49 protein-coding genes, 2 pseudogenes and 1 riboswitch (1 of these 52 cut by a window edge) are annotated in these 48858 nt (G+C 40.7%); of the genes and pseudogenes, 12 read left to right on the top strand and 39 right to left on the bottom strand.

Annotation, left to right across the window (positions count from 1 at the left end; translation table 11 throughout):
* The 4 genes from ACIQ0C_RS19620 to ACIQ0C_RS19635 form a co-directional block, all read right to left on the bottom strand.
* On the bottom strand, positions 1–45 hold the 5' portion of the coding sequence (locus ACIQ0C_RS19620; protein WP_403063013.1) for an aminoacyl-histidine dipeptidase. 1422 nt of this gene lie to the left of the window's left edge; only the first 45 of its 1467 coding nucleotides appear in the window; it begins with the start codon at positions 43–45; its stop codon lies off the left edge, out of view.
* 39 nt (positions 46–84) lie between these two features.
* Complete coding sequence (locus ACIQ0C_RS19625) at positions 85–693, bottom strand: VanZ family protein (protein WP_403063016.1); 609 nt, start codon at positions 691–693, stop codon at positions 85–87.
* A gap of 198 nt (positions 694–891) precedes the next feature.
* Positions 892–1908: an ABC transporter permease gene (locus tag ACIQ0C_RS19630; RefSeq protein WP_402840416.1), complete on the bottom strand. Its 1017-nt coding sequence runs from the start codon at positions 1906–1908 to the stop codon at positions 892–894.
* Entirely contained in the window at positions 1905–2630 is a 726-nt protein-coding gene (locus ACIQ0C_RS19635) for an ABC transporter ATP-binding protein (RefSeq protein ID WP_403063019.1), read from the bottom strand. Before ACIQ0C_RS19635 ends, ACIQ0C_RS19630 begins: the two co-directional genes overlap by 4 nt.
* A 118-nt stretch (positions 2631–2748) precedes the next feature.
* On the opposite strand from ACIQ0C_RS19635, the gene ACIQ0C_RS19640 reads away from it, so the two are divergent.
* Positions 2749–3348 (top strand): TetR/AcrR family transcriptional regulator, encoded by a 600-nt coding sequence (locus ACIQ0C_RS19640; protein WP_402840422.1) that lies wholly within the window; start codon positions 2749–2751, stop codon positions 3346–3348.
* Between the two features lie 45 nt (positions 3349–3393).
* On the opposite strand, the gene ACIQ0C_RS19645 is transcribed toward ACIQ0C_RS19640, so the two are convergent.
* The gene (locus ACIQ0C_RS19645) at positions 3394–4653 is read right to left on the bottom strand and encodes an MFS transporter (RefSeq protein WP_403063022.1); all 1260 of its coding nucleotides are present in this window, start codon (positions 4651–4653) and stop codon (positions 3394–3396) included.
* Between the two features lie 347 nt (positions 4654–5000).
* A complete protein-coding gene (locus tag ACIQ0C_RS19650; protein WP_076370632.1) occupies positions 5001–5192 on the bottom strand; it encodes a hypothetical protein in 192 nt (63 codons plus the stop codon).
* Positions 5193–5523: 331 nt separating this feature from the next.
* Positions 5524–5666, top strand: a riboswitch (cyclic di-AMP (ydaO/yuaA leader).
* Between the two features lie 172 nt (positions 5667–5838).
* Between ACIQ0C_RS19650 and ACIQ0C_RS19655 the strand changes: the two genes are divergently transcribed.
* Positions 5839–7176, top strand: coding sequence for a TrkH family potassium uptake protein (locus ACIQ0C_RS19655; protein WP_403063025.1), 1338 nt, complete (start codon positions 5839–5841; stop codon positions 7174–7176).
* A gap of 23 nt (positions 7177–7199) precedes the next feature.
* Positions 7200–7856, top strand: coding sequence for a potassium channel family protein (locus ACIQ0C_RS19660; protein WP_402840431.1), 657 nt, complete (start codon positions 7200–7202; stop codon positions 7854–7856).
* 135 nt (positions 7857–7991) lie between these two features.
* On the opposite strand, the gene ACIQ0C_RS19665 is transcribed toward ACIQ0C_RS19660, so the two are convergent.
* The 10 genes and pseudogenes from ACIQ0C_RS19665 to ACIQ0C_RS19710 form a co-directional block, all read right to left on the bottom strand.
* Positions 7992–8825: an STAS domain-containing protein gene (locus tag ACIQ0C_RS19665; RefSeq protein ID WP_403063027.1), complete on the bottom strand. Its 834-nt coding sequence runs from the start codon at positions 8823–8825 to the stop codon at positions 7992–7994.
* 134 nt (positions 8826–8959) lie between these two features.
* Entirely contained in the window at positions 8960–9136 is a 177-nt protein-coding gene (locus tag ACIQ0C_RS19670) for a hypothetical protein (RefSeq protein WP_403063030.1), read from the bottom strand.
* Between the two features lie 83 nt (positions 9137–9219).
* A pseudogene (locus tag ACIQ0C_RS19675) lies at positions 9220–9921 on the bottom strand (class I SAM-dependent methyltransferase).
* A gap of 372 nt (positions 9922–10293) precedes the next feature.
* Positions 10294–11162 (bottom strand): annotated as a pseudogene (locus tag ACIQ0C_RS19680) (PhzF family phenazine biosynthesis protein).
* Positions 11163–11425: 263 nt separating this feature from the next.
* Positions 11426–12397 carry a UDP-glucose 4-epimerase GalE gene (gene galE, locus ACIQ0C_RS19685; RefSeq protein WP_402840439.1) on the bottom strand — a complete coding sequence of 324 codons (972 nt, stop codon included), beginning with the start codon at positions 12395–12397 and terminating at the stop codon, positions 11426–11428.
* Positions 12398–12490: 93 nt separating this feature from the next.
* Positions 12491–16093, bottom strand: coding sequence for a CDP-glycerol glycerophosphotransferase family protein (locus tag ACIQ0C_RS19690; protein WP_403063033.1), 3603 nt, complete (start codon positions 16091–16093; stop codon positions 12491–12493).
* 136 nt (positions 16094–16229) lie between these two features.
* Positions 16230–17117 (bottom strand): UTP--glucose-1-phosphate uridylyltransferase GalU, encoded by an 888-nt coding sequence (gene galU, locus ACIQ0C_RS19695; protein WP_402840445.1) that lies wholly within the window; start codon positions 17115–17117, stop codon positions 16230–16232.
* A gap of 410 nt (positions 17118–17527) precedes the next feature.
* Positions 17528–18169, bottom strand: a complete 642-nt coding sequence (locus ACIQ0C_RS19700; RefSeq protein WP_402840448.1) for an NAD(P)-dependent oxidoreductase — start codon at positions 18167–18169, stop codon at positions 17528–17530.
* Positions 18170–18437: 268 nt separating this feature from the next.
* Positions 18438–18848 carry a disulfide oxidoreductase gene (locus ACIQ0C_RS19705; RefSeq protein ID WP_402840451.1) on the bottom strand — a complete coding sequence of 137 codons (411 nt, stop codon included), beginning with the start codon at positions 18846–18848 and terminating at the stop codon, positions 18438–18440.
* A 2-nt stretch (positions 18849–18850) separates the two neighbouring features.
* Positions 18851–19540 carry a DsbA family protein gene (locus ACIQ0C_RS19710; protein ID WP_403063036.1) on the bottom strand — a complete coding sequence of 230 codons (690 nt, stop codon included), beginning with the start codon at positions 19538–19540 and terminating at the stop codon, positions 18851–18853.
* Positions 19541–19853: 313 nt separating this feature from the next.
* Here ACIQ0C_RS19710 and ACIQ0C_RS19715 point away from each other — a divergent pair, with 313 nt between their 5' ends.
* A complete protein-coding gene (locus tag ACIQ0C_RS19715) occupies positions 19854–20288 on the top strand; it encodes an Rrf2 family transcriptional regulator (protein ID WP_403063039.1) in 435 nt (144 codons plus the stop codon).
* A gap of 44 nt (positions 20289–20332) precedes the next feature.
* On the opposite strand, the gene ACIQ0C_RS19720 is transcribed toward ACIQ0C_RS19715, so the two are convergent.
* A complete protein-coding gene (locus tag ACIQ0C_RS19720) occupies positions 20333–23431 on the bottom strand; it encodes an SH3 domain-containing protein (RefSeq protein ID WP_403063042.1) in 3099 nt (1032 codons plus the stop codon).
* A gap of 590 nt (positions 23432–24021) precedes the next feature.
* Between ACIQ0C_RS19720 and ACIQ0C_RS19725 the strand changes: the two genes are divergently transcribed.
* The 4 genes from ACIQ0C_RS19725 (at position 24022) to ACIQ0C_RS19740 (ending at position 26027) form a co-directional block, all read left to right on the top strand.
* The gene (locus ACIQ0C_RS19725; RefSeq protein ID WP_101224808.1) at positions 24022–24627 is read left to right on the top strand and encodes a protein kinase family protein; all 606 of its coding nucleotides are present in this window, start codon (positions 24022–24024) and stop codon (positions 24625–24627) included.
* Positions 24628–24663: 36 nt separating this feature from the next.
* Complete coding sequence (locus ACIQ0C_RS19730; protein ID WP_403063045.1) at positions 24664–25107, top strand: DUF6376 family protein; 444 nt, start codon at positions 24664–24666, stop codon at positions 25105–25107.
* Between the two features lie 125 nt (positions 25108–25232).
* Entirely contained in the window at positions 25233–25655 is a 423-nt protein-coding gene (locus ACIQ0C_RS19735) for an SRPBCC family protein (RefSeq protein ID WP_403063048.1), read from the top strand.
* Positions 25656–26027: an ArsR/SmtB family transcription factor gene (locus tag ACIQ0C_RS19740; RefSeq protein WP_403063051.1), complete on the top strand. Its 372-nt coding sequence runs from the start codon at positions 25656–25658 to the stop codon at positions 26025–26027.
* Positions 26028–26071: 44 nt separating this feature from the next.
* Here the strand turns inward: ACIQ0C_RS19740 and ACIQ0C_RS19745 are convergent, their stop codons facing one another.
* The 8 genes from ACIQ0C_RS19745 to ACIQ0C_RS19780 form a co-directional block, all read right to left on the bottom strand.
* On the bottom strand, positions 26072–28921 hold the full coding sequence (locus ACIQ0C_RS19745) for a YhgE/Pip family protein (RefSeq protein ID WP_403063275.1): 2850 nt from the start codon (positions 28919–28921) through the stop codon (positions 26072–26074).
* Positions 28922–28923: 2 nt separating this feature from the next.
* A complete protein-coding gene (locus tag ACIQ0C_RS19750; protein ID WP_402840474.1) occupies positions 28924–29430 on the bottom strand; it encodes an Rrf2 family transcriptional regulator in 507 nt (168 codons plus the stop codon).
* Between the two features lie 175 nt (positions 29431–29605).
* On the bottom strand, positions 29606–29920 hold the full coding sequence (locus ACIQ0C_RS19755; RefSeq protein ID WP_034310732.1) for a thioredoxin family protein: 315 nt from the start codon (positions 29918–29920) through the stop codon (positions 29606–29608).
* Positions 29921–30120: 200 nt separating this feature from the next.
* A complete protein-coding gene (locus tag ACIQ0C_RS19760) occupies positions 30121–30579 on the bottom strand; it encodes an alpha/beta fold hydrolase (protein ID WP_403063054.1) in 459 nt (152 codons plus the stop codon).
* Between the two features lie 325 nt (positions 30580–30904).
* Entirely contained in the window at positions 30905–32185 is a 1281-nt protein-coding gene (locus tag ACIQ0C_RS19765; protein ID WP_403063057.1) for a M20 family metallopeptidase, read from the bottom strand.
* Positions 32186–32391: 206 nt separating this feature from the next.
* The gene (locus tag ACIQ0C_RS19770; RefSeq protein ID WP_403063060.1) at positions 32392–33096 is read right to left on the bottom strand and encodes a VOC family protein; all 705 of its coding nucleotides are present in this window, start codon (positions 33094–33096) and stop codon (positions 32392–32394) included.
* Positions 33097–33267: 171 nt separating this feature from the next.
* On the bottom strand, positions 33268–33915 hold the full coding sequence (locus ACIQ0C_RS19775) for a pentapeptide repeat-containing protein (RefSeq protein WP_258832223.1): 648 nt from the start codon (positions 33913–33915) through the stop codon (positions 33268–33270).
* 214 nt (positions 33916–34129) lie between these two features.
* Positions 34130–34612 (bottom strand): DUF4306 domain-containing protein, encoded by a 483-nt coding sequence (locus ACIQ0C_RS19780; RefSeq protein WP_403063064.1) that lies wholly within the window; start codon positions 34610–34612, stop codon positions 34130–34132.
* Positions 34613–34746: 134 nt separating this feature from the next.
* Between ACIQ0C_RS19780 and ACIQ0C_RS19785 the strand changes: the two genes are divergently transcribed.
* Positions 34747–35391: a DUF6944 family repetitive protein gene (locus tag ACIQ0C_RS19785; RefSeq protein WP_403063067.1), complete on the top strand. Its 645-nt coding sequence runs from the start codon at positions 34747–34749 to the stop codon at positions 35389–35391.
* A gap of 89 nt (positions 35392–35480) precedes the next feature.
* Here ACIQ0C_RS19785 and ACIQ0C_RS19790 read toward each other — a convergent pair whose 3' ends face one another.
* The gene (locus tag ACIQ0C_RS19790; RefSeq protein ID WP_403063070.1) at positions 35481–35810 is read right to left on the bottom strand and encodes a hypothetical protein; all 330 of its coding nucleotides are present in this window, start codon (positions 35808–35810) and stop codon (positions 35481–35483) included.
* 234 nt (positions 35811–36044) lie between these two features.
* Here ACIQ0C_RS19790 and ACIQ0C_RS19795 point away from each other — a divergent pair, with 234 nt between their 5' ends.
* Both ACIQ0C_RS19795 and ACIQ0C_RS19800 read left to right on the top strand, forming a co-directional pair.
* Entirely contained in the window at positions 36045–36464 is a 420-nt protein-coding gene (locus tag ACIQ0C_RS19795) for a MarR family winged helix-turn-helix transcriptional regulator (RefSeq protein WP_048686687.1), read from the top strand.
* A gap of 12 nt (positions 36465–36476) precedes the next feature.
* The gene (locus ACIQ0C_RS19800) at positions 36477–37676 is read left to right on the top strand and encodes an MFS transporter (RefSeq protein WP_403063073.1); all 1200 of its coding nucleotides are present in this window, start codon (positions 36477–36479) and stop codon (positions 37674–37676) included.
* 67 nt (positions 37677–37743) lie between these two features.
* On the opposite strand, the gene ACIQ0C_RS19805 is transcribed toward ACIQ0C_RS19800, so the two are convergent.
* From ACIQ0C_RS19805 to ACIQ0C_RS19840, 8 genes are all read right to left on the bottom strand, one after another.
* The gene (locus tag ACIQ0C_RS19805; protein ID WP_403063076.1) at positions 37744–38952 is read right to left on the bottom strand and encodes a hypothetical protein; all 1209 of its coding nucleotides are present in this window, start codon (positions 38950–38952) and stop codon (positions 37744–37746) included.
* A 28-nt stretch (positions 38953–38980) separates the two neighbouring features.
* Positions 38981–39814, bottom strand: a complete 834-nt coding sequence (locus tag ACIQ0C_RS19810) for a hypothetical protein (protein WP_403063079.1) — start codon at positions 39812–39814, stop codon at positions 38981–38983.
* Complete coding sequence (locus ACIQ0C_RS19815; protein WP_057279131.1) at positions 39811–40497, bottom strand: ABC transporter ATP-binding protein; 687 nt, start codon at positions 40495–40497, stop codon at positions 39811–39813. The genes ACIQ0C_RS19810 and ACIQ0C_RS19815 overlap by 4 nt, the downstream gene beginning before the upstream one ends.
* Positions 40494–40874: a GntR family transcriptional regulator gene (locus tag ACIQ0C_RS19820; RefSeq protein ID WP_403063082.1), complete on the bottom strand. Its 381-nt coding sequence runs from the start codon at positions 40872–40874 to the stop codon at positions 40494–40496. The genes ACIQ0C_RS19815 and ACIQ0C_RS19820 overlap by 4 nt, the downstream gene beginning before the upstream one ends.
* A gap of 193 nt (positions 40875–41067) precedes the next feature.
* Positions 41068–41823 carry an AAA family ATPase gene (locus ACIQ0C_RS19825; RefSeq protein WP_403063085.1) on the bottom strand — a complete coding sequence of 252 codons (756 nt, stop codon included), beginning with the start codon at positions 41821–41823 and terminating at the stop codon, positions 41068–41070.
* Between the two features lie 106 nt (positions 41824–41929).
* Complete coding sequence (locus tag ACIQ0C_RS19830; protein ID WP_403063088.1) at positions 41930–42523, bottom strand: YdbC family protein; 594 nt, start codon at positions 42521–42523, stop codon at positions 41930–41932.
* Positions 42504–43052: a GrpB family protein gene (locus tag ACIQ0C_RS19835; protein ID WP_403063091.1), complete on the bottom strand. Its 549-nt coding sequence runs from the start codon at positions 43050–43052 to the stop codon at positions 42504–42506. Before ACIQ0C_RS19835 ends, ACIQ0C_RS19830 begins: the two co-directional genes overlap by 20 nt.
* Before the next feature lie 116 nt (positions 43053–43168).
* Positions 43169–43540 (bottom strand): hypothetical protein, encoded by a 372-nt coding sequence (locus ACIQ0C_RS19840; RefSeq protein WP_402840519.1) that lies wholly within the window; start codon positions 43538–43540, stop codon positions 43169–43171.
* Positions 43541–43658: 118 nt separating this feature from the next.
* Here ACIQ0C_RS19840 and ACIQ0C_RS19845 point away from each other — a divergent pair, with 118 nt between their 5' ends.
* Complete coding sequence (locus ACIQ0C_RS19845) at positions 43659–44153, top strand: VanZ family protein (RefSeq protein ID WP_403063094.1); 495 nt, start codon at positions 43659–43661, stop codon at positions 44151–44153.
* On the opposite strand, the gene ACIQ0C_RS19850 is transcribed toward ACIQ0C_RS19845, so the two are convergent.
* From ACIQ0C_RS19850 to ACIQ0C_RS19870, 5 genes are all read right to left on the bottom strand, one after another.
* Positions 44140–44730, bottom strand: coding sequence for a hypothetical protein (locus tag ACIQ0C_RS19850; protein WP_403063097.1), 591 nt, complete (start codon positions 44728–44730; stop codon positions 44140–44142). The two genes, ACIQ0C_RS19845 and ACIQ0C_RS19850, sit on opposite strands and share 14 nt — an antisense overlap.
* Complete coding sequence (gene modA, locus ACIQ0C_RS19855; RefSeq protein WP_403063100.1) at positions 44702–45499, bottom strand: molybdate ABC transporter substrate-binding protein; 798 nt, start codon at positions 45497–45499, stop codon at positions 44702–44704. The genes ACIQ0C_RS19850 and modA overlap by 29 nt, the downstream gene beginning before the upstream one ends.
* A gap of 102 nt (positions 45500–45601) precedes the next feature.
* Entirely contained in the window at positions 45602–46768 is a 1167-nt protein-coding gene (locus ACIQ0C_RS19860; protein WP_403063103.1) for an MGDG synthase family glycosyltransferase, read from the bottom strand.
* Positions 46769–46899: 131 nt separating this feature from the next.
* The gene (locus ACIQ0C_RS19865; RefSeq protein WP_402840526.1) at positions 46900–47499 is read right to left on the bottom strand and encodes a DedA family protein; all 600 of its coding nucleotides are present in this window, start codon (positions 47497–47499) and stop codon (positions 46900–46902) included.
* 17 nt (positions 47500–47516) lie between these two features.
* The gene (locus tag ACIQ0C_RS19870) at positions 47517–48215 is read right to left on the bottom strand and encodes a polysaccharide deacetylase family protein (RefSeq protein ID WP_402840712.1); all 699 of its coding nucleotides are present in this window, start codon (positions 48213–48215) and stop codon (positions 47517–47519) included.
* Positions 48216–48858: the final 643 nt, after the last annotated feature.

The following is a 48858-nucleotide window of genomic DNA, read 5'->3' on the forward strand; positions in this document are numbered from 1 at the left end:
ATGAAACACCGGATGGTTCGATAATTCTTCTAACGTGCTATACATGGAAATACACCCTTTCATTTAACATATTTGTACTGCCTATCATCCTTTCACTTTTCCAGAACGGAGCACTGCGACTTTCTTGAAAAAAGGATACAGAATGTACCCCAGGTAAACACCAATCATATTCAGGATCAGGTCATCGACATCCAAACTTCCGCGCCGAAAAACGAACTGACAGATTTCGATGCCCGAAATCGAGAGTAATGGATAAATAAATTTCCTTTTAGCCGAAGGCCCTTCCCCTTCCCTGGACAACAAATACAGACCGAATGGAATGAACAGCCCCACATTGGCGCTAAGGTTATAAAATGACACAAGCCCGTTCATTTCGTTCGATAAATATGAAAGAATCGTAGAAAAAGGAATCAAATTATATGAATATACCTGCCCTTCCGGCCGAAAGAAAAGCAAAACCAATAATGATAAAGTGTAGCCAAACAATGCTGCCTGCCATAAAAGGCGCGGAACCCTGACCGTTTCACCTCGATAATAAAGAACCGCAAACGAAACGATAAGAAGTATACAAAACCAGACAACCAAGATCACTAAAGGATTCAAATATAGTAGAAGCTGAAGGAATAAAGGCAAACCGCACAAAAACAATGCTTGCGACAGCAAAAGGGAAAGCATGAACGATTTTAGGGACATATAACTCCCCCCTTCTATTTCTTTCCAAATCATTGCATATCCTTATATCCTAGGACAACTTTAACAGCCAGTCAACAAACTGCATTAACACCGATGGGAATTCTGATTCGAATTTCAACCAAAATTCGAACCAGAAAACAAAAAAAGCCTGTTCCTCACTTTCCAGGAATCCGGCTTCTTTTTTAAAAGTTGTTGATTTCATAGTGCACGGTATTTTTTTAAGCTAATGATATTGATGGTGATAAAAACGACGGCAAAAGCCAGGAGAATGAACAAATCCAGTAAAACCTCATTGAATGTGAACCCTTTGTACATAATGCCGTTCATGGCATCCGATGCGTAATAGAGAGGCATTGCCTTGCCGATTTTTTGGAGCCAATCTGCCATGCCATCTAATGGGAAAATCCCTGTAAAGAAGACTTGCGGCACGATGACCAGCGGAATGAATTGTACCATTTGGAATTCAGATGTCGCGAAACTCGATAGTAATGTACCGAGCGATAATGCAACGAGCGCGACCAGTATATTCGTCAGTAAAACGAGCCAAATGGAGCCAACAAGGACGATATCCAATACATTGACAGCATAAAGTACGACAATTATGGTTTGAACGAGAGCGAATAAGCCATATCCGATTACATAGCCCGCTACGATTTCGTATCTTTTAATCGGGGTGGCAAGCAGCCGTTCCAACGTACCACTTGTACGCTCTTTCAAAAGCGCAATCCCCGCTATTAAAAATACAAAGAAGAAAACGAAAAAGCTGACGAGCATCGGACTGAAGGTATCAAATCCCTTTGTGTTGGCATTTCCGTAAACATATTGCTCCTCAATTGAAGGAGTGTTTTTTTCATTCCCTTGAAAGCCTTGCATCATTTGCATTTGAACGGCTTTTGCACGGGTCGGTTCGTCGTTCAATAGTGTGAGTTTCATTTTGCCATTTTCAACATGCAGCCAGCCATCCGTATCATTTTCAATCATCTTTTCCTGTGAGAATTCCTCTGCAGCCGTTACTTGAAAATCCGCTTTTTTCAATGCTTTAACGATCGTTTCATCACTGCCTGTAACAACGATATTCAAATCACTTGCTTCTGTATCGAAAATAAAATACATGAGCGTTAAAATAAGCAATGGAGCTAGGAAAAATAAAGCGAGCGTCCTTCGATCCCGGCGCATCTGCTGTGTAATACGAGTAACAAGAGAGGCAATTCTCATTTTAGGCCGCCTCCAATCCTTAAAAAAACATCATCAAGCGTTTCCACGGCAAATTGTGCTTTTAAAGCTGCAGGGGTTCCTGCCGCGATGACTTCACCTTCCCGCAGCATCGCCAATTTATCGCATCGTTCCGCTTCATCCATGACATGCGTCGTGATGATGATCGTTTTATGATCTTCATTTCTTAAACGCTCAAGTTCCTGCCAAATCGATTGTTTCAGCAAAGGGTCTATCCCTACTGTCGGTTCATCCAAAATGAGAATCTCCGGATTTTGGATGAGTGCAACCGCCAGTGACAGACGGCGTTTCATTCCCCCTGAATAATGGGCAACCCGAACGTTCAAATCACTCGTCAACTGTACGATTTCAGCTGCATATTGAATGCGTTCCCTTCGTTCCTTTTTCGAAAAACGATAAAGCTTCGCAAAAAATTCAAGGTTTTCAGCCCCCGTCAGTTCTGTATATAAAGCATCGGACTGTGCCATATAGCCGACATCCAGCAACAGTGCTTCATTTGGCACTTCTTGATCCAGAACCGTAACTTTACCCGCATCGGGCTTAATCAATCCGACAATCATTTTAATCAAGGTCGTCTTTCCGCATCCGGATGGGCCTAACAAGCCAAAAATCCCGCTTTTTTCAATATTCAGGCTCAATGGCTGAATGACCTTCTTCTGCTGAAAACCCTTAGCAATCCCTTCAATGGAAATTGCATTTTCCATTGCACACACATCCTCCCTCTTTAATTAACACGGTGTTGAGTGTATCATCATTCTAAGGTAGCATTCGGTCTAATACAATCAACACATTTGGAAAAATGTTCAGTGAAGGAGACATTCCATGGCATCGATTCATGAGGATATGGTACAAAAGACGAAAATGCAAATACAGCATCATTTTATTGCACTTGTTGAAGCAGAGGGGTTCTCACATGTATCAGTGAAGAAAATTGCAGAGCGCGCCAACATTAATCGGGGTACATTCTATTTGCATTACACAGATAAATATGAATTGATGGATCACTTACAGCAGGAATTGTTAAATGAACTTCGAACCCGCATTACTGCCATTTTGCCGAAAGAGGCTTTTTTGGCTCTTCATCAACAGCAACTTTACCCGCCTTTCATAGCGATTTTTCAATTCATCAGCGAACATGCTCACGCATTAAGGGCCATCCTTGGTGATCAGGGCGATCCTTCTTTTGCAAAAAAAATAAAGCGGGTATTCGGTGAAGTACTATTGGAGCGTTTGATCAGCCTGCATCCAGCAGCAAAAAATGAAGCATTCCGCATGTATATGCACGCCTTCCTGACATCGGCTATTTTAGGAGTGATTACTGAGTGGCTGGAGAACTGTGAAGAACAAACGGCGGAAGAAATGGCGAAAATCCATTTTCAAATCTTGAACTTCATCAGCCAATTGCGCAATTTCATCCAATGAACGATTCATTAAAGGCATGTTCCATCAACATGCCTTTAAATCGGATTACATCTTTTCCTTCGCTTCTACCTCTACATCACCAAGGGAATAATACCTCCTCTTGGAGGCCTTCATACTAAGCATCGACAATAAAATTGATAAAGCGAACATGATCAAGGAACCTGAAATCACCACGAACCGAATCGAAATGAAATGGGCTGAAAAACCAACAATTGCGGTAGTAATGATGATCAATAAAGCTTCTAACAAGCCAAAAACACTTCCGACCCTGCCCATGATCTCCACCGGAATATTATTTTGATAAAAGGTTTGAAAGCCGGTATTGGCAAAAGCCAATGAAAAGGCAATGATGAAAAATCCGATGGCGGCCAGTGAAAAGGAATTCGAAAAGGCATAGATCATATAACCTATCGAGACAAATAAAGATCCAAGACCAATCATGTGCGAGATTTTCACTTTACTGATGAAGACGGCATTGACTATGGCGCCAGCAATGATGCCTGCCCCTGCGATGCTTACAAGGAATCCGTAATCGCTGTCCGACAAAAGGAGCACGGCCTTGGCAAACGCCGCTTCTTGGGAGTCGATGGCCGTTTCCATCACCACCATGCAGCTGAATAAGAAATAAATGAGCATGATATAGGAAGATTTCCGGCTGAAGTCCAGGACGATGCCCCAATCCTTTTTCATGATGGTCCAAGACAGGTAACGACTGGATTGTTCAAGGGGATGATCCTTTTCAAGATCAGGCATGAATAAAGTGATGATACCGGATAATAATAAGGCAGCCGCGTTAATATAAATCGCTAAAACGGGCGTACCGATCAAGAAAAGGATACCCGCTAGCGCCGGTCCAATCAAAAAAGCCCCAGAATCCATTAAGCTTCGTAAGGAGTTAAATCGTTTCCTCTGTTCAACGGGAATTAATTTTGTAATATACGACCTTGATGTTGTTCCGAACATGGCCCCTGCCATATTGATCACGAACACAAGGGAATAGATGACCCAAATAGAAGAAGTCAATGGCAGCAAGACTAAGAATACCGTGCGAAATATGTCAAGTGCCGCCATTAGATTCCGCTTATTTATCCGGTCGATCACGCTCCCTGCCCACACATTCGTAAATATGGCAGCAATCGGTTTAACGATATAAAGCCCAGCTACCGCCAAGGCTGAATCAGTCATATCCAGAACGATTAAATTAAGTGCAATGAAATAAACCCAAGAACCGAAGTTGGAGATACCTATTCCGCACAATAGAATGGAGGGGTATTTCCAGGATACTAATGTATTTCTTAATGTCATCGCTTCTCCCCCTTTGACCGTACATAAAAAACCCCGTCCCCAAGCCAATGCCTCTCGGGACGAGATCGATTTGCGGTGCCACTCCCATGCGTCACTATACATCCCCAACTATCCTCGGCTGCTTTCGGGGCTCTTTCGGAAAGTGGTCATTTCATTTACTTTCCTCTTCTTTACGTCCACATTGCCATTACTAAATTTTAACATTGATGGTTCAAAACTGTAAATAACGCAAAAAAAACTCATTCAAAATAAATGAGTTTAAAAGCAAAACAAGATATGGATTTTTCGCTCGGCGTTCCTGGATAGATCATAATTGAATACCGCTAATGAATGTTGAATCAATTGAATTACCTTAGGGAAAACAATTTTAAAAACGGATTCTTTTTCTTATCCGTTATCCTTAACTCATCCATGATGATTTGATCCTCATGATCGGCTATCCATTTCCTTAGTGCATCTTTATCCTGGCATTGTGTTAAATATGTCTGGCCACCCTTGCCTGTAGCATTAATAACATATCTATTGAACGTCTTCTCCATAATTGCCCGCCTTTTTAATAAAATGTATTGAATCTTTAAATACGAATGCAATGCTTTTTTCTTTATGTTTTACAAAAGAAACATAATATATATATTACAAATTTTGATTGGCAATAGCTTGTTCTGCTTGAAAGTATTGAATAAAGTTCATCGTTGCCGGTTATCATAATCGGATTAATCGAACCTATCATAATGTGCTAACTAATATTTGTCAATACGTTTTTTCAATGTAAATAAAACGTAAATTTTCAGTTTTATTAAAGAAATATTTTTTTACAATTTAGGGGTTTACAACTGCTAAATGATGGGAGTAGAATACGTTTATCAATTTAATATATTTCGGCCTAAACTCAAGGGAATTGAGTACGGAGGACCCAATCATTTGGGGTTAATTCTGCCTTGCAGAAGGGATGAGATCAGCTCTTTCGCCATCCTACCCGTCAGCTAACTTCGTCGGCTAAAGCGAAGGAGGTCATAAGACCGCCTATTTCGGGAGCTTTTTTGCGCGTTTTTTCAGGAGCAATAGCTGTTCGATGTTTTCGCAGGTCTTTTTATTATGCCTTTAAAAAGAGTCGGAATGAGGATTGATGGTTAAGATATTCATACAGTTTTACACATTTCATTTTTATAAGTAGGGATGATCAATTTGATAAAAGCAAAAAATTTGTTAGATCCGCCCAAAATACTTGTACTCGGGTTTGCCATCCTGATACTTATCGGGTCCTATTTATTGACCCTGCCGATTTCCACTGAAAATGGCGATGGCCTTTCTTTTCTGGATGCTTTATTCACCGCAACCTCAGCTACTTGTGTAACAGGACTGGTCGTAGTGGATACGGGATCGACCTTCACCACTTTTGGTGAGTTGGTCATCTTAACACTGATTCAGATAGGCGGTTTAGGGTTCATGTCATTTGCGACGTTTTTCTTTTTCCTTCTAGGCAAAAAGATTTCTTTAAAGGGCAGGTTACTCTTGCAGGAGTCCTTAAATAATCTATCCATGGCAGGTATAGTCAGGTTAGTGAAACGGCTTTTAATTTTCACGGCCATCATTGAAGGCGTGGGTGCCCTTATCTTATCGATTCGCTTTTCTTTTGATATGCCAATGGGAAAAGCGATCTATTACGGGTTTTTTCATTCCATCTCGAATTTCAATAATGCCGGCTTTGATTTAATGGGGGAATTCAGGAGTTTGACCCCATATGTATCGGATCCATTCGTAACGCTTACCGTCGCCTTCCTCATCACGTTTGGCGGAATAGGCTTCATCGTGATGAATGAACTATACGAATATCGTGACACCCATCGTTTATCCGTACATACGAAGGTGGTTCTGATGACTAGCTTGACCCTTACGGTTACCGGCGCAATTTTAATCTTTTTATTCGAGTTCGGTAATCCAAAGACATTGCAGCCTTTATCTTTCATGGGTAAAATACTGTCATCTTTATTTCAATCGGTATCACCAAGGACAGCCGGCTCCAATACGCTGAATATCCCTGATTTGACTCAGCCTACATTACTGCTCATCATTTTCTTGATGTTCGTCGGGGCTTCACCCGGATCGACTGGCGGCGGGATTAAAACGACTACATTGGCGACGATTGTCGGAACGGTTTGGTCACAGATTAAAGGAAAGGGTGATGTGGTCTTATTCCGTCACCGCATTGTGACTGAAACGATTTTTAAAGCATTATCCGTAACATTCATTGGCGTATTCATGGTTTCGCTCATCTCCATTCTGCTGACCATCACCGAAAGCGGAACTGACTTCTTGATGATTTTGTTCGAAGCCACTTCAGCATTCGCCACCGTGGGACTTTCAATGGGTTTGACCCCAGAATTATCACCGGTTGGCAGGATGCTCATCATTTTCACGATGTTTGCAGGCCGTGTTGGTCCTTTGACTTTGGCCTTCGCTATCGCCATGAGGCGCAAACCAGATCCGTTCCGACGTCCAAAAGGAAAAATCATGATTGGTTAATAATGAATGAAGGAGTGTAAACGATGGGAAAACGACAATATGCCGTGATCGGTTTAGGCAGATTCGGAACCAGCGTGGCCCATAGATTATATTCGGCCGGCCAAGAGGTATTGGGTATTGATGTCAACGAGGAAAGAGTCGAGAATGCGGATCTGAACGTTACCCATGCGGTCATGGCAGATACGACAGAAGAAGAGACATTAAAAGCAATCGGAATCCGTAATTTCGATTGTGTCATCGTAGCCATCGGAAATGACATGCAATCGAGCATTTTAACTACCTTGCTTTTAAAAGAGCTTGGGGTCAAAAAAGTCATCGCCAAGGCACTTAATAAAAATCACGGTCAGGTGCTCACTAAAATCGGTGCCGACTGGGTCATCTATCCTGAGAGGGATATGGGGGAACGGGTCGCGAATCAGCTTCTTTCCCCTAACATGCTGAACTATATAGAGCTTTCTAAAGAATACAATATCGAGGAGATCATCCTCCCCAAGAGTATGAAGGGTAAAAGCCTCAGGGAGCTTGATTTGCGGGCAAAATATAATATTAGCGTCATTGCCATCGTGAGTAATGGAGAAATTATCATAGCACCCTCACCGGATCAGGATATCCATGAAAAAGATATGCTTTTAGTGGTTGGCAATAAAGAAGATCTAGCCGTCTTTGCCAATATTGAATAATCCGGAAGGTTCCGGCTCTTGCTTTATGTAGCCCGATACCTATTTTGAATGCTAATACATGCGGGAAGACCGCCATATGGAGGTCTTCTCGATGAAATGTATAACGAGCATCCCCGCGCCCTGGATATGTATGTATTATTTTGTCGTACGGATTGCTTGGGCAAGAGTGGACTTTATCGTCACTTTATCAAAAGGCAGTTGAAGCTTAACGGCAGTCATGGCTATTTCCGGCCGAAGTCCTGAAAGGGTTGTTTGAATTCCTATCAAATGTAAGGATTCAATCAATTGAGACAGCTGGTGTGCCGATCCGCTATCTATTGCATGAACGCCAGATAGATCAATGAAAAGTCTGGTGACATTTTTTCCAGCGCACTTTTGTAATGTGTTTTCAAGCAAGGACATGCCCCTCATCGTGTCAATATCGCCTATCAGGGGAAGCAGCGCCGTGTTTTCTTTAAGCGAAATGATGGGTGTGCTCAATTCATCGATCGTTGCCTGTTGTGCCTTCATGATTTTATTGGCATATCTATGATTCGCTTCAGTGAACCTCTCCATCACTTCACTGAACACCTTCACCACTATCCGATACCAGGAATTTACTTCCTCCTGTGTATATTTGTCCCCATGCAATTCCACAAACCGGTCAATATAATCCAGGTATTGCTCTTGCGTTCGGAAAAACTCCCTCAATATAAAATAGATGGGTGTGTTTAAATGCTGCTCATCCTGACCCATATCTTCAATCCAATCACCAAGCTGCTTAAAGAATTCTCTCTCCTCTGTATCAAAGACCTGAAAGAAACGTAAATGAAATTCATTATTTTGCTGCTTAAGTTTTTTAATCACTTTGGGATCGGATGAACTATAAACACCCGACTTATCACTTTTTTTCAATGATGTGTACCAATCCTCAGTCAATTGTGCTGCCACACCCAATAAAAAGGAATATAATTCTTTATTTATGTGCATAAACTCCTCCTATTTAGTTTTTTATAAAGCATTCAATTGGTCTCAGCAGTCGATAAACCTAACGCTGAAATCGGCATTGTCAGGTTATTGAAATATCATCAAAAAGCAAGCATCGAAGACAACCTCTTCCATACTTAAAATCTTATGATCTGATGCCCCATTTCCCCCTCTTTCCATATACCTTCCCAGCTGTTTTTAAAACCATGCAACCACTGTTTTTTTAAAAAAAGATCAGCAAAACCTTCATCTATCATTCTGGTAAATCTACGTTCCCAAAACTTTATAGTGTTGTTATAGTTTACCATTTTCATTTTTTGTTAACAAATCCCCACTTTTCTTCATTACAAAAAAAGGACCTGATCCCAGATCCTCCGTTTAAAGCCATTTCGCCTTCTCACTTCATAAATAAAGCCGTCCATAAACCTTGCACCCCAAAGCTTTCATCCGTTTGTTCCATTCTCCTCATTTTCCGTATTTCCACCGCTTCAAATTCATTGAAGATCAGTCTGAGTTTTTCTTCAGTAAAACCTAATCCGCCTTTAAGGCTCCTCTGCCTATATACTTCCCAATCCGAGATGTCTGCCCCACCCAATATGCCGCCTTCGACAAAACAAGTAATCGAATACAACCCCTTAGGCCTTAATGCTTTTTTCACCATCTCCAAATAATTGATCCTTCGATGTGGAGCAATATGGTGAAAACAACCTGAATCATACACGAAGTCATATTGCCCTTTTGCAATATCCAAATCAAAAATATTCCTTTGAATGAAGTTCACGTGGACATTTTTATCTGCTGCCCGTTCTTTTCCCCATTCAAGGGCTTCCTTCGAAATGTCCACCGCATCAACGGAACAGCCCTTTTGAGCAAGGTAAATGGCATTTCTCCCAGGTCCGCATCCAAGCTCAAGAACCTTTCCTGGCCCAATTAACCGATCATCAAAATATGAAACCAAATTCTCATCAGGGAAATCCCAAAAAAAGGGAACCCCTCTTTCACGGTCTTCATAAAAACCATCCTAGAACCCAGCTGGCTCACGCAATAATGAGTCCAGCATGTTCAATAGATCTTCGTAGGTTGTAATCGTTTCCGACAAAACCATCACCTCTTCCATTGTATCCCGCCATTTAATTATACTGATTTCGGCCAGTGCCTATGTAACAGCTGCATCAAAAATGTGTTACATATGACGATCAGACACCATTGGACCTTGTTGTTTATATAATGGTCACTGGAATTTAAAGGTATCAAAAATGCATTCAAACTGCCTTCTGATGGTATGATCCATTCTTACTTAATAACCTGGCGATCAGCTCATTATCCATGTTAGGGAAGACAGGGATTTTATACATGCATGTCAAATATTACATGCTCTTTACAACGGGTCAGGTTTAGCTTCCAAATAACAAAACTAAAGCTCTATTCAGATATGCTTATCATTCAACCGCCCATCCCCCCTGCCGAACCTTTAGACTTTCACTTCAAACTCTTTAACGTAGACAGCATTCCCGGTGATTTCAATATCATATGTGTCATCGTTTTTGGTAGCCGTAACGTGAACTCTGCCATCCTTTCCGATTTCATGTCCTTGTTCGATTAACAGTTGCACCTCATCTTCAAGATCATCCTTTATGTATTTTGCATAATAAGCGCCCATTACACCTGAAGCCGTTCCTGTAACCGGGTCTTCAAGCGTACCCGAAAATGGCGAGGAAAAATGCCGGGCATGGATATGGGCATCCTGATCGTACGTTTCCAGGCAAAAGGGATGAACGGAAGCTCTTGGCATTTCCTTTAATATTTGTGGAAACAGGTTATTGTTCGCCTTCATCTTTTTGAATGCATTGCGGTCTTTTATCGGAATCAGTAAAGTCCATAAACCTGTACTTCCATAAATAATAGGCAATTCCGCTTCTAGATCTTCTATATCAAGTCCGAGGGAACTGGCTAAGCCAACTTTATCTCCGTTAAACGCTTCATCGTAATATATATATCAAGATCCGCCGTCGTATGGATCTTGATTGGCAATATTCCCGCTCCTGTTTCAATCATCAGCTCATCTTTATTCAACAATCCCCTGGTCTTCAGTGCATGGATGGTGGCCATTGTCGCGTGTCCGCAAAGGTTCATTTCGTGCCCCGGTGTAAAATAACGGATTCTAAGATCGGCAATATCGGACTCCATGGGAAAAGCGGTTTCATTGAACCCGACCTTCATCGCTATAACCTGCATTTCCTTTTCCGTCAGTCCATCCGCATCTAAAACCACACCTGCCGGATTTCCTTTATTCGGTTTACTGCTGAACGCATCGTAATGAAAAACCCTTACCGTTTTCAAATCTAACATCTCCTATTAAATGAATGGTGCTTCTCTTGAATAGTAATTCTATATCTCTATCAATATCCCTTTTTCGTCCTTATTAAGTGAAACAACCATTGCCGACCCCACAGGCGCTTGCTTTGATGAGGCTTGGCAGACAGCCGGCGGAAAGGGAGCGGATCTCTGAAATCAGCTGCAACCTAATAAAAAAACTGCAGGCAAACTCGGATTTCTTAGAGTTTGCCTGCAGTCTGAAACGACTTTCGGCCCCCAAGGGACCATTAATTCATTTGAGATTTATGCCATTTCCACGCACTTTCAATGATTTCTTCCAAATCTATTGATGCTTTCCAACCAAGTTCTTCATATATCTTATTGGCCGAAGCTACCAGGCGGGCTGGATCTCCAGGGCGACGGTCTGCATACTCTACAGTCGGTTTAACTCCTGTGACTTTTTCGCAAGTGTCGATTACATCCTTAACCGAAAACCCTTTTCCATTCCCAAGATTGTAGATGGCCGTATCCTTCTTCCCGGATAATAGGGCTTGAAGCGCGATTATATGAGCTTGGGCTAAATCCGTTACATGGATATAATCGCGAATGCAAGTGCCATCTTCTGTATCATAGTCCGTTCCAAACACGGAAATCTTCTCACGTTGACCTAATAAATGCTGTAAAATGATAGGAATCAGGTGTGTTTCCGGATCATGGCTTTCACCGATTTCTGCTGACGCATGTGCTCCGGCCGCATTAAAGTAACGCAAGACGACATAATGGAGTCCATATGCATTTGCAAAGTCCCCTAAGATTTGCTCTACCATCAATTTTGAGCGGCCATATGGGTTAATCGGATTGGTTGGCTGATCTTCATCAATCATATCCACATTTGGTATCCCGTACGTAGCTGCCGTTGATGAAAAAATGAAATTCTTAACATCATGCTTGAGCATGGTATTCAACAATGTAAGAGTGGCACCTACATTATTATCATAATATTTATAAGGATCTTGAACAGACTCCCCGACCAAGCTATTGGCGGCAAAGTGCATAACAGCTTTAATGGGATATTTAAGGAATATTTCATTCAAGACCGCTTCATCCCCTAAATTCCCTTCCACCAAGATGGCCTTCGAATCGACCAGCGAACGAAATCCAGTTGAGAGATTATCCAGAATGACAACCTCTTCAGTTTTCACTAACTCTTTTACAAGATGACTTCCAATATATCCTGCACCGCCAACGACCAAAATCATATAGAATTTCCCCTTTTACTTTAAGCTTAAATGAATCATAACCAATTCCGCAACCTATATATGTGAGGCTCTATTAATAGAACCTCCCTCATTTTATAAGCATTTATTGAAGGTTTCCATGGCCAATCCATTATATTGGGTGTAATCAAACTTCGCTAGTTTAGGATTATCATTATTAACCATGGTAGATAAGCCCTTTTCCAGTCCATCTATGCTATTTTCGACAAGTAAACCATATTTACCGTTTTCCAAAACGGTTCGGTTAGCCACAATATCCGTAGCCATGATTTTCATTCCTAACGTCATGGCCTCCAATAAAACCATAGGCTGCCCTTCATAATGTGAGGAAAGAACGAAGCAGTCACATTTTTCCATGAACGAAAATGGATTTTCAAGCTGGCCCAAAAGATGAATGGAATGATTTAAGTCCAGCTCATCAATGATTGCCTGCAAATCTTCCTTTAAAGGTCCTTGTCCTAAAATATACAGTTTACTATTTTTGTGTTTCTCATGAAAGCCTGCGAATGCACGAATCAAATTATCTTGCCCTTTTTCAGGAGATAACCTTCCCATATTGACAAAGTTAAAATCATTTTTATCAGGATATGGAACGAACTGATCATTCACTTCCAATCCATGGACCTCTTGTACGATTAACGCCTGTTTATCGATCCAGCCTATAGATATCCCACCCAATAATATATGGGCATAAGTACCAAGTTGAGTAACCGCTTCTTTATCGAATTCCACAATCCGGCCATTAAAGGTTGGCCCATTTTCCAAGACCATGGCATCTTGCAGTCCATAAGGCTTATCCCAAATATGATAATCGCCCAAGTTAATTTCGGCAGTGCCGCGCACTTCCCGTTCCTTTAACAGGATTGGCTCTTCTATGATTTCGAATGCCCCCGTATTTAACCAGCCTATTTTCTTATTATCGATTTCGAAAAGGTAATAGCCGCCTTTGTTGGTTCTGTTATACTTTATGATTCGGACGATTTGCCCTTCAAAATCGATTGCCTTGCTCACTCTTTTAGCCTTGTAGTTCGGATATGCCTTCGTCCAGATTGTATGATCTTCCGGGTTAGCTATTTTTCCGTACTTCTGATTGCCGGTGTTTATTTCCTTCAGCGTTCTATTCTCGATCTTATCAATGAACTTTTTATTGTTTTTATAGTTTCTCGATATTATATACTTTCTTTTCATCATGATTTGCAGCTTGTCATTAAAGCTCATGTCTTCATTGATTGTACAATGTTCAAGGATGGATAAAGCAGCATTATCTATCCAGCCTATTATCTTGTCTTTTACAGATATTCTGCTATAAATCGAATGCTGGGTTTTTGCTTCCCTATCAACTTTTACAATGACCCCTTTAAAATCATGACTGCCGGAAACTTTGTACGTTCCTTCAACTTTATACGGCAGGGACCAAATATAGTTCGATCGAGGTCTTACTAACCTTGCAATTTTATCCACTTCTTTTTCATAAATGATGCTGTCTGGCAGCAGCTCCACAGCTTCTTCACTAATCCAGCCTATTATTTGATTGTCATGGCTGAATTTGTAAAAAGTCTTTTGATCAGCATGGGCTTTTCTCGAAATCACGATTTCAGCACCTTCAAATCGTTCTTCCAATGGAAATTGAGCGGCATTCGAAATTCCCGGAAGGGTATTCCAAACAGGGTTATCCTTGACATCCCATAATATCGCCCTTGCTTTGAAGTTTTCTGTGATCATTGCCTTTTCATCATTTTCGATAACTTCAGGTTCATTTGACTCGATTTGAAGGATTTTATCCGGGTTGATAGAATTCATTACAAAATCAAATTTATCGAAGTCTGCATACTCCAATAGATTCTTTCGGTTTAATTCCATCGTTCCCTCAGAAACGCTTACCAGTTTATCAAATCGATTGTATACCGAAAATATCCCTCTTAGATTAATACGGTGAGGTCTCTTTCCGTTAATGATGCGCTCACTATCAGAAAGCAAATCATTATGCATATAGCAAACTTTCTTTTTTGCATCTGCCGCCAGCAGGTATTTCGCCCAATAATGGCTATAACCGCTAAAATCGATAACAAAATCAAACTTTGTTTTGCCGAATAAACGTGCATGCTCCCTAATATAGGCATTTTCCGGGTAAAGCTTCTTCCCTAAGAAACCTCTTTCCCCTCTGTTATGGATGAATTTATCTTTGTAGACTTCCAAAATTTTATACACAGGCAAGCCTGGTTTGAATAGAAAACGCACATTCTTATTAACCTTGCCCATATTTTTCAAAACCTCGTACGAGTGAGGAGTGGCAGTGAAACAGCTGACATCATATTTATCATAATCAATATTATTCATTAAGTTAAGGAAAGAGGATGTAATCCCGTTATCCCTCAAACCGCCTGGATAAATTAATATTTTTTCCTTTGCGGAATCCAGCCCGGTAATTGTGTTCAGTTGTTTCGTAGACTTATTGAAAATATTTTTGACTATTCTCTCCGTTACTTTTCCATCCTCATGGTTCGTGAATTTTTCCTGCATTTTTTTATATTTATCGGAATATCTCAATTTCACATTTTTAATGTCTTTAATGGCTAGCGCCAATTCTTTTGAGTTAAAAAGCATTGGTCCCGGAAGTTCATCATTTTGGAGATATTGTCCCCTTTGCTCTGCATAAACGTCCGTATCCCAAGTGTAAAATAGAATTGGCTTATCGGTAACAAGGTAATCAAAGAAAATGCTGGAATAATCCGTGATAAGCAAATCGACTGCAGCAAGCAATTCATTTGTATCCACATGGTCTGGTATTAGCCGATCCTTGATTTCCGAATGCTTGGCCGCTTCTTTATATAGAAATGGATGCACCTTAATAAATAGGTTATATTGTTCACCGATTTGACTTTGTAAATAATTAATATCTGCAATGATTTGAAGAAGATCGTTATCTACCTTGGCCAGGTTCGTCCCCTTCCAGGTCGGGGCATATAAAATATTTTCCTTAGCATCACTGATTTTCAAACCCAGGGTCCTTAGATAATCCTTATACTCCCCCGGATCCGTATTGAGCGTCAAATCGATCCTCGGATATCCTTCTTCTATTATTTCACCTTTATACAATCCATTTAACTTATAGCTATGTGTAAATATGTTCGTAGTATGGGCATTAGGGCTCAAAATGAAATCTGCACTCAAAAAGTTCCTGACGACGTTTTGAGAGACCGAAGGGTTACCGGGTATATCAAAGCCCATATTCTTAAGGGGCGTTCCATGCCAGGTATTGATGTAAACTTGATCGCTTTTAGGGATGAAGAAAGACTGGAATGTGGAATTATTGATTAAATACTCACTTGTTGCCAACCACTTTAAATATTCCTTTGAATTACGCTGAACAAATTGAACATTCGGCATATCCTTATACTTCGCTATTACACCTGAGAGGACACTGAAATCCTGGATGGACCAAATGTGCATAAAATCTTGATAGTCCTGATTTTCCAGCATATATTTAAACATCGCGTATGGACTGTCAGTCATACTGTTACCATCACGGCTCTCATATAGAATCGTGTTTTTTTGAATTTTTAATTTCTCATAATACTTTGCATATCTATTTACACGCTGATGATTTTCCTTTAATAGGAAATTAACAATAGGCTGTTTAAGGAAATCGACTTTTCTTTTTATTACCTTCTTATTCACTAAATAGGCATCCCCTTTTATGGATTTATATTCACCATTCAAAATTATGTTTGCATTTCATTAACCAAAAATAACAACTATGAATGATCAATAGTTGGAGATTTTTTATAAATAATTACTCTATTAAATTAAAAGATCATTTGTCCACTGCCTTGTGCAGTTCGAGGATATTTTCCATTACTTTTATAATGTCTTCTCTTAAATCGGGACGTTGCAGGGCAAATTCAATTGTCGTTTTCACAAAGCCATCGACAACTCCGACATCATAGCGTTTTCCTTCAAAATCGTAAGCAAAGACACTTTGGATTTCATTCAGTTTTTGGATGGCATCCGTTAACTGGATTTCTCCGCCAGCCCCTGTTTCCTGCTTGGCCAGGAAATCGAATATTTCCGGAGTCAGTATGTATCTTCCCATGATGGCTAAGTTGGATGGTGCCGTTCCTTGTTTTGGTTTTTCGACGAAACGGTTCACTTCGTATCTTCTGCCCTCTTGCGTAAGCGGGTCAATGATGCCATATCTATGTGTTTCGCTCTCATTCACCGGCTGCACACCAATGATGGACGAACCTGTCGCATCATATTCGTTGATTAATTGACGCAGGGAGGGCACATCGCTTTCTACGATATCATCGCCTAAAAGGACGGCAAATGGCTCATCACCAATAAAGTTACGAGCACACCAAACAGCATGTCCGAGGCCTCTCGGTTCTTTTTGCCTAATGTAATGGATATTAGCCAAATTGGATGGGTATCGCACCTTCTCCAATAAATCGAATTTCCCTTTTTCACTCAAGTTATTCTCTAGTTCGTAAGCATTATCAAAATGATCTTCTATCGCTCGTTTATTCTTTCCTGTGACAATGATTATATCTTCAATTCCCGCTTTCACGGCTTCTTCTATAATATATTGAATAGTAGGTTTATCGACAATTGGCAGCATTTCTTTAGGCATGGCCTTCGTTGCGGGCAAGAATCTAGTTCCCAATCCCGCTGCAGGTATAATGGCCTTTTTAACTTTTTTCATATTTGTAACTCCTTCATATTAGGATAAATCAACAAAAAAAACCATTTTTTTCTGAATCATCCTTTTCATAGTAACATAGACTCGTTTTTTGTAAATATATTAACAGAAAAAATTCCTTCATTTGTAAACACATCCATAATATTTAAGGCCTTTCCCTGACATTTGAGGAAAAGGCCTTATTTTTCTTAATTACAGCTCATAGATCTAAAGACTTATCCATTCAGCACTATTGATCATCTCATCCCTTCAATTTCCGCTCGGCTTCCTCCTTATTGGTGCCCACCGTTCGCGCCGCTTTGATCCTCATATTGATCTTTCAGCGATGAATGATACAGAGAGTCTGCGCAAAACGATTTCAGAAGTTACTATCATAAAAAAAGACGTCACCCCAGAGGAGAGACGTCACTAAATTATTCAGCTTCGGCAACAACGGTAAAGCGTTGGTTGATGTGCTGCGGATTTTCAATTTCATCAAGTACTGCAAGGGCAAAATCGGCATAACTTACATAGCTTTCACCCTTTGAGTTTACAAGCAGATTGTCTTTACCCAATTTATATCGACCTGTTCTATTTCCTTGCGGATCAAAGAAGGCGGAAGGACTGATGAACGTCCATTGGATGCCCGTGGCGTTTTGCAGATCTCCAAGGTTCTTGGATTGATTATACGCTGTTGCAAAGTATTCTTTAGGGAACTCAGGCGTATCCAGTACACGGATCGTTTTTGCCTCGTCAACGAAAAGGCTTCCAGCTCCGCCAACAACAATCAGTTTCGTTTGAGGAGCCCCTTTCATTGCCTCAATCAAGGTTTTTCCTGCATCGACATGCAGATGTTCTTTCCCTGGAGCAGCGCCAAAGGCATTCACTACCACATCGAATTCTTTAATATCTTCCGCTTTCAGATCGAATACGTCTTTTTCCAGTACGGATGCTCCTTGAATTTGGACTTTAGCTTCATCCCTGACAATGGCCGTAACTTCATGTCCCCTAGTCAATGCTTCCTTTAAAATCAGACTTCCAGCTTTTCCGCTCGCACCAATAATACCGATTTTCATTTTAAATTCCTCCTATATTGTTTTTGAAATATTAGTTGTAACTAAATTACTTACATGTAATAATATAAGTTACAGGTTGCCTTTTTGTCAACTATATTATTTAGAGCGAAGTTTCGCAGATATATTGCTGATTTCGCAGATATATCCGGAGTTTTCGGAGATATTTCCTGACTTTCGTCGATATAATCCAATTTTCGGAGATATATTGCTGATTTTTTCATCCGTTATAAATAAAAAAGCACCATTCCTTTTAGAATGGTGCGCTTAATTACATGCTGATTTTCTTTTTCATTAGCAGTGCCATGCAGATTGTGATGAGAGTAAAGGCGATAAAGGACAAAAACGGAATCGTGATGAATCCTAGCCAATTTATATACTCACCTGAGCAGGGAACACCGCTTTGGCACATTTCGAAATGCTGTAGTGCAGGAATTTTTTGCAGACTATAGTGATACCCTGACACCAACATGCCCAAAATCGATAATGGGAGGATGTATCGATGGATTTTCAGGTCCTGTTCATAAAATGCCCGGCCCAATAAGATAACGAGCGGGTACATCAAGATCCTTTGATACCAACAAAAGGTACAGGGTACATAATGGAGAATCTCACTAAAGTAGAGACTTCCAGCAGTGGCGATGATGGACAGGATCCAAGAAAATAATAGTGGCTTGTTCATCACTATTTCTCCTTCGCTGCATCATCAACCATTTTAACTAAATCATCGATTGTATTTCCTTCAAACTTCTTGCCATTGACAAATAAGGAAGGAGTTCCAGTAACGCCCAATTCGTCGGCCAACTCCATATCCTTGTTCCATTGGTCCTCGGACTTTTCGGCTTTAAAAGAGGTAACGACCTTTTTCACATCTTTGTCGGTTGCGATTTCTTTCAATGTTTCTTCTAAGAATTTGTCCGTAAAGACATCTTCCTTTTCATATTTCAGGTCATCTGGCTGCTTATCGAACAAAAGCTCATGGAATTTCCAAAAGGTCTCATTTCCCAATTCCTGATAAACACTTTCCGCGAATTTAGCGGATCTGGTTGAATCGACGTTAATGAACGAATAATTCATGAAATAAAATTGCGCTTTTCCCGTTTCAATCAATTCACTTTGTATAGAAGGGAAGAATTGCTCCTCGAATGTCTTGCAGACTGGACATTTATAATCCCCAAATTCCACTATTTGGACAGGAGCCGATTTTTCTCCCAAATAAGGTTGTGATTTATAATCGATTTCATTAACGGCGGTATCTTCGTCTTTCCCATTTGCTAAAAATATAAAGCCAATAATGATTACAGCGATTAACCCGATGATCCAAAACGTGAATGCAGAAGATTGTTTTTGATTACCCTTTTTTTTATTAGCCATCATATACCTCCATCACTTGTAGTTGTGTCGCTATTCCTTATCCAGCCATAGCGGCCGATTTCAGTTCCCCCTTCCTGTACCTTTCACCTGTAACTGATTCATTTACACGTTATAATATAAGTTTCACCATGCTTGTTTGTCAATTACACATACCTTTTATTTTTGACTTTGAAGAAACGGCGTGGCTTGACAAGGAAACGTTTAATGGATAAATATTATTCTTACAGGCCATTATAACTTGTAACCACTTGAATTACATGTTAAATAATTTATACTATATAGGAATAGAGATTTTAAAGGAGAGAAAAAAGAGATGTCCATCAGTACCCGCTTTTCCGTAGGAATCCATATATTATCTCTTTTAGAAATAAACAAAGAAGGCGTTAACACTTCCGATTTTATTGCAAAAAGTGTAAACACCAACCCAGCCTTAATCAGAAAAATCACCGGCATGCTGAAGAATGCAGGTTTAGTGAATGTTCGGCCGGGTATCGCCGGAGCGACATTGGCCAAGGAATTATCGGATATCGCTTTGCTCGATGTTTATCACGCTGTCAACGTTGTCTCCGATAAAGAATTATTTGGAATCCATGAAAATCCTAATCCAGCATGCACTGTTGGAAGAAATATACAAGATACAATAGAGCCCATCTTTTCAGTTGCTGAACTTGCCTTGGAAAAGGCGTTGGGAGTGGTGACGATCGAGGATGTCGTCAAGGGGATTCTGGAAAAGGATAAAACTAAATAACAAAAAAACACATGAGCCGGGCTCATGTGTTTTTTCCTGTTTCCTTATTTATACTTAGGAACCTCTATCGTCAATTTATAGGAATCTAATAAACTATATAAATTATAAATCTGTTTCACTTGTTTTGTTGCCCAGCCAATATCAGTCGCATACTGGTGTGTTGCATATCCATATTTCTCTGCAGCTGTAGGATTCCATCTCATTTTATAAAGCGTGTCCTGTCCAGAAGAGATATACCCTTTGGCGATGAATTCGGCACCGCCTATGATGGCCGCTTCCGGAGTGAACCAGCCTGCATTATAGGCGTATTGAGCGCCGCTGCTTAGCGCCGTTCCGTCAAATGCTCCGACTCCATACATATTATAGACCGTTTTCCCGTTCACCTTTACGCCAGTCGCTAATGGTGAGGTGCCATTCCCGGTCTCCAGCAAAGCGTGTGAAATCAGGTAGATTTCATTTACCCCATATTTTTCCCCTGCCGCAGTGAAGGTTGCAGCTTGGCCTTGTAGTATCCCTTTACCTGAAAGGATTCTATTATTCACTTCAGAAACGTTCATGCTGGTGACTTGGGAGAGCTTGACGAATTGGAATGAATTTACTGGATCATTCACAAAATTATTCGGGTTAAGATTATATTCTATTTCTTCCGGACTGGCATTTACCCATGTCTTGTTATAGTCCACCTCATACCAATAGTATCCGTCAGAGCCCCTTACTTTTGATTTAATATTCAATGATTGGTTATTGCTGACAGGACCGACTACCCAATAATTAGAACCGGCTCCGCCCCTGACACGCCATCCGGTTCCTTTAACTGTACCTTTTGTTGAATTGATTAAAGATAATCCATCTTCACGTATGTAGGTCTTATACTTCTTATCCGTTTGACCATTAACGGCCATTTGAATTTCAACCATCTTTTCCATCGTAAGATTATACTCTTTATCGATCCTGATTATCGATCCATTCGAACTTCCCGGACCTTCCGCTGCTTTGGCCGTTAAATATTGCGTACTGACATATCCGGTTTTTCCATTGGCCGTGACTCTTGACCAGCCATTAGACTCTGAATACACCGTTACGGCCGTATTGTTTACAAGCTTGGTTATAATTGAAGCGGAAGCAGATGCTGCAGACCGCATATTCAGACTCGAGCCATCATTCACACTTACATATTTAACTAATGTGTTTTCTTCTCCATCTGGATTCAGCCCCGGTACAGAACCAGGCTTCGTTGCAGATAGATATTTCGTACTGACATAACCTTCTCCGCCATACGCTTTAACTTTTGACCAGCCATTTGATTCCGAGATGACTTCAACCTCTACACCCCTTGCCAATTTCACAATGACGGAAGCATTATCTGACGGTTTATTCCGCATATTCAATGAACCCGAACTGACATTTACATATTTCATCGTCGTTTTTTCAGGTATGGATGGTTTGGAGTCCGCTCCAGGCTTTGTCGTGGAAAGATAGTCAGTGCTGACATACCCATCCTTCCCATTTGCCTTGATTTTCGCCCATCCATTGGATTCCGAATAGACCGTCACTTCCGTTCCTTTTGACAGCTTTGCGACTATGCCCGCGCTATCCGACCCGCTTTTTCGCATATTGAGCGTTCCAGAGCTTACGTTTACATATTTCGTCGTCGTTTTTTCAGGCGTGACTGCCGTTGAACCCGTTCCCGGTTTTGTTGTCGATAGATATTTGGTGCTGACATGTCCGTCTTTTCCATTGGCTTTGACCTTGGCCCAGCCTTTGGATTCCGAATAGACCGTCACTTTCGTTCCTTTTGACAGCTTTGCGACTACGCTCGCGCTTTCCGATCCGCTTTTTCGCATATTGAGCGTTCCAGAGATCACGTTTACATATTTTGTCGTCGTTTTTTCAGGCGTGGCCGTCGATCCCGATCCCGGCTTTGAAGCAGACAGATATTTGGTGTTGACATATCCGTCTTTTCCATTGGCTTTGACTTTCGCCCAACCATTGGATTCCGAATACACCGTCACTTTCGTTCCTTTTGAAAGTATGGCGACTATGCTTGCGGTAGCTTTTCCACTTTTTCGCATATTGAGTGATCCCGTGTTCACGTTCACATATTTCGTCGTCGTTTTTGCAGGTGTGACTGCCGTTGATCCCGACCCTGGCTTTGAAGCAGACAGATATTTATTGCTGACATATCCATCCTTTCCATTGGCTTTGACTTTCGACCAGCCATTGGATTCCGAATACACCGTCACTTTCGTCCCTTTTGAAAGGATGGCAACTATGCTTGCGGTAGCTTTTCCACTTTTTCGCATATTGAGTGAACCCATGCTCACATTCACATATTTCGTTGTCGTTTTAACTGTCGCCTCAGCTTTGGTTACTGTTCCAGGCTTCGTTGCCGATAGATACTTCGTGCTGACATATCCATCCTTTCCATTGGCCTTGATTTTCGCCCAGCCTTTGGATTCCGAATACACCGTGACCTGTGTGCCTCTTGTCAGCTTTGCGACTATGCTTGCACTATCACTACCGCTTTTTCGCATATTAAGTGAACCTGTGCTCACATTCACATATTTTGTTGTCGTTTTAACGGCCGCCGAAGCTTTTTTTGCCGCTCCTGGCTTCGTTGCCGATAGATACTTGGCACTGACATATCCTTCTTTTCCATTGGCCTTGACCTTTGCCCAGCCTTTGGATTCCGAATACACCGTCACCTGTGTGCCCCTTGTCAGCTTCGCGACTAAGCCTGCACTATCACTACCGCTTTTTCGCATATTAAGTGAACCTGTGCTCACATTCACATATTTCGTTGTCGTTTTAATGGTCACAGCAGTTTTCGTTAAAGTCCCTGGCTTCGTTGCCGATAAATACTTGGTACTGACATATCCTTCTTTTCCATTGGCTTTGATCTTCGCCCAGCCTTTGGATTCCGAATACACCGTGACCTGTGTGCCATTTGCCAGCTTTGCAACTATGCTTGCACCTTCCGTCCCGTTTTTTCTCATATTGAGCGATCCGGAATTCACCTGCACAAACATGACGTTTTCAATATTGGCCTGTTCCGCATGTAGTGGAGCTGCAGATATTTTTTCTTCGAAAGCAACTGTAGACAACACTGCAAAACAGAAAGTTGGTATAATTAATTTCTTCATCTCATTCTCCCTACTAAAGAATTATATTTTTAACATTTATTTAAATATCGGTTAAAATCAGTATAATAATATAGGTAAATATGCTCATTCATCTAAAATATATCATATTCCTTTAGATCTACAGGGAGATAAAGGTGATTGTAACATAATAGTAAACTAATAGACATTTATGTAATTAAATAGAAATATTCGCAATGAACCTTATACGCCAAGCAAATGATGAATATAAAATATATTGATATAATTAATTACCACTCAAATTAATGCTAATGAGACGAGCATCTTTCTGCCTAAACCGAATATATATAAAGGGTAAGCACACGATCCTTATATTTGACGGAACGAGGCAATAACCTATATAATTACTGTATATAACTTATAAGAATCCTTCTGTTAAGGGGAGTAGCTATACAATAAAGTCGTCAGTACAGGATGGAATCCTCGGCTTTATTGGCAACTGATTTTAGTTGTTTGCAAGACCTTGCCGATTATTTGGTGAGGTCTTTTAATTTTTTAAAAGACGGTATAACCAATAATCGGTTATACCGTCTTTTTCGATTCGAAAAAATTGCACAATAGAGGTGAAAAGTATGCAGAACTATAATGAATTAGCTCAAAGCGTTAAGATTTCCGATGATAAAAAACATATATTGCTCGATGCCGACCCATCTTTATCACTGATCGGAAAAGGCCGAAGCGCATATGTATTCCGAATACATTCCACCAATAAGGCGCTAAAAGTGTTTTTCCCGGATCATACTCACACAGCTAAAGTTGAAGCTGAAATATACAAAACCGTCCAATCCATCGAATACTATCCAACCCTATATGATGCGGGGGTAAATTACCTGGTTATAGATCACATTGAAGGCAACACTCTTTTTGAATGTTTAACATTGGGAATCCCGATAACAGAAGAAAACATTGCGGAGATAGACCATGCGCTGCAATTGGCAAGGAAAGAGGGATTGAATCCTTCGGATATCCATTTACGAAACATCTTCATAACTTCTGAAAAAAAGGTGAAGATCATTGACGTTGCAAGGTTTAAGCAAGTGAAATCCTGCAATCAGTGGCACGACTTGAAAAGCGCTTTTCACCTTTTCTATTCGAAGTCATTTTTTCCGAAGAAGATCCCCAGCTTCATACTGAATTCCATTGCAGCGATTTATAAAAAAAGATTTCTGCCCATCTGATCCTTACTATAAAAAAATCACATTGGAGGCACACATATGAAAAAAATAATGACCTTTGCGCTGCTGTCCATCCTTACATTAAGCGGATGCTCAGCTTTAGAAGAAGTCAATTCATCCTTGGAGTATGCAGATAATGCGACGGAGTATGTAAATACCGTTAAGGATTTTGCCAATGAGGTGCCCGCAATGTCACAGGACGCCGTCACGAATGCAGAAGCAAGAGCAAATCTTGAAAAAGAACTGGAATTGATGAAAACGGAGATTGAAGAATTCGATGCAACTGAACCACCCCAAATCGCTGAAGGCATCCATGAGAAGATCGTCAGCTCAAATCAACAGCTTTCAGATGGAATTGAATTATATCTGAATAATATTGAAAAGGGCCAAATTGACCCTAAGGCATTGGATGATTCAGAGATGATGAAATCAATCGATAATATAACTAACTTGGCAAAACAAATTGAAGAGTTGGGTAATTAAGCGTCCTGCAATGAATAAAAAGGAATCGCATGAAACAAATTATTGACATGAAACCAAAAGGTTTTATATAATTGAAAAAGCGAAACCAATTGGTTTCATATTTTCAATTAAAAAGGAGAAACAGTATGGAAAATACATTACAGGATATCAAGAAGACAATTATTCTTGAAGCACCTATCCAAAAAGTTTGGGATACAGTTTCGACTGCAGAGGGCATAGCTTCATGGTTCATGCCAAATGATTTTCAACCGAAAGTGGGACATGAGTTCCATGTGCAATCACCCTTCGGTCCATCTCCTTGTAAGGTAACGGAGTTAGATGCTCCTCATCGTCTTTCATTCAGTTGGGATACGGACGGTTGGTTCATTTCCTTCATTTTAAAAGAACTGGATGACAAAACGGAGTTCACCCTTATTCATGGTGGCTGGAAAGAGCCTGAAACGATTCTTCCGAAACCGAACGAAAAAAGCTCAGTGATTCGCGATAGAATGAATCATGGCTGGGAGCAGATCGTTAATCAAGGTCTTAAAAAGGCTGTTGAGTGCTAAGTGTCTGCATCAGAAAAACATGATGTATTTCAAGCTATAGCCGACCCGACCCGCCGAAAGGTCCTGCAATTGCTTGCTGAAGGGGATTTACCCATTTCAGAAATCACTTCTCACTTTTCCATGAGCCGTACAGCGATTGCCAAGCATCTTCATATCCTTTCTGAAGCTGAATTGGTCAGTGGCCGGAAGGTAGGAAGGGAGAAACGCTTTCGGCTTCAGCCGGAACCTTTAGCGGAATTGAAACAGTGGCTTTCTTTTTACGATCAATACTGGGATAACAAATTATCCATCCTTAAACATGTGATTGAAAATTCCGGCGAAAATGGATTGAAAGTCATCGAAGCAGAAAAGGACACGGATGAACCATTATAATGAGAAAACCCCCGGCGCATTGCACCGGGGGTTTTCTCATTTGTTTATGCATCCATCTCAATATTGTATGCTTTGCGCTTCTTGATGACCATCGTTAGCAATAGCAGTAGATTAAAGACAATGATGCATCCAGTAAGGAACACTATACTCGCTGTCAATGCATCCGCTCCAAGGCTCGTACTCATTGCCTGGCGGAAGCCCATGACAGAGTATGTCATTGGTATGAACGGGTGAACATGACTGAAGAAGTTATTGGTCAGTTCTACAGGGAACATTCCTCCGCTTGCACCTAGCTGTAATACAAGGAATATCATCGCTAATAAACGACCTGGATTTCCAAATCCTACGGTCAGGAAGGTAACGATGAACATGAACGTAAGGGAAGTCAGGATGGATACCCCAATGAATTGCCCCATGTTCTCGACCTGTAAATCCATTCCCCATATCATGATTGCATCCAACAATAATGCAGATAGCGCCGCTTGGATAAACAGGACCGTAAATTTACTGAACCACCATGCCACTCCTGATGTAGGCCTTGTAGAAGGCAAGCCTGTCGGGAATCCCATATTGAAGGCAATAGCCCCTACAAATAACCCAAGAGACAATACATAAGGAGCCAGTGCATGACCATAATTCGGCACGTCACTGCTTTTTTGTTCTTTGACCTTTGTCGGTTCAGCAATCATGCTGTAATTATCATCGGTTGTTTTATTTTCACTTATTTCTTCTGCACCATCACTGAGTTTTTCCGAAAGCTCGACCGTTCCATCTTTAAGTGATGAGATTCCATCACCCAATTTGCCGGAACCTTCAGCAAGTGCTGATGAACCTTCATTGATCTTCCCTGCGCCATCAGCAAGCTGGATGACTCCATTGCTTAAAGTAGGCAGGTTGCCTGCCAATTGTTCCGTGCCTTTAACAAGTGCTGATGAGCCCTCGTTCAATGCCGCTGAGTTGGCATTCAGTTGATTGGCCCCATTAGCCAGTTTGCTTGCCCCTTCTCCAACTTGGCTAACACCAAATGCGTACTTCTCAAGACCATTCCCAAAGGAGGATGAACCTGCTTGCAGTTGTGAAACCCCATCAACCAACTGACCAGATCCCTCAGTTAGTTTTGAAAGGCCATTATTTAACGAGGAACCGCCTTGTGCTAACTGGTTGATCCCTTTCACTAATTCTGGTGTCCGTTCATTTAAACTTTGTGTTGCCGCCGTTAATTGATTGCTGCCTTCTACAGCTTCATTAAAACCGCCATTTAATTGGGTCGCACCAGGAATCAATTGTTCATTCAGTGCGTTCCTTATTGCCGTATATCCGTTTAACGCTGAAACGGCGTTTGGATTGACTTTATTCACCGCATTATTTAAATTGGCCACTTGTTCCGGAAGCTGGCCTAATCCATTCAATACAGGCATTACTTTATCCGTTAATTGTGTTGATAAGTCGGATACACTTGCAGCAAGAGTCGATGCGATTCGTTTTTGTGCTTCCGCCTGGCCTTGAAGTTCATTTTGAATGGCTCCGATTAATTCGGATTGCTGTTCACTGGTCATGCTTTTGAAGGCTTCCGTGTTTTGAACGGCATTGATCGTGCTCTGACCATTATTCGCAATCGTTGATTGAAGTTCCGTTAAGGCCGCTTGACTGTTATTGAGGTCTTCGGTAATGCCGGATACGGTACCGGACGTGCTGCTTCCTGCGGGAACCGCTTCTTGCAATTGATTTACACCGCTTTGAATGCTTGTCAGTCCTTGCTTAAGCTGATTCAGCTGTTCTTCTGCGGGCAATTGGCCATCCATTTTTTTCAGGCCGTCATTTAACGCCTGGCTTCCTTCTGCCAGTTTATTGATTCCCTCATTTAAACTCTGCTGACCTGCTGCCAATTTTGGAATTCCTGTCGATTGGTCCGTCAGCTGGCTTGCATTTTGTGATAATTGATTCAACCCATCATTTAAATTCGCACTGCCTGTTTGCGCTTGTGCCAATCCAGTATTTAAAGACTGCGCTCCTGGAACCACTTTGGCCAGCCCAGTGGAAAGTTGGGATGAACCTTGTATAAGTGCTTCACTGTTATTAGTTAATTCCCCTGTGCCTGATGCGAGTTCGTTCGCACCCTTTTGCAACTGACCGACACCGGAAGTATATTGTGAAATTCCCTTATTCAATTCCGACGCGCCACTTTCAAGCTTGTTGGCCCCTTCCAAAAACTCGCCAACGCCAATTTGAAGTTTATTCGCTCCATCTTTAAAAGTTAATGTGCTCGAAGCTAACTTATTCAGATTTTCCGTCACTTCTTTGTTTCCATCATGCAGTTTTTTTGCACCGTCATCCAGCTTTGATGCCCCATCTGCCGCTTCGCCGAATCCTTCTCCGATTTCATCCAGTTGTGAGAAGATCGCCTCCGCATATTCTTTTGTGACACTTTCGGCAATTTCCGTTTTCAAATTATTCGTTGCCTGTTTCCCGACCGTTTCAGAAACGAAACTGCGTCCAGGATTCACATCATACGTCAAATTCATTTTTTTGGGCTTATCATCCATGACGGTAGAAGCATTTTTTGAAAAGTCTTCCGGAATGGTAACGACCATATAATATGTACCATCATCGAATCCTTTTTTCGCCGCTTTTTCCGTTACGAAATGCCATTCTAAATCATCATTGTCCTTTAACTGCTCGACTAGCTCATTACCGACTGTTAAGGTTTTTCCCTCATATTCCGCCTTCACATCCTTATTCACGACTGCAACAGGCAATTTGCCCGTATTTCCGTATGGATTCCAAGCAGAACTAAGGAATAACCCCCCATAAATAATCGGGACGAACAGTAAAACGATCGCGACACCGACCAGTTTTCGATTTGTAAGGAAGAGCTTCCATTCTTGTTTAAGCATGTTCACTTCTTTTCACCTTTCTTTTCACGCAGTACATCACTCAATGACGCGGTATTCCAATTAAGAGTCGGTATGTCCGTGGTGCCAAAGCTTTCTTTAAGCAAATCCGCCACTGTTTGACTGGAAAAGAACTCTATTAAAAGTTGATCCGCCCGAGAAAACATCCGGCGAAGGACGTCCATCCCCTTCTCTGCATACTCTCCATCTTTGAACGCTTTTTCTATAAGTCCTGTATCCGGAAACATCGAAATGGGACCTTCCATCGCCTCAATAATTTCAAGATTTTTAATCTTATCAACACTTTTGGCAAGAGTAAGGCCGCCGTTATTACCAGGAACGGAAGTGATTACCTGCTTTATGACCAATTTCCTTATGATTTTTTTCAAATAAGAAGGAGACACCTCTAATCTCCTGCTGATCTCATTAGACGAAAGCGGGACATTTTTATCCTGGGTAGAGAGTATAACGATGATGCATATAGCTTGCTCGACCCCTTTTGTTAATTGCAAATCAGTTCACCTCTTTCAATATGTATGTGGATATCAGATATCCATAATGGATATTTGGTATCTATAATTAAAACCCGTTTCACCTAAGAAATCAAGTCATTTCTAGAAAAAAATTCCTAAAAAAAGATGAACCCCTCATTACAGCACCATACGGGGTTCACCTTTTCAAGATCTTTTATAGGTCCTTTAGAAATTCATTGACCGCTTCGGGAGTTTTAGCATTTGCACTGTGCAGGTGCGCAACCTTTTCCCCATTTTTAAATACTAATAGTGATGGAATTCCCATTACCGTTTGCTCTTCAGAAATCTCAGGGAACTCGTCACGATCGATTGTAAACCACTGTTTGTCTTGATGTTCTTGAGTGATCTCATCGATGAACATGTCTAAACGCTTGCAGTCCGGGCACCATGTAGTCGTAAAAATCCCGACCGTCAGTCCTTCTTGGTTGATTTGTTCACGATATTCTTGTTCTGTATTGATGTTTTTCATGATCGTCTCCTCCGGGCTTTTATACTTTAATCCATAATGTACTCAAGGATTAATATATAATTAATTCCTTCACAGCACAAACGGTTTATCCTGAACTATCTAACGCTTGCCCGGTTATGCTTAGCGCGAAGCCGCCTTTTCCTGGATTCCAAATCTCTCATTTGAAAGAGGAAATCCTCGAAATGAAATCCCTATTTTCATCAATGAAAAGATAGTGACAGCTTTTTTTCAAAAATGGTCAATTCACTGTCAGGAATCTTTTCGGCGATGAGAATCGATGCCTCTGCAGGAGTGATCCATTCGTGACGGCCTCCTGCCACTAATGTTGGGCACGTTATTTGATTTTGCTGGTCCACTAAGTTAAATGTTTTTAAAAATTTGGCCCCTACATTAGCCGCTTTCAAATTAAAATTCGATTTCTTCTCTCGCATTATCTCTTTTTCCGCTTCAGTTCTTACTTTTCCCCTTGATGAATAAAAATAGAGTGGTTCCATGACTATACTGAATTCAGCCATTTGCTGTTTTACCATAGTCCCCTCAAATAGAAGTTTTGCCATCCTTTTTTGCTCATCCGTACCGGTTTCTTCTATTTTCACCAACGCTTCTTCTCCGAAAAAATGGCTTGGCAGTACAACCAGGTCTTGTTTAAGTTTTTTCATTCGTTAACGCGCTTTTTTCGATCCGTCCGCTCCTCATGGTTAGGTGTGTCACTTACGAACCTCTTTGGCCACAAAACTGAAAAAAGCCTGAAGCGGTTTTTCTGCTCCAAAGCTTTTTTTAGCTTTTGGTCTTCATGTAAATTTAAAACAAAGTTGATCAAAACACACTATAAATATTTAGTTTAGCTAAAGAATTAATACCATCGAGTATATAAATATCCCCACCAATAACCACCGCCAAATACACCTTGAAAGAGAACATTAGCAGTAGCACGTGCAGTATACCCTGCATCGTTAACCTGCATAAAGTTTAATGAAAATAGATTTAAAATGACCTAAGATACTTGACTGCCGTCTCTGCATATATCTCTGCAGATTCCACTAAGTTCTCCACTGAAACCCGCTCATCGTACCCATGGATAGTTTGTTCCAGCCCAGGACCATAAAGGACGGTGTCAATGCCATGGCGCCGGAAGTGACTGGCATCACTTGAACCAAGCAAAAGTAAGCTGAAGACGGGTTCCTCCATTCCAAGGACACGCTGAATTCCCAGTTCTATGGCCCTTACAATTGGACGATTCTCTAAGGTCCAGTTCGGGTTAGTACAGGGTACTATAGGCTCTACAACCGCACCTGAAGCTACAGCACTAACAAGATTCCTAGCGACATCAAGTACAAACTCGGACTTCATACCGAATGGAACCCGGGTATCCACTTTAATGATACACTTGTCTGCAACGACGTTCACATTTGTTCCGCCCTGGATTACACCTGGATTGTAAGAGGGACGATAAAGTAACTGTGACAATAAGGGATTTCCTGGATACTGAGATAGGAGCCACTCAGTATTGTACAAAAGTTGACAAGGCTCTGCCGGAGGCGTTGCCTTGAGCTCCCATAGCTTGGTTAGTGCTTCGACCGCTGCTGCCCCTCTTCGTATGGCGGAGATTCCATAAAGCGGTTGTAGGCTGCCATGATCTGCCTGACCTGGTATGATCACCTGCATCCATGCCTTGCCCTTTTCGCCGGCATTCGGATGGTGGGGGTCCGTTGGTTCACCAATCAGACAAGCATCACCTTTAATCAATCCTTGTTCCAGGAGCGAGGCCACCTCAATGCCGCCAGTCTCTTCATCCGGAGAGGCAATAACTCCTAGGCTACCTTTCAAATTAAGAGCGGGGGCGAACTCCTGAAGTAGTCCAGCCACAAAAACCAGTGATGCCAAGCCTCCTTTCATATCGGAGGCTCCCCTACCCAAAAGCATACCCGCTCTGACTTCTCCTGAGAAAGGATCGAAGGTCCAATCTGAACAATCGCCAGCAGGTACGACATCTGTATGTCCACAAAACAGGAGCCGCGGACCAGGTACCCTGGTTAAGGGAGCATCACAGACCACGGTAACCAACGCATTTTCGCTACGGCGGTGCTCGGTAATCAAGAACCCTTTTGCTGCTAGGTAACGGCTAATATGGCGTCCCATTTCTGCTGACCGCTTCTTAAACTCGGGCGATGGGTTTTCAGATGGAATTCGAATAAATGAAGCAGCAAGTTCGACTAATTCCTGTTGCCTTGACCTTATCAGCTGCCGGATTATTCTGGTACTCATATAAATACATCCCCTCCATGTCCAGCATTAGCCGCAGTATTTCTATACTATTCTATGTGCTGTTCCTAAATCATATTTCTGAGGCTAAAAGTGGGGATACATTTGATACATGTTATTTTACTCGTTCAATGCTATAGTTAAACTTAATGAGGCCCAAAGATATATAGGGGTAATGCCTAACCTCCGTTATCTTAACAGCATTTCTTTCAACTATTTGGCTGATTATGCTTGACTGGTTTTAATTTCATAAATCCTTCCCTATCCACTGAAATATCTAGCTGCTGATTTATGACTAGCGAAAGCGGAAAGATTTCCGACTCTTTATCCGAAAAAATCCAACGCCGTTTCCTTGGACCTAAAAGTAAAAACGAACCTTCTTCATGTTCCCCCATGAAATTCAACCCATCTTCTCTTATGACTTCACCATTCCTTACAGGCACGCCATTGCTGATCAACCTATTTCCCAAAGCCCTGACTTCATCTGTCGTAATGTTTATTTCACTGATGCACAGGACGTTTTGAGCTGAAAAAGACTCAGCCTCGGATTCGGGTGATACGGAATATCTCGATATGAACTCGACAATGTTGCCTGAAGGGTCTAAAAAATAAAAAGATTGTGCGTCGAAAAAGCTGAAATAAACTTCGTCTTCATCCTCTTCTCTAGTCAATTCCACTTTTGATTTCGCCCATGCTTTTGCCGAAGAAAATAAATTGGTCGGAATGTTCATGGCAAAATGGTAAAAAGGCTTTTCTTTTTGATGATATTTTTTAATTTCAAGCACACTTTCCCCTGCCTTCATTTCAAAACCATCATCAGTTAGCGATAGTAGCTCAAAACCTAACACCTCAACATAAAAATTCCGCATTTCATTCCATGCCTGACTATACAAAGTGACCTTATTGATAATCACATTCAATCCCCCTCCACTTAACAAATATTGTAAGAAAATACTACATTTGTGCAAAGATTCCGTACTTTGCATAATCTATATAATTCTACCCACTCTGCCTTTTTTCACCACAAATAACTTAAAAAGGACCGCCAAAATCGGTGGTCCCTCGTTTCAGCCTTATTGAAAGGTTCACTCTTTAATTTTCAGTCCAAGCATGGCTGCAAAGACTATCGCTTGGTCCGGGGAAACTTCGCATCCTTTTAAATCTTCCGGGGATACGGTAATCCTTTGAAATGTAGAACTGCTAATATCAATTCCTTTGAGCGGTGTCCGGGAAAAGTTCACTTCATTTAACCTGCATGTTTCGAACTTCACTTTAATGAATTTACACTCATAATAATCAGCACTTTCCAATGAGCAATGATCGAACCTCACTTGCTTTAAACTGGAATAACCAAAGGCACTTAAATTCAGGTTGCAATTCTCAAAGAAGACATTCCCTAAGCTTGCGTCAGACAGGTTAATGCCTAAAAGTTTGGACTCTTTGAATTCCACACGATGAATCGAGCCGCCCATGAAATCGGCATTCGTTAAATCGCAATGATCAAAGATGACATCCGTCAGCTCGATATTCCTGAATGATACATCACTGAATGTCACATTTTTAAAAACAACCTGTGATAATACGATTTTATCCATTTTTTCTCTATCGATCGTGCAGTTGGTTATGATACAGGACTCAAGATAAGGCTCATCTTGATAATATATTTCCTGAAAGTTCGCTTGTGTTAAGTCTTGGGGGATCTTTGGCTGTTCAATTTTGATTTTGCCTGACATATTATCACCTTTTCGCTTTATTCTTCAATCACTGGTTTATCCAATCGATAGGGTTCATCGCCGGTATTATAGCAACTGGTCTACTAAATTTCGACTTAACTATAAACTACATTTCAGTGAAGTTCAATCTAAGAATTTCGCGAAAATGACTATTATTTTTCGTTATTTTGTGTCAACATTTTGCACAAAAAATGCTGCCTCATCGGCAGCTTGCTTACTTCATGAACGTATTGAATCCTGTTGGCATCCGGTAATAATAGAGAGCCGCACCCATTATAGCCATCATTCCGCCTATCAGAAAAAATGCCTGAAAGATATTTCCTCCAACAGTCGGGGAATTGGATACAAAACCACTTGAAAACAGAAAAAGGACACCAAATCCCAACAAGAATAGAGCCATCTTTTTAATCCTTCTTTTAAACAGGATATATCCCGTAAGCATGATGATGTACGATGCGGATAGGGCCATAAGAAATGGAAATAACGGTTTGAATTTTGCGGCATACACGAAATGATCGAAATTCGAAATATCAACTGCATCTATCGCTTGTTCATCATTTACGTGTGTGAAATACGTGGAATACTTCCATTCCCAAGGTCTATCAAGAATTTCACTTCCTTCATACCAGGTAAAAAACGTAAAAACCATAAAGAAAAGTGCAGCGATAATCATTTGCAAAAAATTGTTAAAAGTCAATATCATCCCTCCAGCTGTCATTATACCAATAAATGGGTAATATTCAACCGGAGCCCAAAGTGATAAAGCAATATGTAAACAAACACTGTTTCCTGAATAATATAATCTAACCACTTTTAAGGAGCGTTTGAGATATGATCACTCATGGAGAAGACCTCCTTATTTCAGGAGCATGGTTACTCGGCATCGGTACACTTGTAGGTGCAATCGGGCAAACCCGGCAAACTTTAACGAGCACTGACCTCGGAAAAGATCTCGTCCTCAAAGGGAATGGCATTGAAGCCGTTGGAAATTCGCTGCAAGCAATCGGCCGTTCGAAAATGCTGAATCCGGAAAATGAACGTACGGAAACCTATTTCATATTCGGTTCTTGGCTTGAGGCCATTGGCAATATCGCAGATGCAGTTGGAATAGGTATGCAGTTGAGTGGTTCAGTGGAGGAGGGCATTAGAACCGATGCACTCGGCAGTGGAATCCAAGGCCTGGGCGCCGCAATTGAAGCATTCGGGGCATCGCTGACTGAGGAGACCATTTCACGCTCTTTTGAGATCAAGGGAAATGGCCTCATTTCAGCCGGTTCATTTTTGGAATCCGTGGGAAATATTTTCATTTTAAATGAAAAAGTACGGATGGGAGAACATATTCTTTTACTAGGCAGCTGGACCCAGGTTTTCGGTGCATTTATATTGATCGAGGCCTTTTCACTTGGCCCAGAACCCGAACCTGAGAGAGGGAAAGATCGACATAACCGCCATTATAGCTATGCCAACTATTGTTAAGGGGCCACGAGTTCGACCTTCATCCGATCGGGATCTTCGAAATATACAGCAGAATAAAAAAGGCAATACAACACTTACGCAGTGTCCACTTATTTTATGATTCCGTTATAAATCTCTCCGCCGCCATTTATTTTGATAATTTTCAAGCGATTGGTATTTTTGACGAAAACGGTTTTATATTGTTTTTCACCATTAAGTTCAATAAGGAAGACTCGTTTGCCATCGTTATCCGTTTCCTTATTGAAAGTATAGTTTTCGTTGCCGATTTGCTCGGTGATTTTGTCATATTCGGGCAAAGAAGACCACTTCTCATGTTTAGGACTTGTTTGAGTTTCTGTTTGCGTGGGTTGTTTTTGTTGTTCATTTTCGGTTTGGGTTTGATTCTCATCCGTTGTTTGGACAGATTTTTCCGTTTTCATCCGCTTTGTCATTATTGCAGGCAGTTAGCATTGCTGCTGCAATCAACGCGATCATAGATTTATTCATGCTTCACATCATCTCCTATTCCTATATTCCCATTCATTTTAACTAAAAACCTGATTTAACTAAACAAAACAAATCCGAGTGGACAGAATGCATTTGTTTTGCTATTATAGTTACTCAGGGTAACAATTACTCACGATAACTATATATTGATATAAGGGGTGTTTCTGATAAAGACTTTCCAAAAATTCTTTCAGCAATTATTACTGTTGTACCGGCCGTTTGAAAATAATCTTAATATCCAGCTGAACAAGCATGATTTACACAGGGCGCAATGGTCCATTTTGTATTACTTGAACAATTATGGTTCGGCGACGCTTGTAGAGCTTGCCAATTACCAAAGCGTGGAAAAACCCACGATTACGAGGACCATTGCCCGCTTGGAAGAGTTGGGGTATGTCGAGCATGTGCCAAGCAAAGATAAACGTGAAAAAAGAATGCGGCTTACGGAGCTTGGCAAAAAGGTCTACAGCGAAGTCCGCGTGACAATCGATCAATATGAACAGGAGATCTTGAAAGGGATCACGGAAGAGGAACAACTCGCAGCCATACGCATCATGGGCGAAATTAGAAATAACATTATAAAGTAAGGAGATAATAACATGGATCAATCCAGAACCAGACTGTGGACGAAGGACTTTGTCATCGTTTCGTCCATCAATTTTTTCATAACATTAATCTTTTATTTACTGATGGTGACACTTGCCATCTATGCTGTTAATGAATTGGATGCTTCTACAAGCGAAGCCGGACTCATATCGGGGATTTTTATTATCGGGACGTTAATCGGACGCCTGTTCATTGGCCGTTTCATTGATTCAATCGGCCGCAAGAAAACGTTATTCATAGGTTTGATCTTTTTCACTTTGACAACAATTCTTTATTTTGTCGACCTTGGAATCGGCTTCCTGCTTGTTAACCGCCTGATCCATGGGATGGCAATGGGGATGGCAAGTACTGCGACAGGCACGATCGTTGCCCAGATCATTCCGGCGACACGAAAGGGAGAAGGCATCGGCTATTACAGCATGAGCGCAACACTTGCGACAGCAATCGGTCCTTTCATCGGTCTGTTTATGGCTCAACATACAAGCTTCCAAGTCATTTTCAGTTTCTGCCTGGCTTTAGGGGTGATCTCCCTGATTACAGCATTCTTCCTGTATGTCCCGGCATTAAAAGTGACGGCTAAAGTTACGGAAAGCAAAGGATTCAAGCTTTCCAATTTCATTGAACCTAAGGCACTGCCCATTTCAATCATCACTCTATTATTGGCATTCTGTTATTCCAGTGTCCTTTCTTTCATCAGTTTTTATGCCATTGAAATTGATCTGGTCAATACGGCAAGCTTCTTCTTTGTCGTTTACGCAGTAGCCGTATTGTTATCACGTCCTTTCTCCGGACCATTGATGGACCGGAAAGGATCGAATTTCATTATGTATCCGGCTTTCATTATTTTCGGAGTCGGCTTGCTGCTTCTAAGTATGACAACCAATAGTTTCACTTTACTGGCAGCTGGTTTCCTCATTGGCCTCGGATTCGGTAATATGCAATCAAGCTCGCAGGCGATTGCCGTTAATCTGACACCGCCTCACCGAATGGGGATGGCAACATCCACCTTCTTTATCATGCTTGATGCAGGACTTGGATTCGGCCCTTATATTCTGGGATTCATCATTCCGGTAACAGGTTACAGCACACTTTATGTCATCTTGGGCGTTTTGGTCATCTTAACCTCCGTCCTTTACTACTTCTTGCACGGCAAGAAGGAACGTACAGCCAGAACGAACTTGGCTTCCATTTAAATAAAAAGGGATATCCCATTAGGGGATATCCCTTTTTTCATTTAAGATTTTGATAGATAGTAGGTCATTATTTTATTTCCAAGTCATGAATAAAAAGTCCAAAACTTTTGCTGTCCTTTTTATTCATGACTGTTTCACCTTTATATAAAGTCTTTCCGGTCTTTATATCTGCAATCAAAAGTTTGGCAGGCTTGTTTGTTTTCCCCTCTTGATTCATTTCGTTCAATAGGAAGTACACACGCCCGTTCTTAAAGGCAGCGGTATATTGCTCTTCTTTATTAGCAGCTATATCCAGCTCCGTGTCATTCGTTATCGTTTGACTGCTGAGGTCAAACGTTTTAATGCGATATTTACCTGATTTCATTTCAACTGCATAAAGGTTTTTTCCGTCTGAATATCCTGATCTAGCCATGTCCAGGCTCAGCGATCCTTTTTTTACCGTTTCTAATTTTTCCGTTTCATAATTATAAGATATAAGCTTGCTTTCTTTTAGTTTTTCCTCAAAGCCATCCTCATGATTTACCCCTTTAATTAACGAGATTAATACCATGTTGTTTGGCATGGAGGGAGCAACATCGATTGGCATCTCAAAATCAACTTGTTCTGGGTCAGTAAAGGTTTCAGTTATAAGGGTTTTATCGCTCAAGACTTTTTTATTGGCTACATCGATCGTATACAGATGAACTTCTTTCGTTTGCTTCTCATTGTTGGAATTCACATCATTCATCGTTAAAACCTGTAGTTTTGAATGGACCAACTGCACATCCCTGACATCAGCATTCATGATTCTCCCTTGATTCGGAAGCTCGATTTGGAATGAAGTTTCCTCTTCGTCCTTCTTCTCCAGTAAACCGATATCAAACTTTGCTTCCATATTCCCGCTCTTTGTATATTCGCTATTCACCCAAGCGTAAGCAAGAAAATCATCGTCTTCATATAAAGAACTAATGGAATCTTTGCCACGCATAAACGAACGATGTTCTTTTACCAATGTTTCAATTTCATGACCTTGTCTTCCAGTTAAGTTCTCCAAGTAAGACCTTTCGCTGGCATATGTCGTTGTATTGGATTCAATTGTTAATGGTTCATAAAAATTACTGCTATTTTGAAGCGAAGCATTTATGATCACCGGATCAAGCTCTTTATCGCTGCCTTCCAGTGTCTTGAACGTATACTTTGGAAGGCTGGAAGCGGAGGAAGCTACTTTGACATAATAGGTCCCGATGCTTAAGATGACAACCATTCCAATAATGATGCTGCATAAATAACGTTTCACCTTGTTCACTCTCCTTTATTAGTTGTTGTTATACGGTAACGCGTTTTTTCAATAACCAAGCACCAAGCCAAACTGATAGTCCTGTCAAAATGATCCCTAATGCGAGCTGCAGACCAAATAATTCATTAGGGTAAAAATAGAAATTCCCAATCTCCATTACGAAAAATGGAGCTAAAAACACCACAGCAGAGATTCCGCAATAGATCAAGCCCAAAATGATCCCTTTTATGCGGAAACTTCTTTCAAACATGATCGCCGTGAATAATATCGACATGATCATAAGACCGATGCCATAGGAAAGTAGGAATTGCGTGAACGTGCTTGGGATGATCAACATCAATACCATATTGGCTGCCGCTATGGTGGAAGTGGACATTTCCATGTTCAAGAACGCTTCCGGCACGTTTGAATTAAATAGGCCATTTTCCATAGGTAAAATGATGATCTGGAAAGCAATCAACCCTAATACCATCAGGAAGATGGCCGTCGCTTTTGAAAGGTAGATCGATAATCTTGATGTCGGTAACATCAAAAGGCGATAAATGAACGTATTCTTTCCAAACCAATCACGATACCAAATAAGGAAAATGTAAAAAATAAGGGCAACCGCACTCAGCGCAATCGGTCCTTGAAACCAGAGGGAATTGGCGATATAGGTAAAATCAATGCCACCATAATTCGTAACAAATGCAGCTTCGGATAGTTTTTCTTCCGACATGGTTTTCTTAGCTCCGTCAAGATAATCCTTCGTTACCATGAATACTCCTGCAAATTGCGAAACCAAGGTGATCAACAATAAGCTAAGATAGATTTTACTGAAACGGTTGATTTCAAAGTTCACTAGTTTTATATATCGCATCATGATTGATACACCTCTCTCATTACATCGACTACCGATTTTCCTTCCTCTTCCCGCATTTCTTCTGTATTGAACTCTTTAAGCACTGAACCGTTATCCAATAAAATGACCTTATCAATCAAATGTTCAATATCACCGATTTCATGGGTCGTGATGATGACTCCCCTATCTTCAATTAGGTGGCTCGCAAAGACATCGGCAATTTGCTCACGGCTAAACATATCGATTCCAGAAAATGGTTCGTCCATCAGTACATAATCCACGTCAAGGGACAGACCAAGCATCAGGTTGAGCTTAGCTGTATTCCCTTTTGACAATTCCGAAATGCGATTCTCCTCTTTAAGCTTGAAAAACCCCATTAGTTGGTTAGCTCTTTCCGGATTCCAGGACGTATAGAAATCCGACATGAAAACCATGGCCTGTTTAATGGTCATTTGCGGAAGCATGGTCGGTGCGTCCGGAATGAAGGTAATTTTTTCATAACTGTCCTTTGTCATCTTTTGATCATCGATCAGGATTTCACCTTTATATGGCGTCAATCCCATGATCGCTTTGAGTGTAGTCGTTTTACCGACACCATTTATCCCGATCAGACAAGTGACTTCTCCTTTATTGGCTGTAAATGAAACATCATCCAAGATCTTTTTCCGTCCATAATTCTTGGAGATCTTTTTTACTTCTATCATTGTTCTTCCTCCTCCCTTATTTCTTCCGAGTATTTTTCTTTAACCACACGAAGCAGTTCATCAACCGGTACATTAATCGGACGAATCGCATCGACAAACGTATCGACGGCTGCCAAAATCAATTCCTGCCTTACAGCCTGTAGTATCGTTTCATTCGTCGTGATTTGACTGGGGAAATTTCGTTCTGTATGAATCAAGCCCTGTTCCTCCATTTCTTTATACGCTTTTTGAGCGGTATTGGGATTTATATTGAGTGAAGCCGCCAGTTCTCTTCGAGAGGGAATTTCCTGCCCCGCCACGAATTTGCCAATGGCTATTTGTTCTTTAAAATGCCTAACGACTTGCAGATATACCGGTTCCCGGGTATTTACGTTCATTAAAACCACCCCCTATTTATTAAAAAAAGCCTGATATACGTGTATGTACTAAGTGGTTCATACACCTTATAGATGTACTATACCCGTAATACACCTAAGCTGTCAACAAGGAATTCCAAAAAAATGAAAACCCCGTATGCGCAGGGCAGACGGGGTTTTTCCTTAGTTGCTTTTCATGGATTATGCTAAAATCTCATTGAAATAGATGATGAAGCAGCCGATCTTTATCTTCAAAAAACTGTTTCATTAACAAATAGTGATTGGACTCCTCTAACTTTACCTCACTCATTCCCTCATCTGAAATTTGGAGGATTTTAGCATCCGGATAGGCCATGATGATCGGGGAATGGGTGGAAATGATGAATTGGGAACCTTGTTGAACAAGCTCATTTATCCTGGCCAGCATCGATATTTGTCTCAATGGCGATAAAGCAGCTTCAGGCTCATCGAGGATATACAATCCATCGCCTTGAAATCGTTCTACAAAAGCAGAAAAAAATGATTCCCCATGAGATTGCTGGTGGAGTGATTTTCCACCGAAGGAATCGATGATTTTCGACCCATACGATGTTTCCCTGTCCAATTCCTCTATATTCGTTGCTAAATTATAAAAGGTTTCCGCCCTAAAGAAAAAATGATCCTTCGGTTTGTATACGCCTTTTTTCAAACGGAGGTATTCGTCCAAATTGGAGTGTGAATCATAATTGGAAAAATTGAAATTCAACGTTCCGCCTTCTGGATTGAAGCCATACGCAATCGCAATGCCTTCAAGCAAGGTGGACTTTCCCATTCCATTTTCCCCGATGACATAGGTAACACTGGGATGAAAAGCCACTTCCTGAAGGTGCCTGATAACCGGAAGATCAAGAGGGAAATGTTCATACGAAGATATTCGGTCTCTATTGAGGTAGATGCCCCTGATATACTGTGAATCATAATCTAGCTTCATTTGTTATCACCTTCTGTAGAAAATGTTTTGAGCGTCCTTCTTCCATTCCATATAAGTTCCAAGACGCCATTGATTGTTCAAATCGATAGATTGATAATGTTTGATTCTAAATGACCGCCCACTTTGGATGCAATTCAATTAAACTAACTGAAATATCTTTCACTCCCGATTCGTTTATCAGTGCAGGCCATTCCTTATCCGCATACCGTTGATGTGAATCTTCATTGTCCCATAATGAGGCGACAAGATATCTGCCGTTTTGCCTTTTACCGAATGCGCCAGACAGCATGCCATTGCTTCCTACTTCTATTAGCACCTGCTCAAAACGGGTTCGTTTATCCTTTTCAACAGAACATTCAGCCACTCGAAGTAATTTTCCCTTATCAACAAAATCCGTAATGTCCGTTGTTCCTATATTGGATATGCTCTCGAATATATCGACAGAAATGTTTGTATAAGTACTTCCTTGGTCACTCTTCCCGAATATTTCATCATGCTGATGCTTCATGAAACGTTGATAACAATGGATATCTTTCCAAACGGAGAGAATGCCTGCTTCATGGGGTTCATTTCTATTCCACCCTCCGGTTTGACCCATGAAGCCAACACAATGGCGCAATTCTCCCCATCCCTCTTGTGCTTTTGAAAATGAACGCTTGTTTTCCTCATTCACTTGACATTTAATCCACTTCATCAACATGATGATCCCCCTCATTCAAGGACGCCGCCCAATCTTTCGCTTTTTCATCAACCTTTTTTATAAAATCATTTTTTCCATTTACATAACCTTTGATATCCATTGGAAATTCCGCTGCCAAGCGCTGCTTCAGCCTACTATACTTTTGTGCTTCATCAGGGTGTGATAGCAAATAATCCCGAAAAGCGAGGTGTCGGGATATTTCTTCATGTCCTTCTTGAAACATGTGAATATGGTGTGTCCTCTCATCCCCGCCTTTACGAAAAAAACGTCGTCCAGCCATTCCGTTCTCCCCCATGGCATCATACCCTATCCCTTCCATCTCTTTATTAAAATCAGCCACACATTCCACATCTTTTACCACTGCCAAAATATCTATTATGGGCTTGGCATGGATTGCCGGGATGGACGTACTGCCAATATGGTAGGAATTCATCATTTCAGGCCCAAAAATATCCTGTAATTTTTGGCATTCATCATGAAATAACTTGGGCCATTCTTTCTTATATGGTACGACTTCGACCTTTCTCATGAAAGCCTCCTTGATAGGAATTCGCGTTTACATTCCGTTTTACTATTTCCTTATTTTTACACCAATGTGCATGCATCACAAAAAAGCAGCCGGGATAAAGATAAGCGAAATTTTCTTCATATTTCCTCTTTCTCAACTATGTATTCTTGTAATTCAACTTGTTCATTTTCCTTAGGAATAATCCCAAATTTAGCGATTAATAGAATGGCAAGAAAACTGAAACAGCAAAAACTAGTATTATCACTTGTAATAAATGAGGCCTGTATAATACGGGATGCCAATAATGAATTCAAAATATAAGAAAAAAGAAACCCTGAATAGGATAGGCAAACCAGATAGTTTCCAATCAATGCCCTCTTGTAATGTACATACTCCGATTTATTTCCATTCCTGATACTGACGCAATGTCTAAATTGCCTAATGAGACCGTATGTGAAACCAATAATTAACATGACTACAATGACAAAATCAATTATTGCTTCCTCCACTGTTTACTCCTCCCTGGTAATTCGACCTAAAAATATTGTAAATTATTACATTAAACTCATCATATACCATTTATGATAAAATGATAAATATTTCCTACTTTTATCTTGGAGTTGTATCATGAAAATTTTTGTGAAAATTGTATTATCGTTATTTATGGTTCTTTATCTATTAATCCTTACAAAGCTCATTTTATTTAAAACCTTCTCAATAACCGAAATGAATGGTCATATCAGTTTTTCCCATGGCCGCTATTGGGGGTCCCATAACTTCATCCCTTTTAAAACCATTGGCCATTACCTGTTCTTAGCGGATGTTAACACATCGATCCGGATTGAAAATATAATGGGGAATATCATCGGCTTTGTACCTTTCGGCTTAATGCTTCCATTACTATCAAAAAGGTTTTCCCAATTCAAATCGATCTTGATTACAACATTCTGTCTTAGTTTCACCTATGAGATTCTTCAGCTTTTATTTGAATTGGGAAGTTTTGATACCGATGATTTGATCCTGAATACTCTCGGCGGGGTTATAGGATACCTGCCTATTAAACTGTTTTACATAGTTTTCAAAAAGAATGGAACCATTCGCAGTCAGGTCAGGGGACAGTAATTTGCTGTCCTTCTTTTATCACTAGGTCCATTTTACGCAGCGGCTGAATTATCCAATTTTGTTGAAAGACGAATACATGCATGTCCTTATTCTTACGTTTAAAGCGAGAAGAGGTTTCAATATAAAGGAAAATATACCTAATATTACTGATAATGCATAAAAAAAGACCACCAGATTGGTGGTTAGAGACTGTAAACAAAAGGGGTTCACCTAAAATTTCAAAACAAAATTGATTAGAACGAAAGGTGCGCGACTCCTGCGGGAAAAGCGCGTCTAGGGAAGACACCGCAGGCACAAGGCGACGAGAAGGCTCCCCGACCGCCCGCGGAAAGCGAGTGCCTGGAGTGGAAATCGACGTTCGTTTTCCTAATAAAACTGTAGAAAAAAAGGGGTCATCTAAAATTTCAAAACAAAATTGATTGGAACGGAAGGTGCGAGACTCCTGCGGGAAAAGCGTGTCGAGGGGAGACACCAAAGGCGCAAAGCGGCGAGGAGGCTCCCCCGACCGCCCGTGGAAAGCGAGTGCCTGGAGTGGAATAGACTTTCTTTTATAAACCTTTAAATCCGTATTTTTCAAAGATTTTCATGGAGGCTTCCGTTTGGAGATAGTCATAGAATAGCTTGGCTTCCTTGGCATGATCCACGTTATTGATCATTCCGACGGGATATATGATCGGATCATGTAAATTTGCCTGGGCTGCTGCAATGATTTCAACTTTTGATGAGTTGAGTGCATCCGTTTTATAAACGAGGCCAGCGTCCACATTTCCCGTTTCCACATATGTAAGCACTTGCCGCACATCCTTGGCAAATACCAATCGATCTTCAATCTCTTTAAAGAGGTTCATGTTTTCCAAAGTTTGTTTCGCATATTGCCCTGCCGGTACAGACTCTGGAGTCCCAATCGAAATTTTAGCGGCCTTTGTGATGTCTTCCAGCGATCCAATTTCCTTTTTGGAATCCTTTGGCACCACCAGCACCAGGTCATTGCCGACTAAATCGATTCCGTTTTTCCCTTCAATAAGATCTTCCTCTACTAATTTATCAAACTTATCTTCTGCTGCTGAGAAAAACAGGTCAACAGGTGCGCCTTGGGATATTTGTTGCTGAAGAGCTCCAGAGGCTCCAAAGTTATAATGCACTTCAACATTTGCATTCTCTTTTTCAAAAGACTTCTTTATATCATTTAAGGCATCTTGTAAACTTACAGCTGCGGAAACCGTCAATTCCACTTTTCCTCCGGCTTGCGCCTTCATTTCCGTTTTTTCCGTTTCATCGCTTGAACACCCTGCACCCACTATCACAAGCATCATCATCAAAAAAATCATAAGGTATGTTTTTTTCAAAGTCACTCTTCCTTCCGACCTTTCTTCATAGGATGGCTGCTAATTCAGCAGCCTTCCGTATTCCATCTTCCTTTTAGGTTCACCATTGGGAATGCAATGCATTTAGCTATAAAGAAGTTTGGGCTGTCGGGCTAGATAGGAAGGCGTACCATTTTGATTTAGATTAAGGATCAATTTCATGACCTCCACTATTCCCTCAGGTTTCTCCAACTCTATTTCCTTATGGTAAGACTCTATGGAAATGCTCCATTTTTTCATTTTTTTCTGATCCTTCAATATACTCAGCAATTGTTTTTCAAAAGGCGTTTTCTGATTAAGTTTAAATACAAGGCCTTGTTGTTTAAGATACTGCAGATTAATTTCCTCCTGCCCCGGAAGCCTGGAATGAACAAAAATCGGAAGCCTTTTTCGCAATGCTTCACTGATCGTGACACCGCCCGGTTTCGTAACGATTGCGTCAACTTCTTCATAAAGCTTATTCATTTCAGACCTTGATGAGATATAAGGCAGTGGTTTGATATGAGGTAAGTTCCATGTATCGATTTCTTCATAAAGCTTGTTGTTATTTCCGCAAAGAACTAAATAATCAAAGTCGGTAGAATTCTTTAACTCATCACCTAAGTTCAAAATCCCTCCCAGACCGCTATTTCCCCCGGATATCAAAATTTTTGGCCGTTCTGTTTTTCTTTGGACACTGACATTTTTTGTGATTTCCTCATGCACGGGAATGCCAGTGACCATCATCGTTTGTTTCGGTATTTGACGCTTACTCATCAGCTTTTCTTTAACTTCTTGACTAGGAAGAAAATGGGCATCTATCCCTTCGCTTCCCCACACATTATTAATAAAAAAATCCGTGTACACGTTTATTATCGGTGTGCTGCACTTCCCTTTCATCTTTAACTGACTCAAAAGATATGAAGGGAAACCGTGTGTACACACAATTAAATCAGGCTCTTCTTCCGCTATCAATCGTTCCATCTTATTCATGAATAATTGCTGATACCATTTACATACACTTTCCTTTGGCGAGTGAACATAAAACAGATTCTTATAGGCAAGATTATAGGTTTCCGGCGCATAACGGATCCATGTCAGATAACTATTTGCAATGAATTTTTCTAGAGAGGTATTGGTATAACTGATTAGATCGATTTTTTTATAAGTAATCCCATTTGAATGCTTTTTTAACATATCCATCAATGCCTCTGCAACTTGATGATGTCCCGACTGCATTCGAAAGAGAGGTAAAAACAAAATCTTCTTCATATGTGTCATCTCCTAAGAAATCATTCTGAAAATACAAAATATATAGTTCATGATATCTTGCTCTTACAATATCGTTGAACAAATTCCTTAAATCGATTTTTTATTTCCGACGTTTATAATAAGGAGCAGACTCAACTTTTGGACATTTGTTTTCTCTTTTTAATGTATTTGATAGTAACATATAGTACAAAAATAACTAAAAATACAACACCTAAATATGGAACATATTTGGGATTAACATTAAAAGCATCCCCCACATAATAACCGGCCACTATAAAAGGGACGGTCCATAGTATAGTGCCTAATAGGGAAAATAGGAAGTATTTCCGAAAGGGTATCGAAGAGATTCCTGCAAAATATGGACTTATTTGTCTCATACCCGGAATATAAAATCCAAATACTAAGGTTTTTCGTGCATTATCCGTATAGTTTCTCTTTGCTTTTTCCCAGCGTTCAGCCGTAATCCCAATGAATTTTCCATATTTATTTATAAATGGATACCCCACATATTTTCCGCATGCATAAGCTGCAAGCATTCCGATAAAGGCCCCGAGGATTGCACACAGCATGGCTAAACCCATTGAGAGCTTGCCTTGGACAACCAACACCCCAATAAGAAATAGAAGTGATTCTTCTGGAGCAGGCACTCCCACAATGCCGAAGAATAAAAAAAGAAAAATGATTAGGTAACCATATGAATCAATAAAATGTAAAAGCGTATCTATATCCATAATACCCCCAGAATTAGTTATAAGTCTTTTAAAGAAATAAAGTGTGTTCCTTTTTCCTTACTCTCCTGCAGGTAAATTTTTAACATTTCAATCATATAGCCTGGTGCCTCTTTATCCGCTCCCAATGTTTCACCACAGTCATGAAGCAACAGGATGGAACCTTCTGTCGAAGTGCTTCGAAGTTGATCAAGCAGAGTATTTTTGCAATTTTCGACTTTCCAATCCCCGAAGATGCCGGACCACATAATTACTTTATATTTCTTACTGAAAAGTGGGGTGAAGATATTAAAATGGCCCCATGGCGGTCTATAAAAAATCACCTTCTCATTCGTGCATTCCTTAATCGCCTTTTCAGTCATTTCCAACTGCTTCCTCAGATGAACTGGTGATAGGACCCAACTTGAAACATGATGAAAATGATGGATACCTATAGTATGTCCCTCTTCATGCATTCTTTTAATAATCCCAGGATTACTTTTCACTTTACTGCCAACAACAAAGAATGTGGCCTTTATCTCATATTCTTTTAAAAGATCAAGTAATTTTATCGTATATTCAGGGTTCGGGCCATCATCGAAAGTTAGCGCAATCCCATTATTCGAATTGATTTTTTTGGTTATTCCCAGACTGCATACACGAATTAGCACCGTTGGGATAATAGTATAAAATATTAATAGCAATAATAAAATAATAAAACTAATCAGCCATATATGCATCACACAAAACTATCCTCTCATTATTGATATTACCAATCCTGATCCTTTCCCTATATCATAATCATTTACTACAATGCAGCAAATGTTATTGTATTCAGGTAATTCATTATAAAACCTCCCCCTACAATTTAGCATTTTTTTTTCATTATTTTCACTTATCATTATTTTTTTATTTTTGTAAAGGTTGAAGGACATTAGTTCTATTACAGCAATGTCTGCAGTTTTTTTCTTTTAAAACCTTTCCAGCTGATTTCAGAAATCCGCTCCCTTTCCGCCGACTGTCTGCCAAGCCTCCTCGCCGGTTAGCGGCTTTAGTGTCTCGGCTAGCCAGTTATTCGGCAGGAGTGTCGCTCATTTCCTCCATCCAATTAGGGTTACTGTAAAAAACATGAAGGATAACCTAGATTCGAAGAAATTGCGTTTGCCTGCAGTTTTTTTCTTGAAAAAGTTCCAGCTGATTTCAGAAATCCGCTCCCTTTCCGCCGACTGTCTGCCAAGCCTCCTCGCCGGTTAGCGGCTCCGGGGTCTTGGCTAGCCAGTTATTCAGCAGGAGTGTCGCTCATTTCCTCCATCCAATTAGGGTTACTGTAAAAAACATGAAGGATAACCTAGATTCGAAGAAATTGCGTTTGCCTGCAGTTTT

It is taken from the genome of Peribacillus sp. NPDC096448, assembly GCF_044762675.1.
Taxonomy (GTDB): Bacteria; Bacillota; Bacilli; order Bacillales; family DSM-1321; genus Peribacillus; species Peribacillus frigoritolerans_B.

Excerpts from the sequence above, each read along its gene's own strand:
- ACIQ0C_RS19625 (WP_403063016.1), bottom strand. The coding sequence starts at position 693 with ATGTCCCTAAAATCGTTCATGCTTTCCCTTTTGCTGTCGCAAGCATTG.
- ACIQ0C_RS19630 (WP_402840416.1), bottom strand. The coding sequence starts at position 1,908 with ATGAGAATTGCCTCTCTTGTTACTCGTATTACACAGCAGATGCGCCGG.
- ACIQ0C_RS19635 (WP_403063019.1), bottom strand. The coding sequence starts at position 2,630 with ATGGAAAATGCAATTTCCATTGAAGGGATTGCTAAGGGTTTTCAGCAG.
- ACIQ0C_RS19640 (WP_402840422.1), top strand. The coding sequence starts at position 2,749 with ATGGCATCGATTCATGAGGATATGGTACAAAAGACGAAAATGCAAATA.
- ACIQ0C_RS19645 (WP_403063022.1), bottom strand. The coding sequence starts at position 4,653 with ATGACATTAAGAAATACATTAGTATCCTGGAAATACCCCTCCATTCTA.
- ACIQ0C_RS19650 (WP_076370632.1), bottom strand. The coding sequence starts at position 5,192 with ATGGAGAAGACGTTCAATAGATATGTTATTAATGCTACAGGCAAGGGT.
- ACIQ0C_RS19660 (WP_402840431.1), top strand. The coding sequence starts at position 7,200 with ATGGGAAAACGACAATATGCCGTGATCGGTTTAGGCAGATTCGGAACC.
- ACIQ0C_RS19665 (WP_403063027.1), bottom strand. The coding sequence starts at position 8,825 with ATGCACATAAATAAAGAATTATATTCCTTTTTATTGGGTGTGGCAGCA.
- ACIQ0C_RS19670 (WP_403063030.1), bottom strand. The coding sequence starts at position 9,136 with ATGAAAATGGTAAACTATAACAACACTATAAAGTTTTGGGAACGTAGA.
- galE (WP_402840439.1), bottom strand. The coding sequence starts at position 12,397 with ATGATTTTGGTCGTTGGCGGTGCAGGATATATTGGAAGTCATCTTGTA.
- galU (WP_402840445.1), bottom strand. The coding sequence starts at position 17,117 with ATGAAAAAAGTTAAAAAGGCCATTATACCTGCAGCGGGATTGGGAACT.
- ACIQ0C_RS19700 (WP_402840448.1), bottom strand. The coding sequence starts at position 18,169 with ATGAAAATCGGTATTATTGGTGCGAGCGGAAAAGCTGGAAGTCTGATT.
- ACIQ0C_RS19705 (WP_402840451.1), bottom strand. The coding sequence starts at position 18,848 with ATGAACAAGCCACTATTATTTTCTTGGATCCTGTCCATCATCGCCACT.
- ACIQ0C_RS19710 (WP_403063036.1), bottom strand. The coding sequence starts at position 19,540 with ATGGCTAATAAAAAAAAGGGTAATCAAAAACAATCTTCTGCATTCACG.
- ACIQ0C_RS19715 (WP_403063039.1), top strand. The coding sequence starts at position 19,854 with ATGTCCATCAGTACCCGCTTTTCCGTAGGAATCCATATATTATCTCTT.
- ACIQ0C_RS19720 (WP_403063042.1), bottom strand. The coding sequence starts at position 23,431 with ATGAAGAAATTAATTATACCAACTTTCTGTTTTGCAGTGTTGTCTACA.
- ACIQ0C_RS19725 (WP_101224808.1), top strand. The coding sequence starts at position 24,022 with ATGCAGAACTATAATGAATTAGCTCAAAGCGTTAAGATTTCCGATGAT.
- ACIQ0C_RS19730 (WP_403063045.1), top strand. The coding sequence starts at position 24,664 with ATGAAAAAAATAATGACCTTTGCGCTGCTGTCCATCCTTACATTAAGC.
- ACIQ0C_RS19735 (WP_403063048.1), top strand. The coding sequence starts at position 25,233 with ATGGAAAATACATTACAGGATATCAAGAAGACAATTATTCTTGAAGCA.
- ACIQ0C_RS19745 (WP_403063275.1), bottom strand. The coding sequence starts at position 28,921 with ATGCTTAAACAAGAATGGAAGCTCTTCCTTACAAATCGAAAACTGGTC.
- ACIQ0C_RS19755 (WP_034310732.1), bottom strand. The coding sequence starts at position 29,920 with ATGAAAAACATCAATACAGAACAAGAATATCGTGAACAAATCAACCAA.
- ACIQ0C_RS19760 (WP_403063054.1), bottom strand. The coding sequence starts at position 30,579 with ATGAAAAAACTTAAACAAGACCTGGTTGTACTGCCAAGCCATTTTTTC.
- ACIQ0C_RS19765 (WP_403063057.1), bottom strand. The coding sequence starts at position 32,185 with ATGAGTACCAGAATAATCCGGCAGCTGATAAGGTCAAGGCAACAGGAA.
- ACIQ0C_RS19775 (WP_258832223.1), bottom strand. The coding sequence starts at position 33,915 with ATGTCAGGCAAAATCAAAATTGAACAGCCAAAGATCCCCCAAGACTTA.
- ACIQ0C_RS19785 (WP_403063067.1), top strand. The coding sequence starts at position 34,747 with ATGATCACTCATGGAGAAGACCTCCTTATTTCAGGAGCATGGTTACTC.
- ACIQ0C_RS19790 (WP_403063070.1), bottom strand. The coding sequence starts at position 35,810 with ATGAAAACGGAAAAATCTGTCCAAACAACGGATGAGAATCAAACCCAA.
- ACIQ0C_RS19800 (WP_403063073.1), top strand. The coding sequence starts at position 36,477 with ATGGATCAATCCAGAACCAGACTGTGGACGAAGGACTTTGTCATCGTT.
- ACIQ0C_RS19810 (WP_403063079.1), bottom strand. The coding sequence starts at position 39,814 with ATGATGCGATATATAAAACTAGTGAACTTTGAAATCAACCGTTTCAGT.
- ACIQ0C_RS19815 (WP_057279131.1), bottom strand. The coding sequence starts at position 40,497 with ATGATAGAAGTAAAAAAGATCTCCAAGAATTATGGACGGAAAAAGATC.
- ACIQ0C_RS19820 (WP_403063082.1), bottom strand. The coding sequence starts at position 40,874 with ATGAACGTAAATACCCGGGAACCGGTATATCTGCAAGTCGTTAGGCAT.
- ACIQ0C_RS19825 (WP_403063085.1), bottom strand. The coding sequence starts at position 41,823 with ATGAAGCTAGATTATGATTCACAGTATATCAGGGGCATCTACCTCAAT.
- ACIQ0C_RS19830 (WP_403063088.1), bottom strand. The coding sequence starts at position 42,523 with ATGTTGATGAAGTGGATTAAATGTCAAGTGAATGAGGAAAACAAGCGT.
- ACIQ0C_RS19835 (WP_403063091.1), bottom strand. The coding sequence starts at position 43,052 with ATGAGAAAGGTCGAAGTCGTACCATATAAGAAAGAATGGCCCAAGTTA.
- ACIQ0C_RS19845 (WP_403063094.1), top strand. The coding sequence starts at position 43,659 with ATGAAAATTTTTGTGAAAATTGTATTATCGTTATTTATGGTTCTTTAT.
- ACIQ0C_RS19860 (WP_403063103.1), bottom strand. The coding sequence starts at position 46,768 with ATGAAGAAGATTTTGTTTTTACCTCTCTTTCGAATGCAGTCGGGACAT.
- ACIQ0C_RS19865 (WP_402840526.1), bottom strand. The coding sequence starts at position 47,499 with ATGGATATAGATACGCTTTTACATTTTATTGATTCATATGGTTACCTA.
- ACIQ0C_RS19870 (WP_402840712.1), bottom strand. The coding sequence starts at position 48,215 with ATGCATATATGGCTGATTAGTTTTATTATTTTATTATTGCTATTAATA.